Genomic DNA, 57,671 nt, shown 5'->3' with positions numbered 1-57,671 from the left:
AATATTTGGTCATGGATTACCTCGACGGCGAACTGCGCGAGGGCGAACGCTGGCTGCTGCTCAGTGATGGCGTCTGGGCGACGTTGGGCGATGCCAGCATCGCCTCGATTTTGCGTGAACAAGACGACCTGGACAGTGCCGTGCAAACCCTGGTCAAGGCTGCACACCTGGCGGGTAGCCGAGACAACGCCAGCGCGCTGGTGATTCAGGTAGACCGGCTGGGCCAAGACAACCTCGGTGACACCTTGGCCCAGCTACAACAATGGCCATTACCACCGGCCCTGAAACCCGGCCAGTTGTTCGAAGGCTGGCAGGTGGAAACGTTGCTTGGGCAGTCGCGACAGTCGCTGCTGTACCGGGTACGTGATCGATCACAACAATCCTGGCTGCTGAAGACCCTGCCCACGAGCCGTCATGCTGAGGCGCATGGGCAACAGAACTTATTGCTGGAGGAATGGTTTCTACGTCGGGTCGCCGGGCGTTATTTTCCGGAGGTTCATGCCGCCACCGAGCGTCAGCATTTGTATTACCTGATGCGGGAACACCCCGGCCAGACATTGGCCGAGGCCTTCAAGCAAAGCGGTCCGTTGCCATTGGTTCAGTGGCAAGGCATTGCGACACACCTACTGCGCGCCGTGGGCTTGCTGCATCGCCGCAACATTGTGCACCGCGACATCAAACCGGAAAACCTGCTGCTGGATGACAACGGCAAACTGCGGGTGCTGGATTTCGGCCTGGCTTACTGCCCCGGCTTGTCAGCCGACAGCGCGAATGACCTGCCGGGAACGCCAAGCTTCATCGCCCCCGAGGCGTTCGGAGGCGCACTCCCCAGCGCGCAACAGGATTTGTACAGCGCAGGAGTGACCCTGTTTTTCCTGCTGACGGGGCATTATCCCTACGGCGAAATCGAAGCCTTTCAACACCCACGCTTTGGCAACGCCGTACCGGCCAGCCGCTATCGACCAGACGTTCCGGATTGGCTGGAGCAGGTGCTGAGCAAAGCGCTACAGGCCGACCCCGCCAAACGTTATGAAACGGCTGAAGAATGGTTGCTCAGCCTTGAACATGGCGAACGCAACACCCTCAAAACCAAACCCCGCCCACTGCTGGAGCGAGAACCGCTGAAGGTATGGCGAACCGTGGCGCTGGTGTCTTTGTTGGTGAATCTGGTGGTCATGGTTTGGGTGCTACACCGTTAGATCTGTAGGAACCAACGTGTTGGCGAGCCTTTGACGGTGTCGGATACGCCGCTTCGCCAACAGGTTGGCTCCTCCAGAATGCGAGCGCACCACTTACGCGCGACTCGCCTTATAAGGGTGCATCAAATCAACACAAAACCTGCGCCAACCCCAGCAAATACTGGGCCTATGAGACTTGGCACAACCACTGCATAACCCTTCACAAGTAATTACATAGTTGCAGCTTTCAACGTCGAAGGCTGCACTTCCCGAGAGAACGGGACCGGACAAAGGTGTCCTCGCCAGGTAACTGGCGGGACACCTTTTTTTGTTTGCGCGCAATTTGTCGAGATCACCCTGGCGGTTTCTCGGAGGCCACATGAAACGACTCAAACTGGTGATGATTGGCAACGGCATGGCGGGTGTTCGCACCCTCGAAGAACTGATCAAACTGAGCCCTGACCTTTACGACATCACCGTGTTCGGCGCCGAACCGCACCCTAATTACAACCGTATCCTGCTGTCTCCGGTTTTGGCCGGTGAGCAAACGTTCGAGGACATCGTCCTCAATGATTTGAGCTGGTACCTGGAAAACAACATCCACCTGCTGCTCAACCGCAAAGCCGTGAAAATCGACCGCGCCAAGCGTCTGGTGATCGCCGACGACGGCACCGAAGCCCAGTACGACCGACTGCTGATCGCCACCGGCTCAGTACCGTTCATTCTGCCGATTCCGGGTAACACCTTGCAGGGCGTGATCGGCTATCGCGACATTGCCGACACGCAAACCATGATCAATACCGCTAAAACACACACCTACGCGGTGGTGATTGGTGGCGGTCTGCTGGGCCTGGAAGCGGCCAATGGCCTTAAGTTGCGCGGCATGCAGGTAACCGTGGTGCACATCGGCTCTTGGTTGATGGAGCGCCAGCTGGACGAGGTGTCCGGCCAATTGCTGCAAACCGAACTGGAAACACGCGGGCTGGCTTTTCGCCTGGAGGAATCAACCCAGGCCTTACTTGACGATGGCAAAGGACGCGTCAAGTCCGTGCAGTTCAAGAACGGTGACGTAATTCCCGCAGATCTGGTGGTGATGGCAGCGGGCATCCGTCCTGCCACCGAGTTGGCTGAACAGTCTGGTATTCCCTGCAACCGGGGAATTTTGGTCAGCGACACGATGCAAACCTATGACCCACGCATCTACGCCATTGGCGAATGCGCCAGCCACCGCGGAATCGCCTACGGCCTGGTCGCGCCGCTTTTCGAACAGGCCAAGGTGTGTGCGAACCACCTGGCGCAGTTGGGTTTTGCTCGCTATCAAGGCTCGGTGACCTCAACCAAATTGAAAGTGACTGGCGTCGACCTGTTCTCCGCCGGCGACTACATGGGCGGCGAAGGGACTGAAATCATCACCTTGTCTGACCCCATCGGCGGGATATACAAAAAACTTGTGATCAAGAACGACGTGCTGGTGGGCGCCTGTTTGTATGGAGACACGGCAGACGGCGGCTGGTATTTCAGACAGATCCGCGAAAACGCTCAAATCAATGAAATCCGCGATCACCTAATGTTCGGCGAGAACGCCTTGGGCGATACCGGCCACCAAGGTCAGGACAAAGCCATGGGCATGGCCGACAGCGCCGAGGTCTGCGGTTGTAACGGCGTATGCAAAGGCACCATCGTCAAAGCGATCCAGGAACACGGACTGTTCAGCGTCGATGACGTAAAAAAACACACCAAGGCCGCCAGCTCCTGCGGATCCTGCGCAGGGTTGGTGGAACAGATCCTGATCAACACCGTGGGCGGCGCAGCCGATGTAAAGCCGAAAAGCGAAAAAGCCATCTGCGGTTGCAGCGACTCGAACCACGGGCAAATTCGCGCGGCTATCCGCGACCAGCATTTGCTCACCATTGCTAACGTCATGGGCACCCTGAACTGGCGCACGCCCAACGGCTGCGCCACCTGCCGCCCGGCCCTGAACTACTACCTGATTTCGACATGGCCAGGCGAAGCGAAAGATGACCCACAGTCGCGCCTGATCAACGAACGCGCCCATGCCAACATTCAGAAAGACGGCACCTATTCTGTAGTCCCTCGGATGTGGGGTGGCGTGACCAATCCATCGGAGCTGCGGCGCATTGCCGACGTCGCCGACAAGTACAACGTACCCATGGTCAAGGTCACCGGCGGCCAGCGCATCGATCTGCTCGGGATCAAAAAGGAGGACTTGCCAGGCGTCTGGAAGGACCTCGACATGCCATCGGGCCATGCGTACGGAAAATCCATTCGCACGGTGAAGACCTGTGTCGGCAGCGAGTTCTGCCGCTTCGGCACACAAAATTCAACACAACTTGGCATTGAATTGGAGCATGACCTTTTCAATATGTGGTCGCCACACAAGGTCAAGCTGGCCGTTTCCGGCTGCCCACGCAATTGCTCGGAAGCCGGGATTAAAGACGTCGGAATAATTGGTGTCGAATCCGGCTGGGAGATGTACATCGGCGGCAACGGCGGGATCAAAACTGAGGTTGCGGAGTTTTTCGTCAAGCTGAAAACCGCTGAGGAAGTGCGCGAATACAACGGTGCGTTCCTGCAGTTGTACCGCGAAGAAGCTTTTTACCTTGAGCGCACTGTGCATTACCTGCAGCGCGTCGGCATGGAGCACATCAAAAAAGCCGTGCTGGAAGATGCCGACCGCCGTCAGGCGCTGAATGCGCGCCTGCAATTCTCCTTGTCGTTCGAGCAAGACCCCTGGAAAGAACGCATCGAACAACCCTTGCTGAAGAAAGAATTCGAACGCATTGCTGTGGAGGTGCTGGCATGAACTGGTACGACATTTGTGCCTTGGAAGACATCAACCCCCTGGGCTCGCGCATCATCGAGGGGCCCAAGGGCGACATCGCCATTTTCCGCACCAGCGACGACGAAGTATTCGCTCTCGACGACCGCTGCCCACACAAAGGCGGACCGCTTTCCCAGGGATTGATCTACGGCAAGCGGGTTTCCTGCCCTTTGCACAACTGGCAAATCGACTTGGAAAGCGGCGATGCGCAAGCGCCTGATATCGGGTGCGCGCACAAACACTTGGCCCGGGTCGAAAAGGGTCGCGTGCAGTTGTCACTGAAGGACGCCGCCTGATGCGCCCGCCAGCCGTGACAGAGTCCGCCACGCAGATCACGGCATCGACCTGCTGCTACTGTGGGGTCGGTTGCGGCGTGCTGATCGAACATGATCACCAACGCATTCTCGGCGTCAGAGGCGATCCGCAACACCCGGCCAACTTTGGCAAGCTGTGCAGCAAAGGCGCGAGCCTGCACCTGACCGGCGACATTACGGCTCGGGCGCTGTACCCGGAATTGCGCCTGGGTAAAACCATGGCGCGCAGCCCAACGGATTGGGACACCGCACTGGAGCACGCGGCCAGTGTATTTGCCGAGACCATTCGTGAACACGGGCCAGACAGTGTGGCGTTTTATGTGTCCGGGCAATTGTTGACCGAGGACTATTACGCGTTCAACAAACTGGCCCGGGCGCTGGTGGGCACCAATAACATCGACAGTAATTCCCGGCTGTGCATGTCTTCTGCGGTGGTCGGCTACAAGCGCAGCCTGGGCGCCGACTCACCGCCTTGCAGCTACGAGGACATCGAACTCAGCGATTGCGTGATGATCGTCGGCAGCAATATGGCCTACGCCCATCCGGTACTCTTTCGGCGGCTGGAAGAAGCAAAAAGCCTACGGCCCGAGATGAAAATCATCGTCGTTGATCCTCGCCGTACCGACACCTGTGAGGTGGCGGATATGCACTTGGCCATCCAGCCGGGCACCGATGTCGCGCTGTTCCACGGGATCCTGCATTTACTGCTGTGGGAAGACTGGATAGACCGCAGCTTCATTGATGCCCATACCCAGGGCTACGCCGAACTGAAAACCCTGGTGCGCGATTACACCCCGCAAATGGTCGCAGAAATATGCGGGATTCCAGTTGCTCAGCTGCAAGCGTGTGCGCAATGGATCGGCACAGCGCCAAGCTTTTTGTCGCTGTGGTGCATGGGGCTGAATCAGTCCACGTCCGGCAGCGCGAAGAACAGTGCGCTGATCAATTTACACCTCGCCACCGGTCAAATCGGCCGTCCCGGCGCAGGACCGTTCTCTCTGACCGGGCAGCCAAATGCCATGGGCGGACGAGAAACCGGCAGTTTGTCGAACTTGTTGCCGGGCCACCGTGAGGCCAGCAACCCGGAGCACCGTGAGCAGGTAGCCGCGTATTGGGGGGTCGACACGCTGCCTGACACGCCCGGATTGTCGGCCATCGAGCTCTTCGATCAGTTACAGACCGGCAAGATTAAAGCGCTGTGGATCGCCTGCACTAACCCCGCTCAGTCGCTACCTGATCAACAACGGGTTCGAGAGGCGCTGACTACTTGTCCGTTTGTGGTGTTACAGGAAGCTTTCCGCACCACCGAAACCTGCGCCTTTGCCGATCTACTATTGCCGGCCGCGAGCTGGGGCGAAAAAGACGGCACGGTGACCAATTCCGAGCGGCGCATTTCCCGCGTGCGCAAAGCGATCCCCACGCCGGGCGAGGCCCGCTCGGATTGGGCGATTACCGTGGATTTCGCCCAGCGGCTTGAACAACGCCTGCGTCCCGGCGAGCCGAGTCTGTTCGCCTTCGATCAGCCCCAGGCGCTGTTCGACGAATATAAATTCCTGACCCAGGCACGCGATTTGGATTTGTCAGGCATCAGCTATGCCTTGCTCCAGGAGCGAGGCCCGCAGCAATGGCCCTTCCCGGCGGGTGCCGAGACCGGCACTGCACGGCTATACGGCGACGGGATTTTTCCTACCGAATCTGGCCGCGCCATGTTCGTTACCGAACCTTACCGTGCGGCCAAGGAGTTGCGAGACGCGCGCTTTCCACTGACGTTGAACACCGGCCGCCTACGAGATCAATGGCACGGCATGAGCCGTACCGGCACTGCCGCCCAGTCGTTTGGACATGTCAGCGAAGCGGTGTTGAGCCTGCACCCGGATGAAATGCGCCGCCATCGCCTGCAAGCCGGTGATCTGGTCAGCCTGAAAAGCCGCCGTGGCAGCTTGATCGTCCCGGTTAGCATCGACGACAGCATCCGTCCCGGTCAAGCCTACTTGCCCATGCATTGGGGTGATCGTTTTCTCAAGGGCGGGGTAAACATTCTGACCCAGCCCGCGTTCGACCCGCTGTCGAAGCAACCTGAATTGAAACACAGCGGCGTGCGCATCGAAGCGGTGACCTTGCCATGGCAGTTGTTTGCGCTGGTTGAAGGTGACGTGCAAACCAACATTGAGGCGCTGAGACCGCTGTGTGAGGCGTTTGCCTATGTCAGCCTAAGCCTTGCGGGCCGTGAGCGCCCGGCACTGCTCATCCGCGCAGCCAGCGCCTCGCCGCCAGACAGTCAATTGCTGACGCAGATCGACCAATTGCTGGGCCTGAATCAAGGGCCGGTGCTGGCGTACGACGATACCCGCCGCTCGATTGGCAAGCGGGTACGAATTGAAAACGGCCGGATCACGGCAATTCGTCTCGCCGGTGAAACCATTGCCCGGCATTGGCTGCAAAGCTTGTGGCTGGAAGGTCGCGCCGACGAGCAATTGCGCCGTTGGCTGCTGGCGCCGATCAGCACGCCACCCGGCAGCGCAGCCGCCATGCCACGCAGCAGCAAAACGTTGTGTACCTGCATGAACGTCAGCGAAAGCGCGGTACTGGCCGGAGTCGGTCGTGGGCTGGACCTGATTCAACTGAAAACACAATTGGGTTGCGGTAGCCAATGCGGCTCCTGCGTACCAGAAATCAAACGGCTGCTGGCGGTCAATCCGCTGCCAGTCGCGATCCATCAATGAAGGGTGAGAGCATGAGCGCTAAAGTCTGGCTGGTGGGTGCAGGTCCTGGCGATCCTGAATTGCTGACACTCAAGGCCGTGCGGGCCTTGGGCGAAGCCGATGTGGTCCTGATCGACGATTTGGTCAACGTCGCGGTGCTGGAGCATTGTGTTGGCGCACGGGTAATTGCGGTGGGTAAACGCGGCGGCTGTCGTTCGACACCCCAAGCGTTTATTAACCGGCTGTTGCTGCGCTACGCCCGTCAGGGAAAATGCGTGGTGCGTCTGAAAGGTGGCGATCCCTGCATTTTCGGACGCGGTGGCGAAGAAGCCGATTGGCTGCGAGCGCAAGGCATTGAAGTGGAATTGGTCAACGGCATTACTGCCGGTCTGGCAGGTGCGACCCAGTGCGGTATTTCCCTGACCTTGCGGGGTGTCAGCCGTGGCGTCACCTTGGTGACCGCCCATACGCAGGACGACAGCCGCCTGAGTTGGCAAGCCCTGGCGCAAAGCGGCACAACCTTGGTGGTGTACATGGGCGTGGCCAAACTCTCGGAAATCCGCGATAACCTGTTGGCGGGTGGGTTGTCGGCGAATACGCCGGTAGCGATGATCGAAAACGCCTCCCTGCCCCATCAACGGGAATGCCGCAGCACACTGGCCCAGATGCAAACCGATGCCCTCGTCTTCGAACTGAAAAGCCCGGCGATATTGGTCATCGGTGCAGTGGCTGCGAGTGCTGCGGAATCTGTAGGAGCCAACATGTTGGCGAGGTATGCAACGAGGTACTCCTGAAGCATGGCGGTGCTGCTTAAATGGCCTACAGATGGATCCTACAGAGGCGTTCTCCACCAAAACCCAGACAAAGAAAAGCCCGGCCTGGGCCGGGCTTCTCTCTGAGGCTTTAGCTACAGATTACTGAGCAGCTTTTGCTTCAACTTCAGCTTCTACGCGACGGTTGATCGCGCGGCCAGCTTCAGTTTTGTTGTCTGCAACTGGACGGGATTCGCCGTAACCAACCGAGCTCACACGACCAGCGCCAACACCGTACTGGCTAACCAGAACTTGTTTGACAGCGTTTGCACGCTTCTCAGACAGTTTTTGGTTGTAAGCGTCAGGACCGACGGAGTCAGTGTGACCTTCAACAGTGGTGCTGGTCTGTGGGTACTGCTTCATGAAGTCAGCGAGGTTCTTGATGTCAGCGTAGCTGTTAGGCTTGACAACAGCTTTGTTGAAGTCAAATTTGACGTCCAACTGAACACGTACGACTTGTGGAGCAGCTTCCACTGGAGCTTCTACAGGCGCTTCAGCAACTGGCTCTGGAGCCGGTGCTGGAGCCGGTGCTGGCTTGGAGCCGCCACCGAAGTTTACGCCCAGGCCAACGGTAGGAGCGTAGTCCCATTTGCCGTTGTCCAGTTTGTAGTCAGCGTCTACGCCAGCACGTGCATACAGATTGTCAGTGATGTACCACTTGGCACCTGCACCGATAGTTGCGAACGTGGACGAGTCACGACCATTGTGACCATCAGCTTCAACGCCAGTCATGCTCTGGTGAGCAAAACCGCCGGAAACGTAAGGACGGATAGCGTCGCCAACGGTGCCGAAGTGGTACATACCGGCCAGAGAAGCGGTGTCGCCGTGGATTTTCTGGCTACCAGTACCGTCATTCGAACGGGTGTAGTTGGTTTTGCCGTAGCCCAGGATCACTTCAACGTCGTCGGTCAAGAAGTAGCCGATGGAGGCACCAGCGGTGCGGCCGTCTTCTACGTGCTTAACGCTGTCGTTGTAGTTCTTCTGGTAGAAGGCCTCACCCTCGACCGCGCCTTGGCCTTGCGCCAGAACGCCGAACGAAGCTGCGGCTACAATAGAACCAATGGCAAAGCCCAAGGTGTTTTTAAGTTTCATCCGTTAAATCCCCATCTGGTGATTGTTAAGCGGCCATCGTACTGAAGGCCAACTCAGCGGCAAGTCTATCAGAACTCACCTGAACGTTAGAGATATTTACCCCGAGTTAAGTTTCGGTAATGCTGGCAAATTTCTCACGTAATTTATCAAGCGCACGTTTATAGCGCATTTTTGTGGCACTCAGGCCCATATGCATGATGTCCGCAATCTCTTGAAACTCTAACTCCGCGACGAATCGTAGCACCAGAATTTCCCGATCAATTGGATTCACATACACAAGCCAGCGATCAAGCCCGCCCCGCTCTTCAGGTTTTGGAGTCTTATCCTCCATCGCCTCTTCAAGTGGATCGAGACTCAATGCGTCCATCAAGCGACGCTTTCGCCGTTCCTTCCTGTACTGCGTAATACATTCGTTGTAAGTGATGCTGTACAGCCAGGTTTTGAACTTCGACTTTCCCTCAAAATTCTTCAACCCGTACAACACTTTAAGCATCACTTCCTGACAGACATCATCAGCATCGCGATCGTTCCCTAAATAACGTGCACATACGTTAAAAAGTGTTCGCTGATACCGGCGCATCAACTCTTCGTACGCTCGCGTCACATGAAACAGCTCGGCGTGCGACCGCGCCACCAACTCCTCATCGGAGAGTTCGCGGGGGTCATAGCGCATGGACAGCGATTGGGGCTTATTCAAAAAAACTCATGCCGACAGTCAGATCAATCGGGTTAATGTCCGCCATTGCCGTACTCTTGGCGATTTGTGGCGGCATACATTAGCAGGATTTGCCGGGTTAGCGGCTGTTCACTTGCTGTTCGAGGAGGATTCGGTTGGACAATGATACCAACTCGCCCTCATCGGTCAGCACCGTGGTCTTGACCGTGCCAATTTCTTCGATCTGCCCCTCGACATCGCCCACACGCACTTGTTGCCCCACTCGATACAGCTCACGCACATATATTCCTGCCAATATTTGCCCGGCAATTTCGCGACTTCCCAGGCCCATGGCCAGCGCTACTGCCAGACCAACGGTAATCAAACCAATCACAATCACATGGTTAAGCAGGTCAGTTTTGACCTCCAACTGGCTGATTGCGACGGAGATGCTGATGATTATGACCAGCCCTTGAGCGATTCTTCCCAGACCAGCGGCGTAATCGATCCCGACGCCCTCGGCAGCACCGCGCACCAGGCCATTGGCCAACTGCGCCAGAAGCACACCTACAAGCAGGACCAGCGCAGCACCAAATACCTTTGGCAGGTACTGGGTCAGCATAGTCAACGTGCTCGACACTTGCTCAAGACCAAGGGATTCAGCGGCGGAAACCAGAAATATAAGCAGCACGAACCAATAAATTATTTTGCCAACCAAGGTCGAAATCGGCACCTGAACGCCGGCTCGGGCAATTACCTTGGTCAAGCCAGTACCACCCATCAGGCGATCAAGGCCCAGCTTGGCGAGCAGTTTCGACAGCAACGTGTCCAGCAGCTTTGCAACAACGAAACCCAGCAACACTAAAATCAGTGCGCCAAACAGGTTTGGAATGAAATTAGCGACTTTGGTCCACAACACCGTCATGGCGGTGACCAGGCTCTGCGTCCAGAGGTTGAGTTCCATGTTCAATCAGCCTTATCAGCGGGACGTGCAGAAGAAAAAGTGCGTCGCGAAACCGGAGACACGTGCGGCGAGCCGTTATTGAGGCCAATCATCAGCGCTTGTGACCAACGACCGAGCAACTTGAACAAATCGCCGGCACCGACCTGACGGTTCGCGGTTTTCAGCACACGCCCCAGGCACGCATCGTCATCCCGGTTAGAGGATGATGAATTGAGCATGTCACGCAGTGATTCTTCGAACGGATCGTGCATAGGTACCTCACGCAATGTCACTGAAAGACGCAACAAAATCTGGCTGAGTCACAACTGAGTCATTCGGTAGCGAAAATATTCGAACATTTATACCACCCAGCGCCAACGCCGAAACAACCAATACTGACCAATCCCCACGGCGCCCATGATCGAGCATGCGACCAAAAAGCCGTACGGACTGGCCGAACCGGGAATTCCACCGACATTGACCCCAAGCAAGCCGGTCAAAAAGCTCATAGGCAGGAAGATTCCGGTCACGATGCCAAAACGGTACATGACCCGGTTCATCCGTTCGCTGAGGCGTCTATCCTCAGTCTCCAGGACCAATCCTACACGTTCCCGGGTCAGCTCCAGCTCTTCCAGATACCGCGTCAAGCTATTGTTCAGCTCGTTCCAGTAGTTGGCATCGTCTTCGACGAACCACGGCACTTTGTTCCGGGTCAGTTGCGCGTAAACCTCGCGCTGCGGAGCCAGAAAACGCCGCAAAGCGGCCGCGCGACGTCGTATATGCAGCATGTCACCGTGGTCACAAGCATACCGTTCGTCGGCATCTATTTTTTCTTCCTCCTCGTCGACTAATTCCGACAACTCGGTAACCAATGCCTGGACCTTATCTGTCATGTATTGGGCGAGATAAAGAATCAACTCAGACGCGTTTTTCGGACCGCTACCCGCATTGAATCTCTCGATCAGCTCATCGGTAGCCCTTAACTGACGCAAACGCAGGGAGATCACTTGTTGCGCCGCGGCAAAAATCCGCACCGAGACCATGTCTTCGGGCTCGGCACCGGGGTTGAGGTTGACCCCGCGCAGGAACAGCAGCAATTCGGAGTTGGGCAACGGCACCAGACGCGGCCGGGTATTTTCTTCCAGCAGCAAGTCGCAGCTGAACTCACTCAGCCCGCTGGCGCTGCGCAACCAGGTCTGGGTTTGTGGATGGCCACGATCCCAGTGCAGCCAAACGCTTTCCTGCGGCTGCAACTGAAGACCTTCCAAATCGGTTCGAGCTATGAAACGCGCCCCGCCCTGACCATCCAGCACCAGGGCATGCACCAGCCCCCATTGCGCGTTTGTTTCGTCGAACATTGGGTGTCCTGTTATTCGGGCATTTTCAGCGCAGACGGCGAAACGATCACGCCGTTGTTATCGGCGTAGACAAACTGCCCTGGGTGGAAGGTCACGCCAGCGAAGGTCACGGCCACGTTTAGATCGCCGATACCGCGCTTGTCGGTTTTCTTCGGGTGACTGGCCAGTGCCTGGACACCCAGATCGGTTTGCGCAATCACATCGACGTCGCGAATGCAGCCATAGATGACCAAACCTTCCCAGCCATTTTTGGCGGCTTTCTCAGCCAGCATGTCACCCAGCAATGCACAACGCAGCGATCCGCCGCCATCGACCACCAGCACTTTACCTTTGCCCGCCAGTTCGACCTGGTCCTTGACCAGCGAATTGTCTTCGAAGCATTTGATGGTGACGATTTCGCCACCAAATGAATCGCGACCACCGAAATTGCTGAACATCGGTTCTACCACCTGCACCAACTGCGGGTAGGCATCGCACAAATCGGGAGTGATGTAATGCATGGGTGAGCTCCTTTAGTGAAAGAACGACCATTATTTATTTAGCTGCAGCCTGGGCTATGAGGCTAGACATCGACGCCGATACTGGCGCCGTCATAGACCAGCCCGAACATTTTCAGGCTTGGACAGGAGGGCTGTGACGCGCGCCCACTGGGTAGCTGAAATTCCATGCCGTGGCGCTGGCACCGCAAGACCGTACCCATAAGCGTGGCAGTGCGCAAGGGTGCGCCTTGATGCGGGCAGCTGTCTTCGAGCAGCAATGGCTGATTATCGACCACCATTAATAACAGATTGCGCCCAGCAACCTTGAAGGTTTGCCGGTAGCCTTCGTGCAAATTGATCAGCCGCTCAAGAGGAAAAAACATAGGGAAGAACCGCAATCCAAGAAAGGCTGAAACAGCATGAAGGGTCATAGCTTAGCCGCATCTGGCAGCCGTTGAAACGCTTCAAGCGCCGACGCTTGCTCCCTGCACATCAACCCGCGTCTGCGCTTGACCGGCCAACGAGACCGAAGGGTCGCGTAACCAACTGACCACCATCGGCCAGACTTGGGTTTGCGCGCTTTTACTGACCAGCATCTCGACATGACCAAAATCATCGCTGAAACCTTGAGCCCGACCCAGACATACAAACTGACGCACTGGCGACGCAAACTGCTCACTGAGTGTGCGACAGGCCCAGGGCGGGTCTTGATGATCACCGACAGCGGCAACGGCCAATACCGGCACCTGCACCTCGTTCAAGCCAGCCCACCAATCGCGGTCTTTGTCACCAAAGCGGCTGAAAAGCCCGTACCAGCGCATGCATTCCAGCGCCAGGCCTATAGGTTCATCTTCCGGCCCGCGCTTAAAACGCGATCCGGAAATGTGCGCAAATCGCTTAAGCAGCAGGCGTGCGCCCCACTCCACCAAGGGTACTTTCAACGGCCAGTAGTTGCGACTGACCTGGCTGCCGAACAATGCCACCGAAGCCACCGCGGCCTGGCCAAGGTAATGCCCGCCCAGGGCTGCAGCCAAGGTGATGCCGCCCAGGGAATGACCGATCCAGTGGGGAATTTGCCCACTTTGTTCACGGACAAATGCCCCAATCGCTGGCAGGTCGTAACGCGCGTAATCAGCGACGCGGTTACGTCGATAGTGTTGATTGCGCGACGAAAGACCGTGCCCGCGCATTTCCGCGATCCACACATCAAAGCCGGCCCGGGCCAGATACGCGCCTAAGCCGATACCTTTGGGTGAATACCAGAAACGTCGGTTGGAGAAACTGCCGTGCAACAAAATCACGGGCACGCCACGGGAATCAGCGCTGTCCACCAGCCCAAGACGGGTCACGGCCAGCTCAACGCTAATGTCCGGGCTGTTGGCGGGTTTTAAACGGTATACGTCCTCGATCAGATCGCCACGACGTTCGGCGCTAATCAAGGCCACTGGAAAAAGATCGCTGCTGCTTTGCATATTGCTCTTGCACAAAAAAGGCGGCTTATGAAAAACCGCCTTGCCAGAATGTGACCGACCCACCGAAGTGGGCCGGGGTTTAGCGCGTACTACCTCAGACCGGAGCCTGTTCTTCAGCCAGGAAGAACCATGTTTCCAAGACGGAGTCCGGGTTCAGCGAGACACTTTCAATGCCTTGATCCATCAACCAGCGCGCAAGATCCGGATGATCAGAAGGGCCTTGACCGCAGATACCGATGTATTTACCAGCCTTGTTGCACGCTTGAATCGCGTTGGACAACAGCTTCTTGACCGCAGGGTTACGCTCGTCGAACAGGTGAGCAATGATCCCGGAGTCACGGTCCAGGCCCAACGTCAGTTGGGTCAGGTCGTTGGAGCCAATGGAGAAGCCGTCGAAGAACTCAAGGAACTCTTCTGCCAGAATCGCGTTAGACGGCAATTCGCACATCATGATGATGCGCAGACCGTTTTCACCCCGTGTCAGGCCATTGGCGGCCAACAGGTCAATCACCTGGCTCGCTTCCCCCAGGGTCCGCACGAACGGCACCATGATTTCGACGTTGGTCAGGCCCATCTCGTTGCGCACGCGCTTGAGCGCGCGGCACTCTAGCTCGAAGCAGTCACGGAAGCTTTCGCTGATATAACGCGAAGCGCCGCGGAAACCCAACATCGGGTTCTCTTCTTCCGGTTCGTACAGCTTGCCGCCGATCAGGTTGGCGTACTCGTTGGACTTGAAGTCCGACAAACGTACGATGACTTTCTTCGGCGTGAACGCTGCGGCCAGGGTGCTGATGCCCTCGACCAGTTTTTCCACGTAAAATCCCACCGGATCGTTGTAGCCGGCGATGCGCTTGTCGACGCTGTCTTTGATGTCCTGGGGCAAACCGGCGTAGTTCAACAGTGCCTTCGGGTGCACGCCGATCATGCGGTTAATGATGAACTCCAGACGCGCCAGGCCGACACCGGCGTTGGGCAACTGGGCAAAATCGAATGCGCGGTCGGGGTTGCCAACGTTCATCATGATTTTGAACGGCAGTTCAGGCATGGCATCAACGGAGTTTTTCTTGATGTCGAAGCCCAGTTCACCTTCGAAGATGTAACCGGTGTCGCCTTCGGCACACGAAACAGTAACGCCCTGCCCGTCTTTCAGCAGTTCCGTCGCATTGCCACAACCCACCACTGCCGGAATGCCCAGTTCACGAGCGATGATTGCCGCATGGCACGTCCGGCCACCGCGGTTGGTGACGATGGCACTGGCGCGCTTCATCACCGGTTCCCAATCCGGGTCGGTCATGTCGGACACGAGTACATCGCCCGGCTGAACCTTGTCCATCTCGGAAACGTCTTTGATGATCCGCACTTTACCGGCACCGATCCGCTGACCGATTGCGCGACCCTCCACCAGCACGGTGCCGGTTTCCTTGAGCAGGTAGCGCTCCATGACATTGGCCGAGGTACGGCTTTTCACGGTTTCAGGACGGGCCTGAACGATGTACAGCTTGCCGTCGTCACCGTCTTTGGCCCACTCGATGTCCATCGGGCACTTGTAGTGCTTTTCGATGATCATTGCTTGCTTGGCCAGTTCGCTGACCTCGGCATCGCTCAAGCAGAAGCGGGCGCGATCCGCAGGCGCGACGTCGATGACCTTGACCGATTTACCGGCCTTGGCTTCGTCGCCGTAGATCATCATGATTGCTTTGCTGCCCAGGTTGCGGCGCAAGATCGCAGGACGACCGGCTTCAAGGGTATTTTTGTGAACGTAGAATTCGTCCGGGTTCACGGCGCCCTGAACAACGGTTTCACCCAGGCCGTAAGCGCCGGTGATGAATACCACGTCACGGAAGCCGGATTCGGTGTCCAGCGTGAACATCACGCCAGCAGTACCGGTTTCGGAACGAACCATGCGCTGCACGCCAGCCGACAACGCGACCAATTTGTGATCGAAGCCCTGGTGCACTCGATACGAAATGGCACGGTCGTTGAACAACGAGGCGAACACTTCCTTGGCCGCCCGGATGACGTTTTCGACGCCACGGATGTTCAGGAAGGTTTCTTGCTGACCGGCGAACGAGGCGTCTGGCAAGTCTTCGGCGGTGGCCGAAGAGCGCACGGCGACGGCGAGGTTAGGGTTGCCAGCCGACAGTTCGGCGAAAGCGGTGCGAATTTCCGCGTTGAGTTTTTCCGGGAATTCGGCGTCCATGATCCAGGCGCGAATTTGCGCACCGGTCTTGGCCAATGCATTGACGTCGTCGACATCAAGGGCATCAAGGGCTGCATGGATCTGATCATTCAAACCGCTTAACTCAAGGAAATCACGATACGCTTGAGCCGTAGTGGCGAAGCCACCGGGAACCGAAACACCGGCACCCGCGAGGTTGCTGATCATCTCGCCGAGGGATGCGTTCTTGCCCCCCACGTGCTCCACATCATGGACGCCGAGCTTATCGAGGGAAACTACGTACTCTACCAAGGTGATCTCTCCACTAACTGTGTTGGGAAAAGCTCAGGGCGCTGAAACTACACGAGCGGTTCCGAGCGTGTATGGCCTGGACCTGCAAAATAAGTGAAAATGCCGACTATCAAGGTCCGCCAGCGGGCCTATCATAACTAACAATCGACCTCAGCTTAAGGCCTCGGCGCAAATGAAACGATCTGCTTTCTTTATCTCCGACGGCACCGGCATTACCGCTGAAACCCTCGGTCAAAGCCTGTTAGCGCAATTCGAAAACATAACCTTCAACAAGTTCACGCGGCCCTACATCGACAGCATCGAAAAGGCGCGCGCAATGGTACAACAGATCAACAACGCCGCGGACAAAGACGAGGTGCGACCGATTATTTTCGACACCATCGTCAATCAGGAAATTCGTGAGGTCCTGGCGACATCCAACGGTTTCATGATCGATATTTTTTCGACCTTTCTTGCCCCCCTTGAGCAAGAGCTTAGTTCACACTCGTCCTACTCAGTGGGGAAATCTCACTCTATCGGGCACAACTCCAACTACATGGAACGCATCGAGGCGGTGAACTTCGCCCTGGACAACGATGACGGCGCCCGCACGCATTATTACGACAAGGCCGACCTGATCCTGGTAGGCGTCTCGCGCTGCGGTAAAACCCCTACCTGCCTGTACATGGCCATGCAATTCGGCATCCGTGCGGCAAATTATCCGTTGACCGAAGACGACATGGAACGCCTGCAATTGCCGGCCGCGCTCAAGGCGCATCGTAGCAAGCTATTTGGCCTGACCATCGATCCAGATCGCCTTACCGCCATCCGCCATGAACGTAAACCCAACAGTCGTTACTCCAGCTTTGCCCAGTGCGAATTCGAAGTGCGCGAAGTAGAAAGCTTGTTCCGCCGTGAGAACATCCCGCATATAAATTCCACACATTTTTCGGTGGAAGAAATCTCGGCAAAAATCCTCGTGGAAAAAGGCGTGGAGCGCAGATTCAAATAACGCCTCAATACTATCTGTAGGAGCCAACTTGTTGGCGAGAGGGCCCCAAGCGGCACCAGAAACACCGCCTCACCAACAAGTTGGCTCCTACCGTGGACCTGTATGCCGAGTTTAAATCACAAACATATCCACAAACCGATGAACCGGCATGGCCTCCAGCAGCTCCTGGTTTTTACACAGCGCAAAGATCTCGGCGCTGCGCTGGGCAGTAAATCGGGTCGCTAAATTGCTGCTGAACTTGTCTTCCAGTAACGGAATGCCTTCCACCCGACGCCGCCGGTGGCCAATGGGGTATTCGACCACTACTTTCTCAGTGGCCGACCCGTCCTTGAAAAACACCTGAATCGCATTAGCAATCGAGCGCTTGTCCGCTTCCAAATATTCCTGGGTGTAACGAGGATCCTCGACGATTACCATCTTGTCGCGCAGTTGGTCGATGATCGGATGCGAAGCGTGGAAATCATCTTCGTACTGCTCGGCGACCAGATTGCCGAAGGCCAACGGCACTGCGGTCATGTACTGAATGCAGTGGTCACGGTCGGCAGCGTTGGCCAATTTACCTTGCTTCGAAATAATCCGAATCGCCGATTCATGAGTGGTGATGACGATTTTGTCGATCTCGCTCAGGCGACTTCTGACCTGGGGATGCAGCGTCACGGCTGCTTCGCACGCCGTCTGGGCGTGAAACTCGGCGGGAAAGCTGATTTTGAACAGCACATTTTCCATCACATACGTGCCGTAGGCCTGGGACAGACTAAAGGCGCGCTTGTCGTCGGGCTTAAGCGCCAAGTCGTTGTTGGTGTGGCTGAACAGGACGTCGTAAAAACCCCATTGCGGCGCACTCAGCACGCCGGGAATACCCATCTCGCCGCGCATGGCAATATCGGCCAAACGGACCCCTCGACTGGACGCATCTCCCGCCGCCCAGGATTTACGTGAGCCAGCATTCGGTGCATGCCTATAGGTGCGCAACGCCTGACCATCGACAAAGGCATGGGACAACGCCGCCAGCAGTTGCTCACGGTTGGCCCCCATCATTTTGGCAGTGACCGCCGTGGACGCTACTTTCACCAGCAACACGTGATCAAGGCCGACTCGGTTGAAGGAGTTCTCCAAGGCCATCACGCCCTGGATCTCATGGGCCATGATCATCGCCTCCAGCACCGTGCCCATGGTCAACGGCGCATCGCCATTGGCCACACGCTTTTGCGACAGGTGATCGGCCACCGCAAGAATGCCGCCGAGGTTGTCCGAAGGATGACCCCACTCGGCCGCCAGCCAGGTGTCGTTGTAATCGAGCCAACGGATAATGCAGCCAATGTCCCATGCCGCCTTGACCGGGTCCAGACGATAGCTGGTACCGGGTACGCGGGCGCCGAACGGGACGACTGTGCCTTCGACAATCGGGCCCAGGTGCTTGGTGCACTCGGGAAAACGCAGCGCCAACAACCCACAACCCAACGTGTCCATTAAACAGTTGCGCGCGGTATTTAGCGCTTCTTTGGATTCGATGGTGTAGCCCAGGACGTAATCGGCAATGTCTTGCAGTACCTTGTCGTAATCCGGACGGTTGTTGGTTTCAACGTTGGCGCTCATGACTGCTTCTCCGTTTAGTCAAATTCACTGGCCGCGCGGGCCTCTTCATTCTCTGTAGGAGGAATACGCCCACCTGCGGGGTTAAATCACATCCCCCGGCACCCGCACGGTTCCTTCCATCAACACCCGAGCGCTGCGGCTCATGATGGCTTTGGTAACTTTCCACTCACCGTTTTCCTGGGTCGCTTCGGCGCCAACCCGCAAGGTGCCGGACGGATGGCCAAAACGCACCGCACTGCGTTTGCTACCGCCTGCCGCCAGATTGACCAAGGTCCCGGAGATCGCCGCCGCGGTGCCAATGGCTACCGCCGCGGTGCCCATCATGGCGTGGTGCAGTTTGCCCATGGACAGGGCGCGGACCAACAGATCAACGTCAGCCGCAGCGATTGCCTTGCCGCTGGACGCCGTATAAGCAGCCGGTGCCGCGACAATCGCAACCTTGGGCGTGTGTTGGCGTTTTGCCGCTTCATCCAGGTCCTGAATCAGCCCCATGCGCAAAGCACCATAAGCACGAATGGTCTCGAACATCGCCAGCGCCCTGGGGTCGCCATTGATGTCGCCTTGCAACTCGGTGCCGGTGTAACCGATGTCGTGGGCGTTAACAAAAATGGTCGGAATGCCCGCATTGATCATCGTCACCTTCAAGGTGCCAACGCCGGGCACTTCCAGCTCGTCGATCAGGTTGCCGGTGGGAAACATCGAACCGCCCGCCCCCTCTTCTTCGGCGGCCGGATTGATGAACTCCAACTGCACTTCAGCCGCTGGGAAGGTCACGCCGTCCAGTTCAAAATCACCGGTTTCCTGCACCGCGCCTTCAGTCATCGGCACGTGGGCAATAATTGTCTTGCCGATGTTGGCTTGCCAGATCCGCACGATGGCCACACCGTTTTGGGGCACACGACTCGCGTCGACCAGCCCATTGCTGATGGCAAACGGGCCGACTGCCGCAGAAAGGTTGCCACAGTTGCCGCTCCAGTCCACGAACGGCTTATCGATAGACACCTGACCAAACAGGTAATCGACGTCATGATCGGCCTTGATGCTCTTCGAAAGAATTACCGTTTTGCTGGTGCTGGACGTCGCGGCGCCCATGCCGTCGATTTGTTTATCGTACGGGTCCGGGCTGCCGATCACCCGCAACAGCAGTGCATCACGGGCCGGCCCTGGAATCCGGGCCGCTTCGGGCAGGTCTTGCAAGCGAAAGAACACACCTTTGCTGGTGCCGCCACGCATGTAGGTGGCGGCGATCTTGATTTGTGCTGGATGCGCCATGGAAATAGTCTCCTGCTGGCTTAAGCCGTGGCCGATTCGAGGAAGTCTTGGGCGAAACGTTGCAGCACCCCGCCCGCTTCGTAGATCGACGCTTCTTCTGCGGTGTCGAGTCGGCAAGTGACGGGCACTTCAAGCCGCTCGCCGTTCTTGCGATTGATCACCAGCGTCAGGGTAGTACGCGGAATACGCTCGCCGATCACGTCGAAGGTTTCGCTGCCGTCGATGCCCAGCGTGGTGCGATTAACCCCCGGTTTGAATTCCAGCGGCAGTACGCCCATGCCCACCAGGTTGGTGCGGTGGATACGCTCGAAGCCTTCCGCCGCGATGGCTTCAACCCCGGCCAGACGCACACCTTTGGCGGCCCAGTCCCGGGACGAACCCTGACCGTAATCAGCGCCAGCAATGATGATCAGCGGCTGCTTGCGTTCCATGTATGTTTCGATGGCTTCCCACATGCGCGTGACCTGGCCTTCAGGTTCTATACGAGTCAGCGAGCCTTCTTTCAGCTTGCCGTCGACCATGGCCATTTCGTTGCGCAGGCGTGGGTTGGCAAAGGTCGCACGCTGGGCGGTCAAGTGGTCGCCCCGGTGCGTAGCGTAAGAGTTGAAGTCTACTTCCGGCAGGCCCATTTTTGCCAGGTATTCACCGGCAGCACTGTCGAGCATGATCGCGTTGGACGGCGATAAATGGTCAGTGGTGATGTTGTCCGGCAGCACAGCCAATGGACGCATGCCGGTCAGCGTGCGTTCCCCAGCCAAGGCCCCCTCCCAGTACGGCGGGCGGCGGATATAGGTGCTTTGTGGACGCCAGTCATAAAGCGGGCCGACTTTGACGCCGTCGTCTTCCTGGATGGCGAACATCGGGATGTAAACCTGATTGAACTGCGCCGGCTTGACGCTGGCCTTGAACACCGCGTCGATTTCTTCGTCAGTCGGCCATATGTCTTTCAAGGTCACCGCGTGACCCTCGGCGTCGATGCCCAACACGTCTTTCTCAATGTCGAAACGAATGGTCCCGGCAATCGCATAGGCCACCACCAACGGCGGTGAAGCGAGAAAGGCCTGCTGCGCGTACGGATGAATCCGTCCGTCGAAGTTGCGGTTACCGGACAACACGGCGGTGGCATACAGCTTGCGGTCCACCACTTCCTGTTGAATCACCGGGTCCAGGGCGCCGGACATGCCGTTGCACGAGGTGCAAGCATAGGCCACGACGCCGAAGCCCAACTGTTCCAGCTCCGAGAGCAGACCGCCTTCTTGCAGGTACAGGGTCACGGTTTTCGAGCCCGGCGCCAGAGAGGTTTTAACCCACGGTTTACGGGTCAGGCCCAAGCGATTGGCGTTACGGGCGAGCAACCCGGCAGCGATCATGTTGCGCGGGTTGTTGGTATTGGTGCAGCTGGTGATCGCCGCGATGATGACCGCGCCATCTGGCATCAGGCCCGGCTCATTTTCGACGATGCCGCTGATGCCGCGCGCTGCCAGCTCAGAGGTCGGCACCCGGTTATGCGGATTCGACGGCCCTGCGATGTTACGCACCACAGTGGACAGGTCAAAAGCAATAACCCGCTCGTATTCAGCGTTTTTCAGGCTGTCGGCCCACAGGCCGGTTTCTTTGGCATACAGCTCTACCAAGCGAACCTGCTCATCATCGCGCCCTGTGAGTTTCAGGTAATCGATGGTTTGTTTATCGATGTAGAACATGGCCGCTGTAGAGCCGAACTCCGGGGTCATGTTGGAAATGGTCGCGCGGTCGCCCAGGGTCAGGTGGGACGCGCCTTCACCGTAGAATTCCAGGTAGGACGACACGACTTTTTGGTTACGCAAGAATTCGGTCAGGGCCAACACGATGTCAGTGGCGGTAATCCCTTCCTGAGGCTTGCCCGAAAGCTCAACGCCGATGATGTCCGGCAGGCGCATCCACGAGGCACGGCCAAGCATCACGCTTTCGGCTTCAAGGCCACCGACACCAATGGCGATCACACCCAGCGCATCCACCATTGGCGTATGGCTGTCGGTGCCGACCAACGTGTCCGGAAACGCCACGCCATTCAACACCTGGATCACCGGGGACATCCGCTCGAGGTTGATCTGGTGCAGGATGCCGTTGCCGGGTGGAATCACGTCAATGTTCTTGAAGGCTTTCTTGGTCCAGTTAATAAAGTGAAAACGGTCTTCGTTACGACGGTCTTCAATGGAGCGATTCTTTTCAAACGCATCTTTCTCGAAACCACCGTGTTCGACGGCCAGCGAGTGGTCAACCACCAGCTGTGTCGGCACCACGGGATTGACCAACGCAGGGTCGCCGCCTTGGGCAGCAATGGCGTCGCGCAAGCCCGCAAGGTCAACCAGCGCGGTCTGGCCCAGAATGTCGTGGCACACCACCCGCGCCGGAAACCACGGGAAGTCGAGATCGCGCCTGCGATCAATCAACTGGCCCAGAGAGGCGTTCAGGGTTGCCGGATCACAGCGGCGCACCAGGTTTTCGGCAAACACGCGAGAGGTGTACGGCAGCGTGTCGTAGGCCCCAGGCTTGATGGCGTCAACCGCAGCGCGGGTGTCGAAATAATCCAGCCGAGTGCCGGGCAAAGACTTGCGAAATTCACTGTTCATGGCGTTGGGAACTCGATCACGGGGCGGTTCAAAAGGTCCGGGCAAAGGGTCAGGGGGCGGGTGGACGGCTGCCCGCTCCCCTGTTCCTGATCAGCGCTGTTCGATTGGCACGAACTTGCGCTGTTCGACGCCGATGTATTCGGCGCTCGGACGGATAATGCGATTATTGGCGCGCTGCTCGAAGACGTGAGCAGCCCAGCCCGTCAGCCGCGAACAGACAAATATCGGCGTGAACAGCTTGGTGGGAATGCCCATGAAGTGGTACGTCGAGGCGTGATAGAAGTCAGCATTTGGAAACAATTTTTTCTGTTCCCACATGGTTTTATCGATGGCTTCCGAGACGGCGTACAGCACCGTATCACCGGCTTCGTCGGCGAGCTTCTTCGCCCAGCCTTTGATCACTTCATTGCGCGGATCGGAGATTTTATAGATCGCATGACCGAAGCCCATGATCTTGTCTTTGCGCTCCAGCATGGCCAGCGTGCCTTTGACCGCCTCGTCAGCCGAACCGAAGCGCTCGATCATCTCCATGGCGGCTTCGTTGGCGCCGCCGTGCAATGGACCGCGCAAGGTGCCGATGGCCGCAGTGATGCAGGAATAAAGGTCCGACAGGGTCGATGCACAGACCCGAGCGGTAAAGGTCGAGGCGTTGAATTCATGTTCGGCGTAGAGAATCAGCGACACATCCATCACCTTTCGGTGCAGCTCGCTGGGTTTTTTATCCAGCAACAATTGCAGGAAATGCCCGCCGATGGATTCTTCGTCGGTCACGCAATTCAGGCGCACGCCGTCATGGCTGAAGCGATACCAGTAGCACATGATCGCCGGAAATGCCGCCAACAGCCGGTCGGTGCTGTCCCGTTGCTGGTCGAAGCTTGTTTCAGGCTCCAATGTACCCAGCATCGATGCACCGGTGCGCATCACGTCCATGGGATGGGTGTCGGCAGGAATGCGTTCCAGCACTTCTTTCAAGGCCTGGGGCAAATCACGCAAGCCTTGCAGCTTCTTCAGGTAAGCAGCCAATTCGGCTTTAGTCGGCAACTCGCCATACAGCAGCAGATACGCCACTTCCTCGAAACGCGCTTCGGCGGCCAGTTCACGCACGTCGCAGCCGCGATAGGTCAGGCCCGCGCCCTCTTGCCCTACGGTGGACAATGCCGTCTGTCCGGCGACTTGACCGCGCAGGCCAGCGCCGCTCAACACTTTTGCTTCAGCCATTGCTTTCTCCAATCTTGAATTTATTAGGGAGCACCATCGAACTGCACAGGGCAATTTTCCTCCAGACAGGTTATGCCTGGATTGCGGTTTCGCGATTATTTTTTGTTGGCAAACAGCGCATCAAGCTTCTGCTCGAAGGTGTGGTAATCAATGGCGTCGTACAACTCCATGCGGGTTTGCATGGTGTCCACGACGTTTTTCTGGGTGCCGTCACGGCGGATTGCGCCGTAAACGTTTTCCGCTGCTTTGTTCATCGCACGGAACGCCGACAACGGGTACAGCACCAGAGAAACATCAGCGGATTGCAATTCGTCAACCGTGAACAGGGGCGTCGCGCCGAATTCAGTGATGTTCGCCAGAATCGGCGCACCAACCCGAGCCGCAAACAGTTTGTACATGTCCAGTTCGGTAATGGCTTCCGGGAACACCATGTCGGCGCCGGCTTCGATGCAGGCGGCGGCACGGTCCAGCGCCGACTCCAGGCCTTCGACGGCCAGTGCATCAGTGCGCGCCATGATCACAAAGCTATCATCGGTGCGGGCGTCAACCGCTGCCTTGATCCGGTCGACCATTTCTTGCTGGGAGACAATTTCTTTACCCGGACGATGACCGCAGCGCTTGGCACCCACCTGGTCTTCGATGTGAATCGCTGCTGCGCCGAACTTTATCATCGAGCGCACGGTGCGCGCTACGTTGAACGCTGAAGAGCCAAAACCGGTGTCGACATCCACTAACAGCGGCAGGTCGCACACGTCGGTGATCCGGCGTACGTCGGTCAGTACGTCATCCAGCCCGGTAATGCCCAAGTCTGGCAGGCCCAACGAGCCCGCAGCCACACCGCCACCCGACAGGTAAATAGCTTTGAATCCGGCGCGTTTAGCCAGCAGCGCATGGTTGGCGTTGATCGCGCCAACCACTTGCAACGGGTGTTCGTTGGCGACGGCATCACGAAAGCGTTGGCCGGGAGTATTCTTATTGCTCATTTTTCACCTCGGGCTGTGGCGTGTGGAGCGGCCTGATAGTGGCGCTCGATGTTGCGTTTCGACGCGCCGATGTGTCGGCGCATCAACAGTTCAGCCAGTTCGCCGTCACGTTCGGCAATGGCATCCAGAATTCGGTGGTGTTCGGCAAACGCCTGGTGTGGGCGATTGGGGGTGGCGGAAAATTGAATGCGGTACATGCGCACCAGTTGGTACAGGTCGCCGCAGAGCATTTGGGTCAATGTCTGATTGCCACTGCCCTGAATGATCCGGTAATGAAAGTCGAAATCGCCTTCCTGCTGGTAATAGCCGACGCCCGCCCGAAATGCTTCATCGCGCTCATGGGTATCCAGCACCCGACGCAGTTCGTCGATCTCTTCGGTGGTCATGCGTTCGGCCGCCAGGCGGCAGGCCATGCCTTCCAGTGACTCGCGGATTTCGTAGAGTTCGATCAGTTCTGCGTGGCTCAGGGAAACCACTCGAGCGCCGACGTGGGGAATACGCACCAGCAGGCGCTGCCCTTCCAGACGGTGAATGGCCTCACGCAGCGGCCCGCGACTGATACCGTAGGTGCGGGCCAGCTCCGGCTCCGAGATTTTACTGCCCGGCGCGATATCGCCTTTGACGATTGCCGCCTGAATGCGCCGGAAGACATTCTCAGACAAGGTCTCGGGGTCATCCTGTAGCGGAGCTGCTATTTGCGTTGCTTCCGACATATTGTCTACACCTTGTCCGCCAGTGGCGCTAAAACTAGCCAATACCAGCTAATACGTCAATTAAAAAATCAATACTGTCGACAATCTCATGAGGCCAACGAAACCTCTGTAGGAGCAAACTTGTTGGCGAAGCGGTGTGCTTGACGTACCGCGCCCGGCCTTCGTCAACAGGCTCGCCCTACAGAAGGGCTGTGCAATGGGGAATATCGCTACAGCATCTGGCGATCCGTACTAAGCGCTGCGGCGAAATCCTTCATGCTAGAATGCCGCGCGCAAGTTGCTACGCAGTGCCATCCTTTATTGCGCCAGGACCTATGAGACTCAAACCCCTCCTAACCCTTCTCTGTTTATCAGTCCTGCCCGGTATCAGCACCGCCGCTGACAAAACCGTGTATGGCCTGAACGAGTACGCGAACCTTTCGGATATTGATCTGCAAGTGGCGGCAAAACTCGATACCGGCGCCAAAACCGCTTCCTTGAGCGCCCGTGACATCAAACGCTTCAAACGCAACGGCGAACATTGGGTACGTTTTTACCTGGCCATTGACGATGCCCATGCGCACCCCATTGAACGGCCCTTGGCCCGGGACAGCCGGATCAAGCGCCGAGCCAGCGATTACGACCCTGACGACGATAAGAAATACACGGCCCGCCCGGTTATCAGCCTGGATGTGTGCCTGGGAAATACTTTACGCACCATCGAGGTGAACTTGACTGATAGAAGTGCTTTCCAATACCCGCTTTTGATTGGTTCAGAAGCACTGAAGCACTTTGATGCGCTGATCGACCCCAGTCTTAAATATGCGGCCGGCAAACCGGCCTGCGCTACCGTCGCTCATATCGCAGAGTAATACCCAATGCGTTCTATCACCCTCCATCTGAAAATCTTGATTGCCGTTCTGGTGGCATTGGGGATAGCGGTCACGGCGTACCAGATTTTCGTGCTTGGCATCCCGGTTACCGAGGACGAGACCGACGACCTGTGGAACATCGACGCTAAAGTCGAGTTCGTCGCCAATGCCAAAGACCCGGTCAAAATACAAATGTTCGTGCCGCCATTGAGCCACGACTTCGTCAGCCTTAATGAAAGCTTTATTTCAAATAATTACGGGGTCAGCGTCAATCGTGTGGATGGCAACCGCAAAGTCACATGGTCGGCACGTCGCGCCAGCGGCAACCAGACCCTCTATTACCGACTGGTGCTGACCAAACGCTACAGCGGCGACAAACCCAAGATCAAAGGCCCGACGTTCCGTGACAGCATCGCCATTGAAGGCCCGGAAAAAATTGCCGCCGATGCTTTGCTAGCGCCGATTCGCCAGCACTCGGCAGACACCGAAACCTTCATCACCGAAGCCATCAAGCGGGTCAATAACCTCAGCGATGACAACGTAAAGCTGCTGCTGGCCGGCGACACCGCCACCGCGAACAAAGCCCGCATTACCGAATTGTTGCTGTCGGTTGCCCACGTACCGGTGGAAAAAGTCCACACCATTCGGCTTGTTGCTGACCAGCCGCAAACGCCAGAGCTATGGTTACGCAGCTTCAACGGCAAGGTCTGGCTGTATTTCAACCCGGATACCGGCGAACAAGGCATGCCCACCGACCGACTGTTGTGGTGGGTCGGGGATGAAAACTTGATCAGCGCCGAGGGTGGGAAAAAAGTCACGGTCAACTTCACCCTGAATAACAGCGAAATGAACGCCATTCGCCTGGCTAAATTGACCGACGCCAATACCAACGGTGACTTCCTCGGCTATTCACTGTACGGCTTGCCGTTGCAGACCCAGCAGACCTTTATGATCATGGTGATGATCCCTATTGGCGTGCTGGTGATCTTGATTTTGCGCAATTTGGTAGGCCTCGAAACCCTGGGCACTTTCACTCCCGTATTGATCGCCTTGGCATTCCGGGAGACGCAACTGGGGTTCGGCATTGTCTTGTTCACTATTATTACCGCGCTGGGCTTGTCCCTGCGCTCCTATCTGGAACATTTGAAATTGCAAATGCTGCCGCGATTGTCAGTCGTACTGACATTTGTTGTAGTCCTGATCGCCGCCATCAGTTTATTCAGCCACAAATTGGGCCTGGAACGCGGGTTGTCGGTGGCCCTGTTCCCCATGGTGATTCTGACCATGACCATAGAACGCCTGTCCATCACCTGGGAAGAGCGCGGCAGCGGCCATGCGATGAAAGTCGCCATCGGCACGCTGTTCGCCGCTTCCCTGGCACACATCATCATGAGCGTGCCGGAGCTGATCTATTTCGTTTTCACCTTCCCCGCCGTGCTGCTGATTCTGGTGGGTTTTATGCTGGCCATGGGTCGTTATCGCGGCTATCGCCTGACTGAGTTGTTCCGTTTCAAAGCCTTCCTCGACAAAGAGCTCAAAGCAGAGAAGGAACAGGCTAAATGATCGGTCTGTGGAAAACCTGGAAGGCCCTTGAAGCCAGGGGCATCATGGGTATTAACCGGCGTAACGCCGATTACGTACTGAAGTACAACAAGCGCAACTTGTACCCCATCGTCGACGACAAAATCGTCACCAAAGAGCGGGCGATTCAGGCCGGGATTCATGTGCCAGAGATGTTTGGCGTAATCTCCACCGAAAAGGAAATCTCGCGGCTGGACGAAATTATTGGCGGGCGCGACGACTTTGTAATCAAGCCGGCCAAGGGCGCCGGTGGCGATGGAATTCTGGTGATTGCCGACCGTTTCGAAGAGCGCTTTCGCACAGTGTCCGGAAAGATCATCAGCCGTGAAGAAATCGAGCATCTGATCTCCAGCATCCTTACGGGCCTGTATTCATTGGGCGGTCATCGCGACCGCGCCTTGATCGAATACAGGGTCAAGCCGGACCAGATTTTTAGAAGCATCAGCTTTGAAGGCGTGCCGGACATCCGCGTTATCGTGCTGATGGGTTATCCGATCATGGCAATGCTGCGCTTACCGACCCGTCAGTCCAACGGCAAAGCCAACCTGCACCAGGGGGCCATCGGCGTCGGCGTCGACCTGGCCACCGGTTTGACCCTGCACGGGACTTGGCTCAACACTATTATTCATAAACATCCAGACACCACCAATGCGGTAGACGGCGTGCAGTTGCCCAATTGGGATGGCTTCATGAAGCTTTCGGCGCGCTGCTATGAGCTGTGCGGCTTGGGTTACATAGGCGTCGATATGGTGTTGGATCAGGACCAGGGGCCGTTGATTCTGGAGATCAATGCACGGCCCGGCTTGAATATTCAAATCGCCAATGATTGCGGCTTGACCCATCGAGCACGGGCGGTTGAAGAGCGGCTGGAACAGCTGGCGCTCACCGGCGGGCGGGATTCACCGGAAGAGCGCGTGCGGTTCGTGCAGGGGCTGTTTGGGCATGTGACAACCGTTTCCCCCTAGTTGCCCGCCCGCTGGAGGATTACAATCGCCGCCCGCACGCCGATACTGATCTTCTTCAAATGCCCACCTGCGCCGTACACCCACTGCCCTACAGCCCCAACCCTTCCGGATACTTTTCGCGGATACGGCGCGCACCTGGCGCAGTGCTGCTCGACAGTGGGCGTCCAACCGCCGACCGTGGGCGTTTTGACCTGATGAGCGCCTGGCCCTACGCAGAATTGCTGACCCAGCCCGAAGAAAATGGTCTTGCCTTTTTTCAACGCTTGCGTAGCAGTATCGAGGCGTTGGGCCACGCTGAGTTACCTGAAGACTGTCCATTGCCGTTTGCAGGCGGAGTCATCGGATACCTCGCGTATGACTTCGGTCGACGACTGGAGCCGCTTCCCGCTCAGGGCCTCGATGATTTGCATTTGCCGGACGCGAGACTGGGTGTTTATGCCTGGGCGCTGGTCAGCGATCACCTGCAGCGTACGAGTCAGTTGGTGTTTCATCCGACACTGGCTCAAACGGAGCGGCAACGTTTGCTGACGCTATTTTCTGAAGATTCAGACCTTCAGTTGTCAACGTTCACGCTAACAACGCCTTTTGCGGCGAACCTCAGCGCCAGCGACTACCGCAGCGCCTTCCTGCGCATTGAGGCTTATATACAGGCCGGCGATTGTTACCAGGTCAATTTTGCCCAGCGCTTTCAGGCCAGTTATCAAGGTGATCCGTGGGCCGCTTATTGCGGCTTGCGTCTCGCCTGCCCGACGCCTTTTTCCGGGTACATGGCGTTGCCCGATGGCGACGCAGTGCTCAGTTTGTCACCGGAGCGCTTCGTCAAGGTCAGTAACAAACAGGTAGAAACACGGCCGATCAAAGGCACCCGCCCGCGTGGACGTGATCCCACCGAGGATGCGGCCTATGCCGCTGAATTGCTGGTCAGCGACAAAGACCGGGCGGAAAACCTGATGATTGTCGATTTGTTGCGCAACGACTTGGGTCGCAGCTGTCGTATCGGCTCGGTGAAGGTGCCTGAATTATTCAGCCTGGAAACGTATCCGAATGTGCATCATTTGGTCAGCAGCGTGATCGGCGAACTGGCCGACGGTAAAGATGCCCTGGACCTGATTGCAGGCAGTTTTCCCGGTGGTTCGATCACTGGCGCGCCGAAAATCCGGGCGATGCAAATTATCGACGAACTTGAGCCCACACGCCGTGCACTGTATTGCGGATCGTTGATGTACCTGGACGTGCGCGGCGAAATGGACAGCTCCATCGCCATTCGCAGCTTGCTGGTCAAAGACGGACAGGTGTCGTGCTGGGGCGGTGGCGGAATTGTCGCGGACTCAGAGTGTGAGGCGGAATATCAAGAGTCCATCACTAAGGTGCGGCTATTGCTGGAGACGTTGCAGGGGCTTTGATGTTAAACGCGCCCATTCCGCTCTACTTATTGAGTTAAAAATAATCTGTAGGAGCGGCCGAAGGCTGCGATTCGACCGGGAACCGGCCGCCTCGGTTAGACCGCTGAAGGTCGTGCCGGTCGGCCGCACCCCCGGCCTATCGAAGCCTTCGGCAGCGCCTACACGTCGAACTGCGCGACAGCGCGGCGTCTGGACGAAGGGCAACCTCCTACCCATGTACGAAGGTGTCTTACAGGCTCAGCTCACGATTCGACGCTTTGATGAATTCCTTTTTCAAGTCTTCAAAGGTATGCACCGCTGGGAACTGCGGAAATTCGCGAATCACGTTCTCCGGCGCATGGAACAGAATCCCCGCGTCCGCTTCCCCCAGCATGGTGGTGTCGTTATAGGAATCACCGGCGGCCACCACCCGATAGTACAAACTCTTGAAGGCCAACACCGACTGGCGCTTCGGATCCTTCTGACGCAACTGATAGCTCACCACCCGATCAGTCTCGTCAGTGATCAGGCGATGGCACAGCAAGGTGGGAAAACCCAGCTGGCGCATCAGCGGCTGGGAAAATTCGTAGAAGGTGTCCGACAGGATCACCACCTGGAAGCGCTCACGCAACCAGTTGACGAATTCGATGGCGCCTTCCAGCGGCTTTAGCGTTGCGATCACTGCCTGGATATCGGAGAGCTTCAGCCCATGCTCATCAAGGATGCGCAGCCGCTGCTTCATTAGTACGTCGTAATCGGGAATGTCCCGCGTGGTAGCTCTCAGGGATTCGATACCGGTTTTTTCGGCAAATGCGATCCAGATTTCCGGGACCAACACACCCTCCAGGTCGAGACAGGCAATTTCCACAGACCACTCCTTCACTTCAAAATAAGGCGACTTCAATTAGACGACAGCAAAACAAGCGGCACTTTAACCACTCAATCGAGGCGGCGCCACCCGCCAAACCGGGAATTGGATCAGGGTTTTTGCTACTATCGCGCCCATACGAGCGCTAAGCGCCACACACAACAGGAAGCCGCCTGATGAGCCAACCCTTCGACGTCGCAGCCCTCGCCGCGACCTATGCGAAAAAATCCGCCCAGGATATTTTGAAACTGGCCTTCGAGCATTTCGGTGATGAGGTGTGGATCTCATTCAGCGGTGCTGAAGATATCGTGCTGGTGGACATGGCCTGGAAACTCAACAAAAACGTCAAGGTCTTCAGCCTCGACACTGGGCGCCTGCACCCGGAAACCTATCGCTTCATTGAGCAAACCCGCGAACACTACAAGATCGACATCGAATTGATGACGCCGGACCGGACGGCCCTGGAGCCGCTTGTCAGAGAAAAGGGTTTGTTCAGCTTCTATAAAGATGGCCATGGCGAGTGCTGTGGTATTCGCAAGATCGAGCCGTTGCGTCGCAAGCTGGCGGGCGTCAAGGCCTGGGCCACGGGACAACGCCGGGATCAAAGCCCAAGCACCCGTAGCGAAGTGGCAGTCATGGAAATCGACAGCGCGTTCTCGACGCCGGAGCGGACTTTGTACAAGTTCAACCCGTTGGCGCAAATGACCAGCGAAGAAGTTTGGAGCTACATCCGCATGCTGGAGCTGCCTTACAACACCTTGCATGAGCGCGGGTTTATCAGCATTGGCTGCGAGCCGTGCACCCGCCCGGTATTGCCCAACCAGCACGAGCGCGAAGGCCGCTGGTGGTGGGAAGAAGCCACACAGAAAGAGTGTGGGCTGCACTCAGGGAACTTGATTGCGAAGGCCTGAATAGGCGTTATTGCACAGAACCGGTAGGCGTGGCGAGGCGTCAATCTTGATACACCGCGCTGCCTGCTCCGTGAGCACGTTCGCTCCCACCGGATGTGTGGCTTGGCTAAATTTAAAATGCCATGCCGAAACTCGGTGGGAGTTCAGTGTGTTTTAACTCAATGCACCGGCAATTCGACGTCGGCAAACAGCTCTTCGAGCTCTTGTTTGTTATGGCAATGAATGGCTTTTGCCATGATGTCGCGGGTGAGGTGCGGTGCGAATTTCTCGATGAAATCACACATGAAACCGCGTAAGAACGTACCGCGTCGGAAGCCAATTTTGGTCACGCTGGCTTCGAATAATTCGCTGGCATCGAGCACCACCAGATCGCTGTCGAGCTTGGCGTCCACCGCCATTTTCGCCACGATGCCAACGCCAAGGCCTAAGCGCACGTAGGTCTTGATCACGTCGGCATCGGCCGCGGTAAACACCACTTTCGGCGTCAGGCCGCGATGACTGAACGCTTCGTCCAGTTTCGAGCGGCCGGTAAAGCCGAACACATACGTGACGATCGGGTATTCAGCCAGTACTTCCAGGGTGAGCTTGGACACTCGGGTCAGCGGGTGCCCCTGGGGAACCACCACGCACCGGTTCCAGCGGTAGCACGGCATCATCACCAAGTCGCCGAACAACTCCAGCGCTTCGGTGGCGATGGCGAAATCCACGGTGCCATCAGCGGCCATCTCAGCGATCTGCATCGGAGAACCCTGGTGCATGTGCAGCGCAACGTCGGGGTACTGCTTGATAAAATTGCTGATCACCGGCGGCAACGCATAACGCGCCTGGGTGTGGGTGGTCGCGATGGACAGTGTGCCTTTTTTCTCATTGGAAAATTCTTGAGCGATCTGTTTGATGCTCTCGACCTTGCGCAGGATTTCCCCTGCGGTGGTGATAATTCTTTCACCGGCTGGCGTCACGCGAGTCAGGTGTTTACCGCTACGAGCAAAGACCTCGACACCCAATTCGTCTTCGAGCAAACGGATCTGCTTGCTGATACCGGGCTGAGAGGTGTACAGACTCTGAGCCGTGGCTGAAACGTTGAGGTCGTGGTGCGCCACTTCCCAGATGTAGCGCAGTTGTTGAAGCTTCATATGTGTCCCTCAAAGCGGTAGACGCCACGGTCATCAGCGACGGTATATAACTATATTGAAGGTTCAAGGTAGAAAGCTAGAACTTTTTTATCATTTTTGAAAAGCAGATTAAAGTCGGTCTCGCTGTCAGCGCCCTCTGTGTTGCAGCATGGGAACCATGTAGACCGGAACCTCGGACAATTGCAGCACCTTTGCCGCTGTTCGACCCAGGGGCGTATCCCCTTCGGAGTCGTGACTGTGGCTGCCGACAATCAATAAATCCACTGCCAGTTTTTGCGCCTGATCAAGTATCACGTTCGACGGATCGCCCTGAATCACCTGCACCGTTCGGATCAACGACAAATCCTGGTGCCCCTCCCCCAACTCATCGCGAAAACCATCCAGAACACGTTGTTCGATACCCTCCATGACCGTATTCAAACCCTGGCTGTGAAACTCCTTTAATGCCGCCTCATCAAGATAGCTCTGCAATACCGACTCTGCGAACAGCCCCATGGGCTCGACGACATGAATGACATAAAGCTCGGCTTTGAACGTTCTAGCCAGCGCCAAGGCATGCTGCAACACGTACGGGGCATAAAGACCGAGGTCAGTGGCATAGAGCATGGAGCGAATCATATGACCTCCTCGACTGCCAATATGGCGGAGATGGACTCAGCTTAGCAGCGCGTTGGCGACTGCGACGGCTGGCACCTCACGGGAGATCACGGTTCAAGTTTTTACCTCATTACTGATCCCGTGGGGCACATGGCCGGTGGCAACGACATCCCGCGCTTTTTCGCAATGCCCCGGTTGATCGTCAAAGAAAACGTCGGCGGCAAATGCCTCAAGAAACGCCGATTTTTCCAGACCGCCAAGGAACAGCGATTCGTCCAGGCGAATATCCCATTCGCGCAAGGTACGAATCACACGCTCGTGGGCCGGCGCGGATCGAGCGGTCACCAATGCCGTTCGAATCGGGCAGGACGCTTCCGGAAATTCACGCTGTAACAGGTTCAACGCCGCCAGGAAAGGCTTGAACGGACCACCGCCTAACGGTTCGCGTGCCGACTCGCGCTCGCTGGCCTGAAACGCTTCCAGTCCGCCACTTTGGTAGACCCGCTCCGATTCATCCGAGAACAACACCGCGTCGCCGTCGAAGGCGATACGCAATTCGGCGCTTGCTGCGCGCCGTGCGCCGCCGGACAAAATGGTCGCCGCAGCGAAACCCGCATCCAGCGCACTGCGCACATCGTCGGCATGGGTCGAGAGAAACAGATGACAGCCGAACGCCGCTAAATAAGGATAAGGACTGCGTCCGCCAACGAACGCCGCACGGGTGATGTCGAGACCGTAGTGTTGAATCGAGTTGAACACCCTCAGGCCGGTGTCGGCACTGTTGCGCGACACCAGAATCACTTCAACGCGGGCCTTCTCCAACTGGGCATTCAAGCTCAACAGTTTTTCTACCAACAGGTACGCATCACCCGGCTCGAGAATTTCTTCCTCATGCTCGATCTGATATTTCCGATAGGCTTCAACGCCATCGGCCATGTACACCGCATGGCTTTCACCCAGATCGAACAGCGCTCGCGATGAAATCGCCAACACCAATTTATTGCTTAGCCCTGTAGTCATGTTGCCCCCCAGCTGATTCAGCTGTTATGCGTATCGATGAAGGCCAACGCCTGATACAGCGCACGAGTTTTTGGCATGTCGTGCCCGACACTCATCGCCGCGTGCAAAGGTTTTGCGTAAATGGCGGCCAGTTCCAGCGGTCGCTTTTCCCGATAATCGAGGTACATGCTCGGCTGATAATCCGGCATCGGTTCGGTCGCCGCAAACAGCTGCTCGGCATAACCTTGCGGCAGACTGTAGCCGCACGCGGCTGCGCCCTGGATCACTTCGCTCATCAATGCCCGAATCAATGCGCGACTGTCAGGGTCTTCCATCAGCGGTGTGGTACTGGTCCGCAGCAACACCGATAAGCCGTTGTAGGGAATATTCCAAACCAGCTTTTGCCAACGTGCCAGTTGTACGCTGGCGGTGGTCCGGGAGTCCAGGCCGGCCTTGCGGAACAGGTCAGCGCCCTCTTCGGCAATCAACTGCCCAGCCTCTGGGTCCACTGCCGAACCGCTGTGGTAACCCAGGGTGACAGCACCGAAGGCCAAATGGGTGACCACTCCCGGTGCAGTGCGGTGCACACCGACGAAGCATAATCCGCCCAGCAGGTGCAGAGCGTTCGGCAGCAATGGCCGCAGGCTGTCCTCTACGTCGAGCCCGTTTTGCATTAACAGCACTTTGGCACCGGGCGCTGCTGCTCGAACGATGACCGGCGCCAGATCAGCGTTGCCCGTGGTTTTGGCCCCCACCAACAACCAATCGCACAGCGGCATGTCGCTGACCGAGGAATACGCCTGCACCGGATTCAAGGTCAGGTCGCCAAGTTCGGCGTGCCGTATCAATAAGCCGTTTTCCGACACGGCGGCAAACTCGCTGCGCAGTAAAAAATGCACATCGAAACCCGCACGCGCTAGCATCACGCCATAAAATCCACCAATGGCGCCGGTGCCAATAATGCCGATCCTGGGTTTTTTCGTTTCAGTACTCATGCACACTCCCCGTCAGGGCAATTCTTCAGCATTGGATCTCAGGGCCTGCTTCACGCCTGCACCCAGCTCGCTTGCCGTAAGCCGCGAATGCAATGGGCCATGAAATTGGCCATCACGAACCACGAACATCGCTGGCAAATGAAAGACTTGATAACGCTGCGCCGCGCCGCCGTTATCGCCCGCGTCTATCCAGCATAAGCGATCTATAGGTAACTCAAAGCCCGGCAACTCACGCCGCGCCCAGCGGCAGCTGGCACACCCGGCCCCGGTGAAAATCACCAATGAAACACCCGGCTGTTCCAGCAATTGATGATCAATATCGAAATCTGTCAGTTCCAATGAATTCACACAGAAGGCCCTGAGGTTTGGCTGCACACTATCCAACTTCGCGGCACTGTTTGTAAATCCGACGTCATATCATCGGATTTTCGAAGCAACCCAAACCAAGCGTCAGGCCAAGACCCCGGAGGGAGGGAACGTGTTGACGAAGAAGCCGACGAGGTAACGCTGATACACCGCTGCGCCTGGACATCTTTCGCCAACAAGCTGGCCCTTGCAGAGCCGCGGATTAGCTTGCCAATACGGCATAAACCCGCGTTTGCCCATTGTCGAACAACCGGGTAACGCGCTAAGGTTCCTACCCCGTCGCGCTCAATCATGCTCGGCTCCGCCGCACGGGGATCGTTGGCGGCCAGCACCCGTGACCTGATGAGTAACACGATGGCTGATTTACCGATTGACGACCTCAACGTTTCCTCTAACGAGACCCTGATCACGCCTGATCAGCTCAAGCGCGAAATCCCGTTCACCGACGCTGCCCTGCACACGGTGACCAAAGGCCGCGAAGTTATCCGCAATATTCTCGATGGCAAGGACCACCGCCTGTTCATCGTGATCGGCCCGTGTTCGATCCACGACATCAAAGCGGCCCACGACTACGCCAATCGCCTCAAGGCGCTGGCCGCTGAAGTGTCCGACACGTTGTACCTGGTCATGCGTGTCTATTTCGAAAAGCCACGCACCACCGTCGGCTGGAAAGGCCTGATCAACGACCCGTATCTGGACGACTCGTTTAAGATCGAAGACGGCTTGCACATCGGTCGTCAGCTATTGCTGGATCTGGCTGAAATGGGCCTTCCAACCGCTACCGAAGCGCTTGACCCGATCTCTCCGCAATACTTGCAGGACCTGATCAGTTGGTCGGCCATCGGCGCGCGCACTACAGAATCGCAAACCCACCGTGAAATGGCTTCCGGATTATCGTCAGCGGTGGGCTTCAAAAATGGAACTGATGGCGGCCTGACGGTTGCTATCAACGCCTTGCAGTCCGTTTCCAGCCCCCATCGCTTCCTGGGCATCAACCAGGAAGGCGGCGTGTCCATCGTTACCACCAAAGGTAACGCCTACGGCCACGTGGTGTTGCGCGGCGGCAATGGCAAGCCGAACTATGACTCGGTCAGCGTCGCCTTGTGCGAGCAGGCCTTGAACAAGGCCGGCATTCGTCCCAACATCATGGTTGATGCCAGCCATGCCAACTCCAACAAGGACCCTGCACTGCAACCGTTGGTGATGGAGAACGTTGCCAATCAGATTCTCGAAGGCAACCAGTCGATTATCGGCCTGATGGTCGAAAGCCACATCAATTGGGGCGCTCAATCAATTCCCAAAGATTTGGCTGATCTGCAGTACGGCGTTTCGATCACCGACGCCTGCATCGACTGGGAAAGCACAGAGAAAACCCTTCGCAGCATGCACGCGAAACTCAAGGACGTATTACCTAAGCGTCAACGGGGCTAATCGTTTAAGCCGGCTGATGCGGCTTCTTAATACAGCCCTTTAATATCGCCACTTAATACATAAAGGAACGCCGAGCATATGCTCGGCGTTTTTCGTTACGACTATAACTGCTGCCTTGGAACTAGCGGCAATGAAGCTGTTCAGATTTTCGCCATGAGTCGCTGATTGCGTTCCATGTAGCGCTCGACGTAAGAGCAGGAAGGAATCACCGTGTAGCCCATGCTGTCTGCGTAGGCGAGCGCCTGCTCGGTCAATGCCGCAGCAATGCCTCGACCTCTGAGTTCGTTGGGCACAAAGGTCCGATAGATATCAAGCGTCTGCTTTCCCAAATCCATGTAGGTCAGATAGGCCCGGTAACCGTCCACAGTGGTCTCAAATTGATGACCGGTCTGGTCATGCTGGATGGACAACGCCTCGCTCATCACTATTCCTCGCGGGTCTTGAAATTAGACCTGTACCTTACCGATGTTTGTCCGGCGAAGGAACCTCTACGCCACCTATGCCGGTTTTGGACGCCGGACAAACCGGTTACGGGCCAACACAAGCACTCCCGAATAGTAGGCGTCATCGGCGTATTTACTCAAGCTGCGCGGAAGAAGGTCCGACAAAAAGTCGCGATCCACATTACATTTGTCATAAATACACTGGCTAATAGGGGGATTACTTTCAGGCGCTTTGCCGGACGCTGGGATTGAGACGCGCCAAGCATTCAGAAGTCACCTTCTGCCCAGGAAAAAAGCCGCGTAAAGGGACGTAAATTCATGGGTCTGTGTCAGCTGTGGAACAATCGCCGCGTAGCGTACTCAATAGACTGTGCATTAAATCGACTATCATTTTTAGTCGCCGGACACGGCGCGTTCGAGCCTGGTCCTGCTTTTGGCAAGGCGTAGTAAAGTTGGTGTGAGGCCGATGGATATTTTCATGCAGGGCTTGAGAAGTTTGATGCAACAGTTTCAAACCCTGAAGAATTTTATCTGCTTCTTGCGCTTCCTCAGTTTACTTACTACAAACAATGGGTAGTATGTACGCCGGTCATTTTCTCACCTTCGAGAGATGACCATTTTTAGAAAGTCCTTTAAGGGGAACACGATGAACAACGTTCTGAAATTCTCTGCTCTGGCTCTGGCTGCAGTTTTGGCCACCGGTTGCAGCAGCGTATCAAAAGAAACCGAAGCTCGTCTGACTGCTACTGAAGACGCAGCAGCTCGTTCGCAAGCCCGTGCCGATGAAGCCTACCGTAAGGCTGATGAAGCTTTGGCTGCTGCTCAAAAAGCTCAGCAAACTGCTGACGAAGCCAACGAGCGCGCTCTGCGTATGTTGGACAAGGCAAGCCGCAAGTAATAATCTTTCGAGATTATTAATGAGCCGACCGCGTTTTGGGTCGGCTTTTTTATGGCCGCTGCGTTATGTAAGCCAAGGGTATTACAGGCAATAAAAAACCCGTCCAGGCAACCTCGATTCTCATCAAGGTTACACAAACGGGCTCCCGCCGGATCGATCTACTGCACGTTGCTTTGAACACCCGAAACGACTGCGCTGCCCCCTGGCACTGCAATTTCAACCGGCATGCCATTTTCAGCAGCGGTCACGTCCCGTACTACATCCCAATTTATCTGCAGGTTGGGCGCCAGGTCCTCACGTTTGAGCAAGGCGTTGATCACCACGGTGTGCTTATCGGTGGCAGAAGGGTCGCCGTTTCCGTCCAATGGAGTATGCGCCTCCAGGTACACCTTGCCGCCGCTGATGCCGAACTTGTAAGGCTCGCTCATGATCCGCACGGTAGTTCCTATCGGCACAATGCCCGCCAGCTCCAGCACGTTGTTGTTGTACATGCGGAAGCAGCCGTGGCTGGTGCGCATGCCAATGCCGAATTTTTTGTTCGACCCGTGGATCAGGTAACCCGGCAAACCAAGACCGAATTTGAACGGACCCAGCGGATTATCCGGTCCTGCCGGTACTACGTTTGGCAGCGGATCATCGTCAGCCAAATGTTCGGCCTTGACCGAGGCTGGCGGTGTCCAGGTTGGATTGGGGGTTTTTGCGGTGATTTTGGTGATTGCAACCGGCGAGCCCCAGCCTTCACGACCGATGCCGATCGGGTAGGTATCCACTACGTTTTTACCCTTTGGGTAATAGTAGAGACGGTACTCGGCGATGTTGATGACAATCCCTTCCCGCGGGCCGGGGGGCAGCACGAAACGGGTGGGCAATACGATTTGTGTACCTGCGCCGGGCAACCATGGGTCAACCCCTGGGTTGGCCGCGATCATTTCTAGATAGCCCAGGTCGTACTGAGTTCCAAGGTCGGCAAAGGTATCTTCGTATTTAGCGGTGACGGTTTGCACCTGACCTACGACGTCTTCCCCTGGGGGCGGCAACGGGAATTCTAACGCAGCAACAGGACCCGCCGCACAAAGCGCAGCAAGGGAAAAACAGCGGGCGACGGCAGGAATGCGCGACAACATCCGGAAAATCCTTGGTCTATGCGATGAAAAAAGTAGCGCGATTGTACACCGCCGCCCCAATAATCGGGAGGTGCCTAACGATTTACTGGCTGAAACCGATTTATTGACTGAAACGTAACTCTGGCCAGATGGGCCGCGTGCCACGTTTTTGCGCCTCCAGGATCGCTCGGCACAAGGAACAAAGGCGCTCGTCCCGCAGCCTGACCCGATTTACGCCTAACCAGCGCGGCTGAGCAGGCAGCAGGGTGCCGCACAGCGTGCGGTCAATGGTGCCGCCTAACTCGAGTTGGCGCGCAACCAGATGCACCCGAACCTCCTGACACGCGAACAGGTCAAGCTGGTCGTCAGGTTCGATCAATTGATAAGCAAATAAAGACCAGGCGGGACGCGGCATCGGGGGCTCCAAATCGGGGCGACACCTTAGCCCAAAGCCCGCCGTTAGAACAGTGTCAAAGCAGTGGTTTCAGCGTTGGCCAGACATTGTCCAGCAACTTGCCCTGAGCGGCGACCGCAGGGTGCAAACCGTCCGCTTGCATCAATTCCGGGATACCGCCCACCCCCTCAAGAAAGAACGGCACCAGCGGCACTTTTTTCTCTTGGGCCAGATTGCCGTACACCGCCGCGAACGCCTCGGTATACCGCGGGCCGTAATTGGGCGGAATGCGCATGCCTAACAACAGGACCTTGGCCCCCGCCGCCCGAGAGGCGTCGATCATCGACGCAAGATTTTGTTGCAAATTAGCTGGCTGCTGCCCTCTGAGGCCATCGTTACCGCCCAATTCGAGGATGACCAACTGCGGTTTATGCTCTGCAAGCAGCGCTGGCAGCCGCGCTTGGCCACCGGCACTGGTGTCGCCACTAATCGAAGCATTGATCACTTTATCGGCAATACCCTCTTTCTGCAGACGCTGATCCAGCAACGATACCCACCCCAGGCGGGTATCCAGTCCGAAAGCTGCGCTGATACTATCGCCAACGATCAGTACCGTGCCCGCCGCCGCCCCTTGAGCAATTAGCAGTAAACCCAGGCCAGCACTTAAAAGCCACGCACGCATCGGATTCTCCATGAGCGAAAGTATTCTTAGTGCCTGGAACCTCAGCAAAGTGGTCCCCAGCACGGAAGGTGACCTGACTATCCTGCACGAACTGTCCCTGGAACTGAACAGGGGTGACAGTTTGGCAATCGTCGGCGCCTCCGGTTCCGGTAAATCTACCCTCCTCGGCTTGCTTGCCGGGCTCGACCTGCCGAGCGCCGGCACCGTGACCTTGGCGGGGCGCAATCTGGGCGAGCTGGATGAAGACCAGCGCGCACGGGTGCGTGCCGAACACGTGGGTTTCGTGTTCCAGTCTTTTCAGCTACTCGACAGCCTTAATGCGCTGGAAAACGTCATGTTGCCCATGGAACTAGAAGGCCGCAAAGACGCCCGTGCACAGGCCCGCCTATTGCTGGAGCGGGTCGGTCTGGGCCAACGCTTGACCCATTCGCCCCGTCAGCTGTCGGGCGGCGAGCAGCAGCGGGTTGCCATTGCCCGCGCCTTCGCTGCTGACCCCGACGTACTGTTTGCCGATGAACCCACCGGGAATCTCGACAGCCACACCGGTGAACGGATCAGCGATCTGTTGTTCGAACTGAACAAGGAGCGCCGCACGACGTTGGTATTGGTGACCCATGACGAACGTCTGGCCCATCGTTGCCGACGCCTGATCCGTCTTGAAGGTGGCCGATTGGTCGCCCCTCTGGAGCCTTGATGGCCCGTTTGCCGTTCCTTCGTCTGCTGAGCCTCGCTACCCGCCAACTCCTGCGTGATGCACGTGCCGGGGAGTTGCGGGTGTTGTTCTTTGCCTTGCTGGTGGCCGTGGCGGCAAGCACTGCCATCGGTTACTTCGGTGCCCGCCTGAACGGCGCCATGCTGCTACGTGCCACCGAATTCCTGGGCGCCGATTTGATTCTCGAAGGCACCAGCCCGGCACTCCCGGCGCAGGTGGACGCTGGCAGACCGCTGAAGCTGGACCACGCCCGGGTCATCGAGTTTTCCAGCGTGATCGCCACCGACGCGGGTATTCAGTTGGCCAGCGTCAAAGCAGTGGACGAGGGTTACCCGTTACGCGGTGAGCTGAAAAGTGCGGCGGCCCCCTATCAAACCGAAGAGGCCGGCGGCAGACCGCAACCGGGTGAAGCCTGGGCCGAGTCACGTTTGTTTGCCGCATTGAATCTGAAAGTCGGTGACACCATCGACGTTGGCTCAAAAACCCTGCGCCTGAGCCGGGTGCTGACTTACGAACCCGACCGCGCCGGGAATTTCTACAGCCTTACGCCCAGAGTCATGATCAACCTGACAGACCTGGCCGCTACCGGCGTGGTGCAGCCGGGTAGCCGGGTCAGCTACAAGGAGCTGTGGCGCGGCAGCCATGAGTCACTGGAGGCCTATCGTCAACAAATAACCCCAGGGCTTGCAGCCAATCAACGCCTGCAAGATGCCCGGGACGGCAACCGGCAGATCGGCGGTGCGCTGGGCAAGGCCGAGCGTTACTTGAACATGGCCAGCCTGGTGGCGGTGCTGTTGTCTGGCGTGGCGGTGGCGTTGTCTGCCACACGCTTTGCCGCTCGGCGTTTCGACGCCAGTGCGCTGCTGCGTTGCCTCGGTTTGTCGCGGGCAGAAGCGCTGCTGTTGTTCAGCCTGCAATTGGCAATACTCGGGATTTTGGCCAGCCTCAGTGGTGCGCTATTAGGCTGGCTTGCGCAATTGGGCCTGTTCGCACTGCTGCATGATTTGCTGCCGGCCGCGGTTCCGCCTGGAGGGTTACTGCCCGCTATCGCCGGTATCGGCACGGGCCTTGTGGCCCTTGCCGGTTTCGCCTTGCCACCGTTGGCTGCCTTGGGCCGCGTTCCGCCGTTGCGGGTATTGCGTCGGGACATGCTGCCGATTCCAGCCAGTTCCTGGCTGGTGTATGGCGCCGCGTTGTTCGCGTTGGGCCTGATCATGTGGCGCCTGAGCCTCGACCTTGTTCTGACCTTCGCCTTACTCGGCGGTGGCATTATCGCCGCAGTGGTATTGGGCGGTTTGCTACTCGTCGCGTTGCAAAGCCTGCGCCGGCTGCTGGCCAGTGCTTCGCTGCCATGGCGGCTGGGTTTGGGTCAACTGCTGCGCCACCCGCTGGCTGCTGCAGGGCAAACCCTGGCGTTCGGACTGATCCTGCTGTCCATGGCGCTGATTGCCTTACTCCGCGGTGAATTGCTCGACACCTGGCAAAACCAGCTGCCCAAAGACGCACCCAATTATTTTGTGCTGAACATCCTGCCGGGGGACAAAGACGGCTTCAGCGAGCGCATGGCCAGTCTCTCGACCCATGCTTCGCCGCTGTATCCGATCATACCGGGGCGCCTGATCAGCATTAACGACGAGCCAGTGCGCAACATCGTCAGCAAAGATTCCCGTGGCGAAAACGCGACTGAACGTGACCTCAGTTTGACGTGGGCCGCAGACATGCCCCAAGGCAACCGTCTGAGCGCCGGAACGTGGTGGAACGGCACTGTTGACCCCGCTGCTCCCGACACGCTTCCCGGTGTGTCGGTGGAATCAAAACTGGCTGAAAGCCTCAAGCTCAAGCTGGGCGACCACATGAGTTTCGTGGTAGGCGGCATTACCCGCCAGGCGCAGGTCACCAGCCTGCGCGACGTCAACTGGGACAACTTTCAGCCAAATTTCTTCATGATTTTCCAACCGGGCACTTTGAAGGACCTGCCCACCACTTACCTGACCAGTTTCTATCTGGCACCCGGTAACGACCAACAAATTGTTGACCTGTCCCGGGCGTTTCCGGCAGTCACCATCCTTCAGGTCGAAGCGTTGCTGGAGCAACTGCGCAGCATTCTCGCCCAAGTGACGATAGCCGTGGAATATGTGTTGTTATTCGTCCTTGCAGCGGGCCTTGCGGTGTTGTTCTCCGGCTTGCAAGCCACCCTGGATGAGCGTATCCGCCAAGGCGCCCTGCTCCGTGCGCTGGGTGCGGAACGGGCGTTATTGATCAAGGCGCGGCGCATCGAGTTCGGTTTACTCGGCGCAGCCAGCGGCGTGCTGGCCGCGCTGGGCTGTGAGCTGGTGAGTTTTGGGCTGTACCGCTATGCCTTCGACCTGCAGTGGCACCCGCATGTCTGGTTACTTTTATTGCCAGCCATTGGCGCGGCGCTGGTGGGCGGCGCAGGCGTGTTCGGCACCCGCCGGGCGCTGAATGTCAGCCCTTTGACCGTGCTGCGAGACGGCTGACGCAAGCGCGAGACCGTCGTTATCCGGGAGGGAATCCTGCCCCCCCCCGGACTACAACCAGCGCTGACCAGGCGCCGTCACCAGACGCCAATTCCTACGCGGGATTGATTGATGTTTTCAGCTGTTTGAATAAACTTTGATGAGTTGCAAACGGCAGGTACTTCCTGCCCGAAAAACAACCTCCTAGCTGTTTAAAAACCCCAATCATGGATGATTGAATAATAATGAACATTCACCCCGATACACGTCCCCATAGCTGGATGGGAAAAAACGCTGCGTTCGCCACACTCCGCATCGACCAACTGATCCTTCCCGGCTCTCATGACTCTGCCGCAGACAAGCAATCACCAGGTGGTTTCTTTATTGAAACAACACAGGATGTCTCCCCTTTCGATCAACTAAAGGGCGGCGTCCGTGTACTCGACTTACGGGTAGAATTCTGCCCGGATTATGCCCCAGGCGATCCGAAGCGCTTCCAACTCTTTCACCTGACCTTTACCGGGAGAAACCTGGCGACGGACATATTTAAGCCACTCAATGATTTTCTCTGGGGGGTCGAAAGAGCCGGTGATACCGCAAGGGAAATCATCATTCTGGATTTCCATACTCTGCAAAATTTCACGCAGGAGGCGCACATTGAGCTTGATGAGTTAATAACCCACAGCATTGGCCGCCGAATGATCCCCTGGAACCTGCGGGAGTTAAGCGTCAGTAAAATCTGGTACAACCATCCCGGTAAAAATATCGTGGTGGCTAAATCTCGCCGTAATTCCCCGCTTTATTGGCCGAGCGTTCATCAACAATGGATAGGCGAGAACTTTCCGAGTACGGATAGGTTGAAGGCGTTTATGGATACGCACGCGGGCGAAAGGAAGTCGGATTATTATCTGCGCTCCATTCAGTGCGCCAAATACGTCATCGCCCCTGACGACTTTAGTCCGGCCATAGATGAATGGTTCGAATCCATAGACGAGAACAGTTACATCCAGGGCTTTTACATCATCAATACCGATTGGACCCTGCGCAGCTCGATTGTGAAAAACTGCCTGCATGCCTGTCTGGTTCGCGCTTTAACTTCATAGCGTATTATTTCGGGTATTCGATCACGTTTATCCACCAACTCATTTCACCTGCTGGGGTCGGCACGATCACATCGTCGCCGACTTCTTTTTTGAGCAAGGCGCGGGCCATGGGCGAATCGATCGAGATGTAGTCCATCCGGCCATAAATCTCGTCGTAACCCACCACGCGAAAGCGCTTGGTTTCACCCTCCTCGTTTTCGATTTCGACCCAGGCACCAAAAAAGACCCGGCCTTCTTGCTCGGGTGAGTACTCCACCACGCGCATGTCTTCCAGGCGCTTGCGCAAATAGCGCACGCGACGGTCTATCTCCCGAAGCAATTTTTTATTGTATTGATAGTCGGCGTTTTCACTTCGATCACCCAACGATGCAGCCCACGTGACTTTCTGCGTGGTGTCCGGGCGTTTGACTCGCCAAAGATAATCAAGCTCCTGCTTCAGCGCCTCATGACCTTCCTTCGTAATGATCTTCGTGCTCAATGGATCGCTCGCTTTATTCCGGGTTCGTTTGGGCGCGTGTCAAAACAGTCATCTGCACTCAGCGTCGGGTTATCAATCCTTGGCGGGCGATACGTGTCAGGTGCTTGATGAATAGTTCGGCGTTATCGGCGCTTGGCGCTTGCACCACCGCGATGTCGAAACGATCGTTGGCGAATTTGGCGAGGGAATCGTGCTGGTCGATAAACTGGATCAGGAAAGCAGCGGGTTTGCCGTTTCGCTTGGGCCAACCTTCGAGGTAGCGCAGCAGCGTCGGCTGGTGCGAACCACCCAGCAGGATTCTGGGATTACGCCGAGTCAGGGGCGAAGTGAAGGGTGATAAGCGAATCAGGGGACGCGGATTACTCATGGTGTTTGTCTCAGCCTCAAAAATCCCGCTGGGCAGCGGTGAGAGGCAACACCGAACCAGCGCTTTAGCGGTATTTAGAAGTCGCTTCGGACTTCAGACAGGCATGGATCTCGTCCTTGCCTTGCGCCCCGCAAGTAGCTGTTTAAATCGGCGCATGGGCAGCATCCTAGAGATGCCGCACAGTTACTGTCAATGGGATCTCGGTTTGTCTGGCTGAACTTGACCCGTTCAATGTGTTGGCGAGGACCTGGATCCGTTGGTTCAGGTATCCCGCCTCGTCAACACGTTGGCTCCTACAGCGAACTGGCCGGACAGTACTGAGTCAATGATAATCGCGTTTACCGACTGTTTTGCGAAGCGGACTTTTTCTGAGGCGGCGCGGGCACAGGACCTTCCAGAGAGCCCCGCTCGCGATCGAACGCTAAATAGTATTTATTGACACTGTTAACGTAGCTCACAACACCGGGCCCTTCCTGCTCGGCTGCGACGCGTTCAACCTGAAAAAACCACTGGTACGGATTTAAGCCCCGGCGCCGCGCTTCCTCCCGCATGGTCTGGACCCGCTCGGGGCCCAGGTTGTACGCAGCCATCACAAACGCCATCCGTTCACGCTCGTTGAACCTGGAACTGGAGAAAAATTTACGGCGAATCAGCGCCAGATATTTCGCACCGGCCAGAACGTTGCCGTCGACGTTATGAATGTCATCGACCCCGACCCGTTGCGCTGCCGAAGGGGTTATTTGCAGTAACCCGGTAGCGTTGCCACCGCCCCTGATACCGGGGTTCAGGGCTGATTCCTTGAACGCCAGCGCCGCCAGGTTCAACCAGTCCATCCCTTGTTGGTCAGCACAACGCTGCAACACTGGCCGCAGTTTTTCCAGGCGCTGGCGGTCCTCGGTGGCTAAGGGGTAGTGCAGTTGATAAAGGCCGCGATAAGCCTTTTCAAACGCCAGGTTTTCGTCGGAGGGCACTTGATATTGCTTGAGGAAACGGTCGATGCTGGCGCGCAACATCGTCGCGTCGTGGCGCACGTACCAGTTCATGTCACCACTATTGCTTAGCATCAGCGAGCGGTCCACACGCAGCTTCGGCATGACCTTGGACCAGCGCTCGGCAATCGGTTGCTCCACCACCGTCAAGTGATAAACGCCGACCTGAACCATCTCCAGCACGTCTTCGACGGCGAGGCTGGGGTCGACCCATTCGATATTGACCGGTGGCAGTTTGCGCAACGCCAGCGTTTGGTTCAGTTGGTGCACGGCTTCGTCAGCGGCGCTGCCGGTGGTCAAGGCGACGGTCCGCCCCGACAACTGCTCGACATGCTTGAAACCGCGCTCGCCTTTTATACCCACCACAATCAGCGGGACGTGGCTGGTAATTGGCTCACTGGCATCAATGCCCCGGGCGGCACTGGTGTCGAGAATTTCACCGGGGGCCACCAGATCGCCTTCTCCACGCTGCAAAGCGGCCAGTAACTGATCCTTGGATTTAGGGATGATCTTGAGTGTCAACTGCTGGCCATCGCGGGAGTGGCCATTAAGGTACTGCTCGAACGCACTTAACCGGTGATACTCGACACCGATTTGTTCGCCCTGGACTTGCCCCGAGCTGTTACGACTTTGGTTGACCAGGACGCGCAAGACTTTACTGCTGCGAATCGCCGACAGGTCCCGCACCTGACTTTTTTTCACCACCACTGGCGGTCCCGTCAGTCGCGCGAGTGCTGGCAACGGCAGCAATGCCAATGCACAAAATACGATCAAAAACGTGGGTCGCGTCATCCGCTTTCCAGGGAATGCAAGCCAAAACATAAGCCGCAAAACGTTGAGAGCCTGGCGTCGAAGCGGATGATTTTTCCGGCTCAACTCGCAAAGCACTTCAACAGAGTGTTCCAACCAGCTGTACCAGCTGAGTTTTTTTGATATCGGGCCAGGTCTGATATTCTCTTCAGCCTTCGGCTTGAGGTAGCACCATGCAACTCATCGACATCGGCGTCAACCTGACCAATTCCAGCTTCGCCAATAAAGAGCAGGCGGTCCTCGACCGCGCTTACCAATCGGGCGTCGCTCAATTGCTGCTCACCGGGACCCACGTCGAGAGCAGCGAGCAGGCGTTAGAGTTATGTCACAGGCTCGATGACTCCGCTCAGCGGCTGTTTTCCACCGCGGGCATCCACCCTCACTCGGCCAGCGACTGGACGTCGAATAGCGAACGCCAGTTGCGTGCTTTATTGAACGAGGATCGGGTTCGCGCCGTGGGTGAATGCGGTCTGGATTTCAATCGCGACTTCTCCCCTCGTTCGCAACAGGAGAAGGTGCTGGAGGAACATTTGGCGTTGGCCGTCGACCTGCAACTGCCGGTGTTTCTGCATGAGCGCGATGCCAATCAGCGTTTGCTGGAGATACTCCGCGACTACCGAGATCGCCTGCCTGCCTTGGTGGTGCATTGTTTCACCGGCGAGCAACGGGCGTTGTTCAGCTACCTTGACCTAGACCTGCACATCGGCATCACCGGTTGGATTTGTGATGAGCGACGCGGCACGCATTTGCATCCCTTGGTGAAAGACATTCCACGGGGACGGCTGATGCTGGAAAGCGACGCGCCGTACCTACTGCCACGTAGCTTGAGGCCGAAACCAAAAAACGGCCGAAACGAACCGGCTTACCTACCGGAAGTACTGCGCGAAGTAGCGCTGCATCGAGGGGAAAGCCTGGAAGATGTCGCCGCGCACACCACCGACTGCGCCCGGGCGTTTTTTGGGTTGCCGGTTGTGGTTGATCTGCCTGACGACATCCGCGAATGATTCTTCCAGCACTGCACAAATCCCCTGCAGGAGCCAACGTGTTGGCGATATAAGCAGCACCGCAGGACTTAAACGCCGTTTCAACGCTCCAACAATCGATACCCAACCCCCGCTTCAGTCACGATAAACCTCGGGGTGGCGGGGTCGTCAAGCAGCTTCTGGCGTAAATGCCCGACGACGATGCGCAGGTAATGAGTGTCTTCAGTATGGGTCGGTCCCCAGATGTCCTTGAGCAACTGCTGCTGGGTAATCACTCGCCCCGGATGTCGCGCCAGTTGCGCCAGCACCGCATATTCCTTGCGGGTCAGGCCCACCTCGGCGCCGTCCAACAGCACGCGGCGATACGCCAGGTCGACGGTCAGCGGGCCGAACACCAAAGCGGCTTCTTGTTGTTCGCCGCTGGGTGCCTGCCGCAATAACGCCCGAACCCGTGCAAGAAATTCCTGAATGCCGAACGGTTTGGTCACGTAATCATTGGCGCCACTGTCCAGCGCCTGGACTTTCTGTCCCTCACTGGCGCGCACCGAGAGCACCAGCACTGGCACCGTCGACCATTCGCGAAACTCACGCAGCACCTCTTGGCCGTCCATGTCCGGCAGCCCGAGGTCGAGCACCAACAAATCAGGTTTGTTCAATGCCGCCTGGCTCAGCCCTTCGCTACCGGTTCCCGCTTCCAGCACTTTGTAGCCTTGAGAAACCAGGCTGATGCGCAGGAATTTTCGAATCTGCGGTTCATCGTCGATCACCAGAATGGTCGAGGTCTGACTCATGGTCGTCTTGCCATATCAAATGAAGCGCTGAGCGTAACGCAATGCAGGATCAGAGCGTGTGCTCCAATTCGGCTTCGGGTTGTGTTTGTAGCGGCAGGTACAGGGTAATGCAGGTGCCCCGGCCCTCGATGCCCTCCGCGACGCTGATTCGCCCACCGTGTGCGCCGACCATGCCCAGACATATCGCCAGACCCAGCCCGGTGCCTTGCCCGCCACGGTCTCCTCGGGCAGCGGTGTAAAACATGTCGAAAATTTTCGCCCGTTCGGCTTCGGGAATACCGGGGCCTTCGTCACCTACCGAGAAAAACAGCTCGCTGTCGTTGATGCCCGCGCTCACCTGCAATCGGCCGTGCGGCGGTGAGAATCGCGCCGCGTTTTCCAGTACGTTAACCAACGCTTGTTCGATCAATGCCGCGTGCACATACAACAGCGGCAACTCCTGCGGCACCTGGGTACTGACCTGCAACGGCGCAATGACCGCCCGCAGACGATTGAGCGCACTGCCGACGATATCGCCGGGCGCGACCCAGTCCCGAGCCAATTTCAACGCGCCATGACCCAGGCGCGTCATGTCCAACAGGTTTTGAATATAGCGATCCAGACGCTCCGCTTCGTCCCGCGTGCCTTCCAGCAACTCATGACGGTCTTCCAGCGGGATTGCTTCGCCCAACGCCAACAGGCTGTCGATGCTGCCGCGCATGGCAGTCAGTGGCGTGCGTAAGTCGTGGGACACCGACGCCAGCAAGGCACTGCGCAGTTGTTCGGTTTCACCATGCAAGCGCGCGGCTTCCAGCTGTTCTGCCAACTGCGCTCGGGCCAGCGCCTGAGCCAGCGGTTGACTGAGTGCCGTCAACAAGCGACGACGCTGGTCGGAGAAGGACTGACCCTCGTGAGGGCAAACGCCCAGTAACGCCAACGGCCCCTCCTCCATGGACAATGGCCACCACCACCAATGACCCAAGGGTAATGTGCCGGTGCCCATACCTGCCGCCTGATCGTGTTGCCAGGCCCAATCAGCCGCCGCGCGCTCAGCCTCTGACAGCTGCAGCGCGCCACCGACTTCAACTTTCCAGCCGCCTTGGCCATCGCGATCCATTAGGCAAATGTGCAGATCTTTCCAGCCACTCAGGTGCTGTTCAGCGGCGCTTAACATCGCTTGTCGGTCGGTGGCGGCGGTGAGTTTGCGGGACAGGTCGAGCAACTCGCTGGTCTCTTCTTGAGTATCGCGCAACGCTTGCAGTTGTTGGCGTTGACGGGCCGCGAGGTTACCGGTCAAGGCGGCCATCAATAAAAAAAACAGCAGCGTCAGCACGTCTTCTTCGCGCTGGATGCTCAGGGAGAACGTCGGTGGAATGAACAGAAAATCGTAAGCCAAAAATGACATCGCGGCACAGGCCAACGCCGGGCCCAGGCTACTGCGCACCGCCACCAGCAGCACGGCGGCGAGGAATACCAGGGAGATGTTCGGCAGTGCCAACACGCTGGCCACCGCCCATGCCAGCGCGCTGGCCAGGATCGTCGCGATCAGTGCCAACCCATAGTCGAACCAGACCACCGCCCGCGCTGAACGAGCGCGAGGCTGATCATGCTGCGCCTCGCTGTCCAGAACATTGATTTCCAGACCGTGAGCATCTTGCAGCAAGCGCGCCGCAAGCCCTCCGCCAAACAACCGCCTGCGCAAACGAGGGCGCGACTGCCCCACCAGCACCAGACTGGCACGCCGTTCCGCCGCGTGTTGGATCAGGGTTTTGGCCACCTCGCCTGCGCGCAGCAGCACCACTTCGCCGCCCAGGCGTTCGGCCAGTTGCTGGGCATTTTGCAAGCGCATGCGCGCGTCTTCATCGATGACTCGGCCGTTATCCACATGTACCAGACTCCACGGCAGATGCCGACGCTGGGCCACACGACTGGCATGCCGCACCAGCCGTTCAGCTTGAGCATCACCGTCGACGCCTACCAACAGACGACCGCGCACAGCGGGCGCAGCCTGACCCAACTGACGATAACCCTGGGCCAGGTCGTCATCGACTTGCGCCGCAGCCGTCTGCATCGCCAACTCCCGCAGAGCGGTAAGGTTGGTTTGGGTGAAAAACGCATCAATGGCGGCCCGAGCTTGCTCAGGCACATACACCTTGCCGTCGCGCAAACGTTCCAGCAGTTCCCGTGGCGGCAGGTCGATGAGCACCAGTTCGTAGGCTTCCTGCAACACCCAGTCAGGCAGTGTTTCTCGAACCTGAACCCCGGTAATTCCGCGCACTTGGTCGTTGAGACTTTCCAGGTGTTGAACGTTGACCGTTGTGTAGACGTTAATCCCGGCGGCCAGCAACTCTTGTATATCTTGCCAGCGTTTGGCGTGTCGGCTGCCTGGCGCATTGCTGTGGGCCAGTTCGTCTACCAGTACCAGCTTCGGCGCAGCCATAAGCAGGCCATCGAGGTCCATTTCTTCGAGGGTTACGCCGCGGTATTCCGAGCGCAGCAGCGGCTGTTGGGGCAATCCATTGAGCAGGGCTTCGGTTTCCGCACGACCATGGGTTTCAACCACACCCGCCAGAATATGCAAGCCTTGGCGAAGTTGGGCATGGGCGGCCTGGAGCATGGCGTAGGTTTTGCCCACCCCCGGCGCGGCGCCAAGAAACACCTTCAGCCGCCCACGACCGTCCCTTGGCAGATCGGCTAACAGAGCATCGGCGCGGCGGGTATCACTCATGGGGTTCTCTTTATCCAGTGCAACACAATCCTGTAGGTCCAGTCTGCCAACGCCTCAAAGCTGCGCTGACGGTAACTCAATCAACGTTTGATTCAATAGCAAAACGTTGACCACCGGCGGGCCAACCAGTGGCCGGTAGGTATTTTCGTTTACCAGCCGTTGCACGGTGTCCACGGATACGTTGCGGGCGGCGGCGACGCGGGCCACCTGGTAGGCCACAGCCTCGGGGGGCAGGTGTGGGTCAAGGCCGCTGCCGGAAGTGGTTAACAGGGATAAAGGCACCGCGCCCTGGCCGGGCACTGCTTCTTTGGCGACATCTGCGCTAACCCGTGCAGCCAGCGCCGGATTGCTGGGTGACAGGTTGCTTGCGCTGCTGGAAACGGTAGCAAATGCACCGGCAGACGGACGCGAGTGGAACCAGCCATCGCCGGTGAAGTTCTGGGAAATCAGTTCCGAACCCCGTACCGTGCCGGCCTTGTCATACAGCAGGCTGCCATTGGCTTGCGCGGGAAACGCCACTTGGGCGATCCCCGTCACCACCAGCGGATACGCCACGCCAGTGATCAGGGTCATTAACACAATCAGGCTCAGGGCCGGACGCAATACAGTCGACATCATCGAATCCTCAATCAGGGTGAACGTCACGCCCATGGAGCGTGACGCATAATGTACTTAAACCAGGTGCAGCCCAGTCAACAGCAGGTCGATGAGCTTGATCCCCACGAACGGCGCGACAATTCCGCCGAGGCCGTAGATCAGCAGGTTACGACGCAATAGCGCAGCGGCACTGGCCGCTTGCACCCGTACGCCGCGCAGGGCCAGCGGGATAAGCACGACGATGATCAAGGCGTTGAAGACAATCGCCGAGAGGATCGCGCTCTGCGGACTGGCCAGGTGCATGACGTTCAGCACCCCCAATTGCGGATAGATCGAGGCGAACAGCGCGGGCAGAATCGCGAAATACTTGGCCACGTCGTTGGCGATGGAAAACGTCGTCAGGGCGCCGCGAGTCACCAGCAACTCTTTACCAATCTGCACCACGTCCAGCAGCTTGGTCGGGTCGCTGTCGAGGTCGACCATGTTCGCCGCCTCACGCGCCGCTTGCGTACCGTCGTTCATCGCCATGCCAACATCGGCCTGGGCCAGCGCCGGGGCGTCATTGGCGCCGTCACCGCACATGGCTACCAAACGCCCGTCGTTCTGTTCGAGACGAATCCGTTCGAGTTTTTTCTCCGGGGTGGCTTCGGCCAGGACGTCATCGACGCCCGCTTCAGCGGCAATCGCGGCGGCCGTCAGTGGGTTGTCACCGGTGACCATTACCGTGCGAATCCCCAGCTTGCGCAGCTCGGCAAAACGTTCGCGAATACCGGGTTTGACCACGTCCTTGAGGTGAATCGCGCCCAGCAGTTTGCCGTCCATGCACACCAACAACGGTGTGCCACCGGTCTTGGCGATTTTATCGACTTCCCGGGCCAGCGCTGGCATCAGGTCACTGCGGGTCATGTCGACAAAAGCCAACACTGAATCCACCGCGCCTTTGCGATAAACACGGCCTTGATAATCGACCCCGGATAGACGGGTTTCGGCGCTGAAAGTTACTGGCGTCAACGATGCAGCGCCGGGTTCTTTGATCGGGTGCAGTTCGCGCAAGTACTCGACAATGGATTTACCTTCGGCGGTGTCATCGGCCAGCGAGGCCAGCAACGCACCTTCGCCCAACTCCAGAGCCGTCACCCCCGGTGCCGCATAGAGCGCAGTGCAGCGACGGTTGCCGAAGGTGATGGTGCCGGTTTTGTCCAGCAGCAACACGTGCACATCACCCGCTGCCTCTACTGCACGGCCAGACTTGGCAATCACGTTGAGGCGCACCAACCGGTCCATGCCGGCGATACCGATGGCGGATAACAGGCCGCCGATGGTGGTAGGAATCAGGGTCACCAACAGCGCTACCAGAAACACCAGCGGCAAGCTGCCACCGGAGAATCGGGCGAAGGGTTGCAGGGTGACCACCACCAGCAGAAAGATCAGGGTCAAGCCGATCAGCAAAATATCCAGCGCGACTTCGTTGGGGGTTTTCTGCCGCTTGGCCCCTTCCACCAGTGCGATCATGCGGTCAAGAGTCGATTCGCCAGGGTTGGCAGTGATGCGGATCAACAGCCAGTCCGACACCAGGCGTGTATTGCCGGTCACGGCAGAACGGTCGCCGCCTGACTCGCGAATCACTGGGGCGGATTCGCCGGTAATCGCTGCTTCGTTGACCGCTGCGATGCCTTCGATAACCTCGCCGTCGCCAGGGACCATTTCCCCGGCATCGACGCGGACCACATCGCCACGGCGCAGGCTGCTGGCGTTGACTACCTTAAAATTGCCGCTCTCGTCACGACGACGAGCCTTTAGGCCTTCGCTGCCGGCTTTAAGGCTGTCAGCACGGGCCTTGCCGCGCCCCTCGGCCAAAGCTTCGGCGAAATTGGCGAACAGCACGGTGAACCACAACCACATAGCGATCTGCACCGCGACCGGGGTGGGCACCGCCGGGTCAGGAATCACACACAAAATACTGGTCAGAATGGCGGTCAGTTCTACCACCAACATCACCGGCGCCCGCTGTAACTGACGGGGGTCGAGTTTGACGAACGCCTGTATCAGAGCCGGACGCCACAACGCCGACAGCGCCGTTTTTACCGGATCCGGAGCATCGTGGGGCGCACCGGTTTTTGCGACAGGAGTCTGCATATGATCTTTATAAATAGACATCATCTAGTCCTCAGAAGCCCATGCTCAAATGTTCGGCAATCGGTCCCAGTGCCAGGGTCGGCAGGAATGTCAGGCCACCCACCAGCAAAATGGTCATGGTCAGCAATGTGACAAACAACGTACCGTGGGTCGGGAAGCTGTTCAGGCCCAGCGGTGCGCTCTTTTTCGCTGCCAGGCTGCCAGCCAGTGCCAGCACTGGAAGGATGTAGCCGAAGCGGCCAAGGAACATCGACAGGCTGAGCATCAGGTTGTGAAACAGCGTGTTGGCGCTGAAGCCACCGAACGCCGAGCCGTTGTTGGCGGTGGCCGAGGTGTAGCTGTAAAGCAGCTGACTGAAACCGTGTGCGCCAGGGTTGCTGATGGCGCCCGCCGGACCTGGCAGACTTGCGGCCAGGGCGCCGAAGACCAACACGCCAATGGGCATGACCATCAAGGTGGCGACCAGTAGTTTGACTTCATACGCTTGCAGCTTTTTACCCAGGTATTCCGGAGTACGGCCGATCATCAGACCGGCGAGGAATACCGCGATCAGCACGTTGAGCAACATGCCGTACATCCCGGCACCGACCCCGCCGAAGATCACTTCGCCAACCATCATGTTCGCCAGCGCAACCATGCCGGTCAGCGGGTTGAGGCTGTCGTGCATGCCGTTGACCGAACCGTTGGACGCAGCGGTAGTGGTCGTGGCCCAGAGTACGGTGGCGGTGGTGCCGAAGCGGCTTTCCTTGCCTTCAAGCGGCGCGGTCTGCTCCACCGACGCAATGTTCAGCGCCGGGTTAGGCTGATATTCGGCCCATAGAGCGGTAGCGCCGCCAATCAAAAACAGTGTCAGCATGCAAGCCATCATCGCTTTGCTTTGGCGCATGTCTTTGACGTAATGGCCGAAGGTAAACACCAGCGCCACCGGGATCAGGATGATGGACACCACTTCGATCAGGTTGCTCCAGGCAGTAGGGTTTTCGAATGGATGCGCCGAATTGACGCCGAAGAAACCACCGCCGTTAGTGCCCAGTTGTTTGATCGCAATCTGGCTGGCGGCAGGCCCCATGGGCAAGCTTTGGTCAGCGCCTTGCAAGGTCACGGCATCAATATAATGGGCGAAGGTTTGTGGCACGCCCTGCCACACCAGAAACAGCGCCAGGATCAGGCACAACGGCAGCAGCCCATAAAGGGTGGCGCGGGTCATGTCGGCCCAGAAGTTACCCAGGTTTTGTGTCGAGCGGCGGCTGATGCCCCGGCAGAACACGATCAGCACCGCGATGCCGGTGGCTGCGCTGACGAAATTCTGGACCGTCAGGCCAACCATCTGGCTCAAGTAGCTGAGCGAGGCTTCGCCGCTGTAGCTCTGCCAGTTAGTGTTAGTGACGAAGCTCATGGCCGTGTTGAACGCCAACGACCATTCCATGCCCGGCAGTTGCTGCGGATTGAGCGGCAAGTTGCCTTGGAACAACAGAATCGCGAACAACACGACAAAGCCCGCGAGGTTAAACGCGAGCAACGCCAAGGTGTAGGTTTTCCAGTTTTGTTCAATTTTCGGGTCGACCCCGGACAAGCGATAACATGCACGCTCCACAGGGCCCAACACCGGTGTCAGAAAGGTGCGCTCACCTTCCATGATCCGGTAATAAAAACGCCCCAGCCACGGCGCGGGCAGCAGCACCAGCGCAAAGAAAGCCAGAATCAGTAGATAGTCATAACTGTGCATGGCTGCTCCTAGTGCTGGTCGGCGCGTAACAGCGCCACCATCAAGTAAATGAACAGCCCTGCTGCCAACAGCAGTGACACCCCGTCCAGAACGCTCATGACATTTCTCCGTCGTGCGGCAAGTGCCGCGTGTGGGGGTTATTGTCCGCAGGGAGGGTGTAAAGGAACGAGATCGACGATAGCGACTGGGCATAAAGAAAACGTAAAGACTATGGTCAGGTGCGGTTGTGCATGGGGCAAAATCCGAGCATTCATTGCTCAATCGCTGCTTGTCGTATATACACGTTTCAACCTTGTATTTAATACAGGACATGTTCAGCCACTTCGACTTCGTCTATTCTGAAATTCCAATAAAACTATCGAAACATCCTACAGGACGACCAACTTTGTCCTTCGCCGTATAGTTTTTTTCCTTAACCATACAGTCAGCGCTCCTACAACAATTTAGGAACGCATCCGATATCGCTAACCTTTTATAACGACTATGATTTTTAC

At 57.4% G+C, this 57,671-nt stretch carries 51 protein-coding genes (1 of these 51 only partly in view); 17 read left to right on the top strand and 34 right to left on the bottom strand.

The genetic code is table 11. The annotated features are described in order from the left end of the window. The 5 genes from JWR17_RS23080 to cobA form a co-directional block, all read left to right on the top strand. Positions 1-1,199 carry the 3' portion of a bifunctional protein-serine/threonine kinase/phosphatase gene (locus tag JWR17_RS23080; protein WP_299835194.1) on the top strand. 460 nt of this gene lie to the left of the window's left edge, so the window shows 1,199 of its 1,659 coding nt (coding positions 461-1,659); its start codon lies off the left edge, out of view; it ends in the stop codon at positions 1,197-1,199. Positions 1,200-1,557: 358 nt separating this feature from the next. Beyond that, positions 1,558-4,002, top strand: a complete 2,445-nt coding sequence (gene nirB, locus JWR17_RS23075) for a nitrite reductase large subunit NirB (protein WP_299835192.1) — start codon at positions 1,558-1,560, stop codon at positions 4,000-4,002. Beyond that, positions 3,999-4,316, top strand: a complete 318-nt coding sequence (gene nirD / locus JWR17_RS23070) for a nitrite reductase small subunit NirD (RefSeq protein ID WP_299835190.1) — start codon at positions 3,999-4,001, stop codon at positions 4,314-4,316. Before nirB ends, nirD begins: the two co-directional genes overlap by 4 nt. After that, on the top strand, positions 4,316-7,057 hold the full coding sequence (locus tag JWR17_RS23065) for a nitrate reductase (RefSeq protein WP_299835188.1): 2,742 nt from the start codon (positions 4,316-4,318) through the stop codon (positions 7,055-7,057). Before nirD ends, JWR17_RS23065 begins: the two co-directional genes overlap by 1 nt. Positions 7,058-7,068: 11 nt before the next feature. Then, complete coding sequence (gene cobA, locus JWR17_RS23060) at positions 7,069-7,830, top strand: uroporphyrinogen-III C-methyltransferase (protein WP_299835186.1); 762 nt, start codon at positions 7,069-7,071, stop codon at positions 7,828-7,830. 120 nt (positions 7,831-7,950) lie between these two features. On the opposite strand, the gene JWR17_RS23055 is transcribed toward cobA, so the two are convergent. From JWR17_RS23055 to ppsA, 9 genes are all read right to left on the bottom strand, one after another. Beyond that, positions 7,951-8,940, bottom strand: coding sequence for an OmpA family protein (locus JWR17_RS23055; RefSeq protein WP_299835184.1), 990 nt, complete (start codon positions 8,938-8,940; stop codon positions 7,951-7,953). A gap of 106 nt (positions 8,941-9,046) precedes the next feature. Further along, positions 9,047-9,637, bottom strand: a complete 591-nt coding sequence (gene sigX / locus JWR17_RS23050; RefSeq protein WP_299835183.1) for an RNA polymerase sigma factor SigX — start codon at positions 9,635-9,637, stop codon at positions 9,047-9,049. A 97-nt stretch (positions 9,638-9,734) separates the two neighbouring features. Continuing rightward, positions 9,735-10,559 (bottom strand): mechanosensitive ion channel domain-containing protein, encoded by an 825-nt coding sequence (locus tag JWR17_RS23045; RefSeq protein ID WP_299835181.1) that lies wholly within the window; start codon positions 10,557-10,559, stop codon positions 9,735-9,737. 2 nt (positions 10,560-10,561) lie between these two features. Further along, positions 10,562-10,810 carry a CrfX protein gene (locus tag JWR17_RS23040; protein ID WP_299835179.1) on the bottom strand — a complete coding sequence of 83 codons (249 nt, stop codon included), beginning with the start codon at positions 10,808-10,810 and terminating at the stop codon, positions 10,562-10,564. An 87-nt stretch (positions 10,811-10,897) separates the two neighbouring features. Then, a complete protein-coding gene (locus tag JWR17_RS23035) occupies positions 10,898-11,896 on the bottom strand; it encodes a zinc transporter ZntB (protein WP_299835177.1) in 999 nt (332 codons plus the stop codon). A gap of 11 nt (positions 11,897-11,907) precedes the next feature. Beyond that, the gene (gene rraA, locus JWR17_RS23030; RefSeq protein WP_299835175.1) at positions 11,908-12,396 is read right to left on the bottom strand and encodes a ribonuclease E activity regulator RraA; all 489 of its coding nucleotides are present in this window, start codon (positions 12,394-12,396) and stop codon (positions 11,908-11,910) included. Positions 12,397-12,458: 62 nt separating this feature from the next. After that, the gene (locus JWR17_RS23025; protein WP_299835173.1) at positions 12,459-12,758 is read right to left on the bottom strand and encodes a Rieske 2Fe-2S domain-containing protein; all 300 of its coding nucleotides are present in this window, start codon (positions 12,756-12,758) and stop codon (positions 12,459-12,461) included. Positions 12,759-12,839: 81 nt separating this feature from the next. Next, a complete protein-coding gene (locus JWR17_RS23020; protein WP_299835172.1) occupies positions 12,840-13,847 on the bottom strand; it encodes an alpha/beta fold hydrolase in 1,008 nt (335 codons plus the stop codon). A gap of 94 nt (positions 13,848-13,941) precedes the next feature. Continuing rightward, the gene (gene ppsA, locus JWR17_RS23015) at positions 13,942-16,317 is read right to left on the bottom strand and encodes a phosphoenolpyruvate synthase (protein ID WP_299835170.1); all 2,376 of its coding nucleotides are present in this window, start codon (positions 16,315-16,317) and stop codon (positions 13,942-13,944) included. Between the two features lie 172 nt (positions 16,318-16,489). Here ppsA and JWR17_RS23010 point away from each other — a divergent pair, with 172 nt between their 5' ends. Continuing rightward, positions 16,490-17,308, top strand: a complete 819-nt coding sequence (locus JWR17_RS23010; protein WP_299835168.1) for a pyruvate, water dikinase regulatory protein — start codon at positions 16,490-16,492, stop codon at positions 17,306-17,308. 111 nt (positions 17,309-17,419) lie between these two features. On the opposite strand, the gene prpD is transcribed toward JWR17_RS23010, so the two are convergent. The 6 genes from prpD to JWR17_RS22980 all read right to left on the bottom strand — a co-directional run bounded on the left by prpD (position 17,420) and on the right by JWR17_RS22980 (position 25,702). Then, positions 17,420-18,904: a 2-methylcitrate dehydratase gene (prpD, locus tag JWR17_RS23005; RefSeq protein WP_299835167.1), complete on the bottom strand. Its 1,485-nt coding sequence runs from the start codon at positions 18,902-18,904 to the stop codon at positions 17,420-17,422. Positions 18,905-18,985: 81 nt separating this feature from the next. Continuing rightward, on the bottom strand, positions 18,986-20,176 hold the full coding sequence (prpF, locus tag JWR17_RS23000) for a 2-methylaconitate cis-trans isomerase PrpF (protein ID WP_299835165.1): 1,191 nt from the start codon (positions 20,174-20,176) through the stop codon (positions 18,986-18,988). A 20-nt stretch (positions 20,177-20,196) separates the two neighbouring features. Next, on the bottom strand, positions 20,197-22,788 hold the full coding sequence (acnD, locus tag JWR17_RS22995) for a Fe/S-dependent 2-methylisocitrate dehydratase AcnD (RefSeq protein ID WP_299835163.1): 2,592 nt from the start codon (positions 22,786-22,788) through the stop codon (positions 20,197-20,199). A gap of 90 nt (positions 22,789-22,878) precedes the next feature. Continuing rightward, positions 22,879-24,006 carry a 2-methylcitrate synthase gene (prpC, locus tag JWR17_RS22990; RefSeq protein WP_299835161.1) on the bottom strand — a complete coding sequence of 376 codons (1,128 nt, stop codon included), beginning with the start codon at positions 24,004-24,006 and terminating at the stop codon, positions 22,879-22,881. A gap of 95 nt (positions 24,007-24,101) precedes the next feature. Beyond that, the gene (gene prpB, locus JWR17_RS22985) at positions 24,102-24,989 is read right to left on the bottom strand and encodes a methylisocitrate lyase (protein ID WP_299835159.1); all 888 of its coding nucleotides are present in this window, start codon (positions 24,987-24,989) and stop codon (positions 24,102-24,104) included. Then, the gene (locus JWR17_RS22980; RefSeq protein WP_299835158.1) at positions 24,986-25,702 is read right to left on the bottom strand and encodes a GntR family transcriptional regulator; all 717 of its coding nucleotides are present in this window, start codon (positions 25,700-25,702) and stop codon (positions 24,986-24,988) included. The genes prpB and JWR17_RS22980 overlap by 4 nt, the downstream gene beginning before the upstream one ends. A gap of 314 nt (positions 25,703-26,016) precedes the next feature. On the opposite strand from JWR17_RS22980, the gene JWR17_RS22975 reads away from it, so the two are divergent. From JWR17_RS22975 to pabB, 4 genes are read left to right on the top strand one after another with little or no spacing between them, the layout of a single operon-like run. Next, entirely contained in the window at positions 26,017-26,553 is a 537-nt protein-coding gene (locus tag JWR17_RS22975; protein WP_299835156.1) for an ATP-dependent zinc protease, read from the top strand. A 6-nt stretch (positions 26,554-26,559) separates the two neighbouring features. Next, complete coding sequence (locus JWR17_RS22970) at positions 26,560-28,116, top strand: inactive transglutaminase family protein (protein ID WP_299835155.1); 1,557 nt, start codon at positions 26,560-26,562, stop codon at positions 28,114-28,116. Beyond that, positions 28,116-29,099, top strand: coding sequence for an alpha-L-glutamate ligase-like protein (locus JWR17_RS22965; protein WP_299835344.1), 984 nt, complete (start codon positions 28,116-28,118; stop codon positions 29,097-29,099). Before JWR17_RS22970 ends, JWR17_RS22965 begins: the two co-directional genes overlap by 1 nt. A 59-nt stretch (positions 29,100-29,158) precedes the next feature. Continuing rightward, positions 29,159-30,502, top strand: coding sequence for an aminodeoxychorismate synthase component I (pabB, locus tag JWR17_RS22960; protein WP_299835153.1), 1,344 nt, complete (start codon positions 29,159-29,161; stop codon positions 30,500-30,502). Between the two features lie 229 nt (positions 30,503-30,731). Here the strand turns inward: pabB and thrH are convergent, their stop codons facing one another. Continuing rightward, positions 30,732-31,349, bottom strand: a complete 618-nt coding sequence (gene thrH / locus JWR17_RS22955) for a bifunctional phosphoserine phosphatase/homoserine phosphotransferase ThrH (protein ID WP_297840044.1) — start codon at positions 31,347-31,349, stop codon at positions 30,732-30,734. A 176-nt stretch (positions 31,350-31,525) separates the two neighbouring features. On the opposite strand from thrH, the gene JWR17_RS22950 reads away from it, so the two are divergent. Then, on the top strand, positions 31,526-32,260 hold the full coding sequence (locus JWR17_RS22950) for a phosphoadenylyl-sulfate reductase (protein WP_299835151.1): 735 nt from the start codon (positions 31,526-31,528) through the stop codon (positions 32,258-32,260). 158 nt (positions 32,261-32,418) lie between these two features. Here the strand turns inward: JWR17_RS22950 and cysB are convergent, their stop codons facing one another. The 5 genes from cysB to JWR17_RS22925 all read right to left on the bottom strand — a co-directional run bounded on the left by cysB (position 32,419) and on the right by JWR17_RS22925 (position 36,332). Continuing rightward, entirely contained in the window at positions 32,419-33,393 is a 975-nt protein-coding gene (gene cysB, locus JWR17_RS22945) for an HTH-type transcriptional regulator CysB (protein ID WP_299835149.1), read from the bottom strand. Positions 33,394-33,519: 126 nt separating this feature from the next. Continuing rightward, entirely contained in the window at positions 33,520-34,011 is a 492-nt protein-coding gene (locus tag JWR17_RS22940) for a universal stress protein (RefSeq protein ID WP_299835147.1), read from the bottom strand. A gap of 93 nt (positions 34,012-34,104) precedes the next feature. Further along, entirely contained in the window at positions 34,105-35,010 is a 906-nt protein-coding gene (locus JWR17_RS22935; protein ID WP_299835146.1) for a 5'-nucleotidase, read from the bottom strand. A 17-nt stretch (positions 35,011-35,027) separates the two neighbouring features. Continuing rightward, positions 35,028-35,984, bottom strand: coding sequence for a putative 2-dehydropantoate 2-reductase (locus tag JWR17_RS22930; protein ID WP_299835144.1), 957 nt, complete (start codon positions 35,982-35,984; stop codon positions 35,028-35,030). 12 nt (positions 35,985-35,996) lie between these two features. After that, positions 35,997-36,332, bottom strand: a complete 336-nt coding sequence (locus JWR17_RS22925; protein ID WP_299835142.1) for a thioredoxin family protein — start codon at positions 36,330-36,332, stop codon at positions 35,997-35,999. Between the two features lie 372 nt (positions 36,333-36,704). Between JWR17_RS22925 and JWR17_RS22920 the strand changes: the two genes are divergently transcribed. Further along, a complete protein-coding gene (locus JWR17_RS22920; protein ID WP_299835342.1) occupies positions 36,705-37,781 on the top strand; it encodes a 3-deoxy-7-phosphoheptulonate synthase in 1,077 nt (358 codons plus the stop codon). Positions 37,782-37,921: 140 nt separating this feature from the next. Here the strand turns inward: JWR17_RS22920 and JWR17_RS22915 are convergent, their stop codons facing one another. Next, on the bottom strand, positions 37,922-38,203 hold the full coding sequence (locus JWR17_RS22915) for a GNAT family N-acetyltransferase (RefSeq protein ID WP_299835140.1): 282 nt from the start codon (positions 38,201-38,203) through the stop codon (positions 37,922-37,924). A gap of 667 nt (positions 38,204-38,870) precedes the next feature. Between JWR17_RS22915 and oprI the strand changes: the two genes are divergently transcribed. Then, positions 38,871-39,122 carry an outer membrane lipoprotei OprI gene (gene oprI / locus JWR17_RS22910; RefSeq protein WP_002553018.1) on the top strand — a complete coding sequence of 84 codons (252 nt, stop codon included), beginning with the start codon at positions 38,871-38,873 and terminating at the stop codon, positions 39,120-39,122. Between the two features lie 158 nt (positions 39,123-39,280). Here oprI and JWR17_RS22905 read toward each other — a convergent pair whose 3' ends face one another. The 3 genes from JWR17_RS22905 to JWR17_RS22895 form a co-directional block, all read right to left on the bottom strand. After that, positions 39,281-40,246 (bottom strand): L,D-transpeptidase family protein, encoded by a 966-nt coding sequence (locus tag JWR17_RS22905; RefSeq protein WP_299835096.1) that lies wholly within the window; start codon positions 40,244-40,246, stop codon positions 39,281-39,283. Between the two features lie 100 nt (positions 40,247-40,346). Next, positions 40,347-40,640: a hypothetical protein gene (locus JWR17_RS22900; RefSeq protein WP_297839358.1), complete on the bottom strand. Its 294-nt coding sequence runs from the start codon at positions 40,638-40,640 to the stop codon at positions 40,347-40,349. Positions 40,641-40,695: 55 nt separating this feature from the next. Continuing rightward, positions 40,696-41,301 carry an arylesterase gene (locus JWR17_RS22895; RefSeq protein WP_299835094.1) on the bottom strand — a complete coding sequence of 202 codons (606 nt, stop codon included), beginning with the start codon at positions 41,299-41,301 and terminating at the stop codon, positions 40,696-40,698. Between the two features lie 10 nt (positions 41,302-41,311). Here JWR17_RS22895 and JWR17_RS22890 point away from each other — a divergent pair, with 10 nt between their 5' ends. From JWR17_RS22890 to JWR17_RS22880, 3 genes are all read left to right on the top strand, one after another. After that, positions 41,312-41,995 (top strand): ABC transporter ATP-binding protein, encoded by a 684-nt coding sequence (locus JWR17_RS22890; protein WP_299835092.1) that lies wholly within the window; start codon positions 41,312-41,314, stop codon positions 41,993-41,995. After that, complete coding sequence (locus tag JWR17_RS22885; RefSeq protein ID WP_299835090.1) at positions 41,995-44,511, top strand: ABC transporter permease; 2,517 nt, start codon at positions 41,995-41,997, stop codon at positions 44,509-44,511. The genes JWR17_RS22890 and JWR17_RS22885 overlap by 1 nt, the downstream gene beginning before the upstream one ends. A gap of 224 nt (positions 44,512-44,735) precedes the next feature. Further along, the gene (locus JWR17_RS22880; RefSeq protein ID WP_299835088.1) at positions 44,736-45,593 is read left to right on the top strand and encodes a hypothetical protein; all 858 of its coding nucleotides are present in this window, start codon (positions 44,736-44,738) and stop codon (positions 45,591-45,593) included. 4 nt (positions 45,594-45,597) lie between these two features. On the opposite strand, the gene greB is transcribed toward JWR17_RS22880, so the two are convergent. The 3 genes from greB to JWR17_RS22865 form a co-directional block, all read right to left on the bottom strand. Beyond that, entirely contained in the window at positions 45,598-46,071 is a 474-nt protein-coding gene (gene greB / locus JWR17_RS22875) for a transcription elongation factor GreB (protein ID WP_299835086.1), read from the bottom strand. Between the two features lie 58 nt (positions 46,072-46,129). Continuing rightward, complete coding sequence (locus JWR17_RS22870) at positions 46,130-46,438, bottom strand: class I SAM-dependent methyltransferase (protein WP_299835085.1); 309 nt, start codon at positions 46,436-46,438, stop codon at positions 46,130-46,132. Between the two features lie 338 nt (positions 46,439-46,776). Next, the gene (locus JWR17_RS22865; protein ID WP_299835083.1) at positions 46,777-48,219 is read right to left on the bottom strand and encodes a transglycosylase SLT domain-containing protein; all 1,443 of its coding nucleotides are present in this window, start codon (positions 48,217-48,219) and stop codon (positions 46,777-46,779) included. A gap of 191 nt (positions 48,220-48,410) precedes the next feature. On the opposite strand from JWR17_RS22865, the gene JWR17_RS22860 reads away from it, so the two are divergent. Then, on the top strand, positions 48,411-49,241 hold the full coding sequence (locus JWR17_RS22860; RefSeq protein WP_299835081.1) for a TatD family hydrolase: 831 nt from the start codon (positions 48,411-48,413) through the stop codon (positions 49,239-49,241). Positions 49,242-49,321: 80 nt separating this feature from the next. Here JWR17_RS22860 and JWR17_RS22855 read toward each other — a convergent pair whose 3' ends face one another. From JWR17_RS22855 to kdpF, 6 genes are read right to left on the bottom strand one after another with little or no spacing between them, the layout of a single operon-like run. Next, positions 49,322-50,011, bottom strand: a complete 690-nt coding sequence (locus tag JWR17_RS22855) for a response regulator (protein ID WP_299835079.1) — start codon at positions 50,009-50,011, stop codon at positions 49,322-49,324. Positions 50,012-50,060: 49 nt separating this feature from the next. Continuing rightward, positions 50,061-52,718 (bottom strand): sensor histidine kinase KdpD, encoded by a 2,658-nt coding sequence (locus JWR17_RS22850; RefSeq protein WP_299835077.1) that lies wholly within the window; start codon positions 52,716-52,718, stop codon positions 50,061-50,063. A gap of 54 nt (positions 52,719-52,772) precedes the next feature. Beyond that, entirely contained in the window at positions 52,773-53,333 is a 561-nt protein-coding gene (kdpC, locus tag JWR17_RS22845) for a potassium-transporting ATPase subunit KdpC (protein ID WP_299835075.1), read from the bottom strand. 57 nt (positions 53,334-53,390) lie between these two features. Further along, positions 53,391-55,451 carry a potassium-transporting ATPase subunit KdpB gene (gene kdpB / locus JWR17_RS22840; protein ID WP_299835340.1) on the bottom strand — a complete coding sequence of 687 codons (2,061 nt, stop codon included), beginning with the start codon at positions 55,449-55,451 and terminating at the stop codon, positions 53,391-53,393. A 31-nt stretch (positions 55,452-55,482) separates the two neighbouring features. Further along, entirely contained in the window at positions 55,483-57,177 is a 1,695-nt protein-coding gene (kdpA, locus tag JWR17_RS22835) for a potassium-transporting ATPase subunit KdpA (protein ID WP_299835073.1), read from the bottom strand. A gap of 8 nt (positions 57,178-57,185) precedes the next feature. Further along, entirely contained in the window at positions 57,186-57,275 is a 90-nt protein-coding gene (kdpF, locus tag JWR17_RS22830) for a K(+)-transporting ATPase subunit F (RefSeq protein ID WP_297835929.1), read from the bottom strand. Positions 57,276-57,671: the final 396 nt, after the last annotated feature.

This window comes from Pseudomonas sp. (assembly GCF_028293835.1).
Taxonomy (GTDB): Bacteria; Pseudomonadota; Gammaproteobacteria; order Pseudomonadales; family Pseudomonadaceae; genus Aquipseudomonas.
This window is presented reverse-complemented; position numbering and strand designations above follow the sequence as displayed.

What these genes read in the sequence shown, in the direction of transcription:
- nirB (WP_299835192.1), top strand. Translation starts at nt 1,558, where the DNA reads ATGAAACGACTCAAACTGGTGATGATTGGCAACGGCATGGCGGGTGTT.
- nirD (WP_299835190.1), top strand. Translation starts at nt 3,999, where the DNA reads ATGAACTGGTACGACATTTGTGCCTTGGAAGACATCAACCCCCTGGGC.
- JWR17_RS23065 (WP_299835188.1), top strand. Translation starts at nt 4,316, where the DNA reads ATGCGCCCGCCAGCCGTGACAGAGTCCGCCACGCAGATCACGGCATCG.
- cobA (WP_299835186.1), top strand. Translation starts at nt 7,069, where the DNA reads ATGAGCGCTAAAGTCTGGCTGGTGGGTGCAGGTCCTGGCGATCCTGAA.
- JWR17_RS23055 (WP_299835184.1), bottom strand. Translation starts at nt 8,940, where the DNA reads ATGAAACTTAAAAACACCTTGGGCTTTGCCATTGGTTCTATTGTAGCC.
- JWR17_RS23045 (WP_299835181.1), bottom strand. Translation starts at nt 10,559, where the DNA reads ATGGAACTCAACCTCTGGACGCAGAGCCTGGTCACCGCCATGACGGTG.
- JWR17_RS23040 (WP_299835179.1), bottom strand. Translation starts at nt 10,810, where the DNA reads ATGCACGATCCGTTCGAAGAATCACTGCGTGACATGCTCAATTCATCA.
- JWR17_RS23035 (WP_299835177.1), bottom strand. Translation starts at nt 11,896, where the DNA reads ATGTTCGACGAAACAAACGCGCAATGGGGGCTGGTGCATGCCCTGGTG.
- rraA (WP_299835175.1), bottom strand. Translation starts at nt 12,396, where the DNA reads ATGCATTACATCACTCCCGATTTGTGCGATGCCTACCCGCAGTTGGTG.
- JWR17_RS23025 (WP_299835173.1), bottom strand. Translation starts at nt 12,758, where the DNA reads ATGTTTTTTCCTCTTGAGCGGCTGATCAATTTGCACGAAGGCTACCGG.
- JWR17_RS23020 (WP_299835172.1), bottom strand. Translation starts at nt 13,847, where the DNA reads ATGCAAAGCAGCAGCGATCTTTTTCCAGTGGCCTTGATTAGCGCCGAA.
- JWR17_RS23010 (WP_299835168.1), top strand. Translation starts at nt 16,490, where the DNA reads ATGAAACGATCTGCTTTCTTTATCTCCGACGGCACCGGCATTACCGCT.
- prpD (WP_299835167.1), bottom strand. Translation starts at nt 18,904, where the DNA reads ATGAGCGCCAACGTTGAAACCAACAACCGTCCGGATTACGACAAGGTA.
- prpF (WP_299835165.1), bottom strand. Translation starts at nt 20,176, where the DNA reads ATGGCGCATCCAGCACAAATCAAGATCGCCGCCACCTACATGCGTGGC.
- acnD (WP_299835163.1), bottom strand. Translation starts at nt 22,788, where the DNA reads ATGAACAGTGAATTTCGCAAGTCTTTGCCCGGCACTCGGCTGGATTAT.
- prpC (WP_299835161.1), bottom strand. Translation starts at nt 24,006, where the DNA reads ATGGCTGAAGCAAAAGTGTTGAGCGGCGCTGGCCTGCGCGGTCAAGTC.
- prpB (WP_299835159.1), bottom strand. Translation starts at nt 24,989, where the DNA reads ATGAGCAATAAGAATACTCCCGGCCAACGCTTTCGTGATGCCGTCGCC.
- JWR17_RS22980 (WP_299835158.1), bottom strand. Translation starts at nt 25,702, where the DNA reads ATGTCGGAAGCAACGCAAATAGCAGCTCCGCTACAGGATGACCCCGAG.
- JWR17_RS22975 (WP_299835156.1), top strand. Translation starts at nt 26,017, where the DNA reads ATGAGACTCAAACCCCTCCTAACCCTTCTCTGTTTATCAGTCCTGCCC.
- JWR17_RS22970 (WP_299835155.1), top strand. Translation starts at nt 26,560, where the DNA reads ATGCGTTCTATCACCCTCCATCTGAAAATCTTGATTGCCGTTCTGGTG.
- pabB (WP_299835153.1), top strand. Translation starts at nt 29,159, where the DNA reads ATGCCCACCTGCGCCGTACACCCACTGCCCTACAGCCCCAACCCTTCC.
- JWR17_RS22950 (WP_299835151.1), top strand. Translation starts at nt 31,526, where the DNA reads ATGAGCCAACCCTTCGACGTCGCAGCCCTCGCCGCGACCTATGCGAAA.
- cysB (WP_299835149.1), bottom strand. Translation starts at nt 33,393, where the DNA reads ATGAAGCTTCAACAACTGCGCTACATCTGGGAAGTGGCGCACCACGAC.
- JWR17_RS22940 (WP_299835147.1), bottom strand. Translation starts at nt 34,011, where the DNA reads ATGATTCGCTCCATGCTCTATGCCACTGACCTCGGTCTTTATGCCCCG.
- JWR17_RS22935 (WP_299835146.1), bottom strand. Translation starts at nt 35,010, where the DNA reads ATGACTACAGGGCTAAGCAATAAATTGGTGTTGGCGATTTCATCGCGA.
- JWR17_RS22930 (WP_299835144.1), bottom strand. Translation starts at nt 35,984, where the DNA reads ATGAGTACTGAAACGAAAAAACCCAGGATCGGCATTATTGGCACCGGC.
- JWR17_RS22920 (WP_299835342.1), top strand. Translation starts at nt 36,705, where the DNA reads ATGGCTGATTTACCGATTGACGACCTCAACGTTTCCTCTAACGAGACC.
- JWR17_RS22915 (WP_299835140.1), bottom strand. Translation starts at nt 38,203, where the DNA reads ATGAGCGAGGCGTTGTCCATCCAGCATGACCAGACCGGTCATCAATTT.
- oprI (WP_002553018.1), top strand. Translation starts at nt 38,871, where the DNA reads ATGAACAACGTTCTGAAATTCTCTGCTCTGGCTCTGGCTGCAGTTTTG.
- JWR17_RS22905 (WP_299835096.1), bottom strand. Translation starts at nt 40,246, where the DNA reads ATGTTGTCGCGCATTCCTGCCGTCGCCCGCTGTTTTTCCCTTGCTGCG.
- JWR17_RS22900 (WP_297839358.1), bottom strand. Translation starts at nt 40,640, where the DNA reads ATGCCGCGTCCCGCCTGGTCTTTATTTGCTTATCAATTGATCGAACCT.
- JWR17_RS22895 (WP_299835094.1), bottom strand. Translation starts at nt 41,301, where the DNA reads ATGCGTGCGTGGCTTTTAAGTGCTGGCCTGGGTTTACTGCTAATTGCT.
- JWR17_RS22890 (WP_299835092.1), top strand. Translation starts at nt 41,312, where the DNA reads ATGAGCGAAAGTATTCTTAGTGCCTGGAACCTCAGCAAAGTGGTCCCC.
- JWR17_RS22885 (WP_299835090.1), top strand. Translation starts at nt 41,995, where the DNA reads ATGGCCCGTTTGCCGTTCCTTCGTCTGCTGAGCCTCGCTACCCGCCAA.
- JWR17_RS22880 (WP_299835088.1), top strand. Translation starts at nt 44,736, where the DNA reads ATGAACATTCACCCCGATACACGTCCCCATAGCTGGATGGGAAAAAAC.
- JWR17_RS22870 (WP_299835085.1), bottom strand. Translation starts at nt 46,438, where the DNA reads ATGAGTAATCCGCGTCCCCTGATTCGCTTATCACCCTTCACTTCGCCC.
- JWR17_RS22865 (WP_299835083.1), bottom strand. Translation starts at nt 48,219, where the DNA reads ATGACGCGACCCACGTTTTTGATCGTATTTTGTGCATTGGCATTGCTG.
- JWR17_RS22860 (WP_299835081.1), top strand. Translation starts at nt 48,411, where the DNA reads ATGCAACTCATCGACATCGGCGTCAACCTGACCAATTCCAGCTTCGCC.
- JWR17_RS22855 (WP_299835079.1), bottom strand. Translation starts at nt 50,011, where the DNA reads ATGAGTCAGACCTCGACCATTCTGGTGATCGACGATGAACCGCAGATT.
- JWR17_RS22850 (WP_299835077.1), bottom strand. Translation starts at nt 52,718, where the DNA reads ATGAGTGATACCCGCCGCGCCGATGCTCTGTTAGCCGATCTGCCAAGG.
- kdpC (WP_299835075.1), bottom strand. Translation starts at nt 53,333, where the DNA reads ATGTCGACTGTATTGCGTCCGGCCCTGAGCCTGATTGTGTTAATGACC.
- kdpB (WP_299835340.1), bottom strand. Translation starts at nt 55,451, where the DNA reads ATGCAGACTCCTGTCGCAAAAACCGGTGCGCCCCACGATGCTCCGGAT.
- kdpA (WP_299835073.1), bottom strand. Translation starts at nt 57,177, where the DNA reads ATGCACAGTTATGACTATCTACTGATTCTGGCTTTCTTTGCGCTGGTG.
- kdpF (WP_297835929.1), bottom strand. Translation starts at nt 57,275, where the DNA reads ATGAGCGTTCTGGACGGGGTGTCACTGCTGTTGGCAGCAGGGCTGTTC.